We start from the raw sequence: 57671 nt of genomic DNA on the forward strand, positions 1-57671 counted from the left end.
CGCAGAATGACTCGATTGTGCTAAATAAATTCCTGTTAGAATAATCATAAAACCTACTCCCGTAATTGATGTTAAACCCTCTGCAAAAATGACCCAAGCTAATATAGCACTAACAATGGGTTCTAATAACAAGAACATCGCAATAAAACTAGAGGAAAATTTATCTAAGCAATCCGCTAATAATCTTTGTCCTAACCCTTCTGAAATTAAACCTAATCCTATTACAGCTAACCAAGTTTCCCAGGTATTAGGAAATAACTTTTCTTCAGTAAATAGAACAAAAGGAACTAATAAAACACTACCAATTCCACAGCGCCAAAGTAAAATTGTTGTGGCAGAAAAATGATTTCTTAACTGTTCAACGATTAAAAAATAAATACCCAAGAAAACAGCAGATAATAAAGCATAAAAATCGCCTATTAAATGGCTATTCGTCCCCTGCAAATCTTGTAATCCGAGAAAAATTGCTCCTGATAACGCTAAAATCATCCCTAAAATAAATTGACTGTCAAACTGTTTTTTAAATAATAACCAAGCGAGAATACTGGTAAAAATAGGAGTCATATTATTTAACAACATACAGTTAGCAACACTGGTATATTGTAAGGAAATTGCCCACAATCCTAACGAGGTGATGGACATAATACCTACTAATAATAAAAGCAACCAATGTTTAGGAGTTAAAGGTGATTTTATTTCAATATTTTCAGAAAAATAAAATCGTTGTCTAATGGTTTGAGCTAATCCAAAAACAATAAAAAATATAAATAATCGATTAAAGACAGTGCTATTTGCACTTAACTCATTTTCACTAATACGAATAAAAATAGGAGCAAAAGAAATAGAAATCAAAGCAATTACTAGAGTTAAAAACAGAATCACATTAACTCTAGTGTTATCTTGAGACGTTAGTTTAAGCTGAATCATTTTTGTTTAACATTATTAATTATCAATAAATAAGAGGTTAAGAAATAATTTTCCTAACCCCTAAATCTCACCATCTAAACCCCTATAATTTACTAGTTTGTAGGAAACAGACTGGTTGGCTGCTGTTGCGCCAAAAATCGTTGATTAACGACTTCTTGAAAAGCGTTTAAGTCGTTTTGCCAATCATCAATTCCTTGCTTTAACTTAACAACCATTTCCTGAGGATTTTCGGCCGCTAAATTATAATTAAAATTACCCGCAAATAATAAAGCAGGAATGGCAGATTTATCCGGCATTTGGATTTTAGCCTCATTAATACTGAGGCTAAATTGACAGCGATCAAGTTGATACAGTAAATTTAAACCAGCTTGTAAGGGTGCATTGCCATAATTTTGCCACTCACCAGGAGATAAAAGGTTTTGAGTGATGAAGTTTCTAGCACCTTGATCATTGCCTGGAAAGGGAACTAAACTTTTAGGCGTAATGGATAATCCTTGATACTCTGCACTGGAGAGTTTGTCGACATATTGACGAGCAACATTCGGAATCTTGAGTTCATCAGGTTTTTTGCTTCCTAGAGACTCCATAAAGGTAATGGTGCGAGGTTGAGCAACGATACTAACACCATTTTGAAAGGTAACTTGTGAAAGATTTTGCCCTAAAACCGGCTGTTTACCCAGTTCCCACTCATTAGGAACAATTCCTGTCTGCTTGAGAAACTCTTGAGAGAGCATGGTAGGATTAAGATTTTTGGCCGAGATAGCGATCGCTAATTCTTGAATTTCCCGAACTTCTAGGGGTTTTTTTTGCGTTTGATCCGATGGAGTTGCCATAATATTTCCCTTAATGGTTTCTAAATGCGCTACCAAAGTCTGGCTATTCTCAGTTTAGGGGTTAAGCGGCCCCTCCATCGTCATTCATTAACAAATGTTACGTTATATTTCTGCCACTGCTCTTTCTATTAAGCGTCTGGCTAAGGTTTGAATTCCTGTGTGTTCATAATAATTAGTTGTCATGTCTAAAAAGGCTGCAAAATAATCTAATTTGTCTTCTGAATATTCAATAAAGTTGCTCAAGCGATCAAAAAGTCCCTCTCGACTGATATCTTTTTTGGCAACAAAGTCTGCCATCCAACCTTTAACCGAGTCAAAACTTTCCCCGATAAAATCCAGTTGATTACTGGTTTTATTCCCAGGAATTCCTTCTCTTATATCTTTAAAAGTGCCATTATTCTCTAATTCTTTAGGAGAAAGATTATTAAGTGTCGACTCTACTTTCATAATAAAATCAGGACCGAAAGGAATTAAGCCATCTAAACAAACTAAAGCAGCCATTCTCATTAAAGATTCTCCGCTATAATCCCCTAAAGAAGCAACAAAATCCCCTATACTGTCCCCAGGAATGCCATTAATTTGACAAAAGGCCACTAATTCCGTTACTAATTTTAAGGATAAATCGAGAGCTTGAGCTTTATCTGCGTTGGGAGTAATACGGTTTAAAAAGCCGAGAAATGAGACTTTTTCCCCAACTTTATTGGCTAAAGCAGCAGCACCTAAGGCACTGTCACTACTATCAATCGTCTGATATAACCATAGGGCCCGTTGATAGCCTTGGGATTTATCATTAAACAGATAAACCGCGCGATCGCCAATTTGTTGGATCATCTCTTCATCGGTTTCTCCTGTCACCGTACGAATGGTATTCTCAAATCCCACTAAGTTATCCCATTCCCCAGGAACGACATAATCTAGAGTTTTTAAGACTCTGACGGTCATATTATTAGTGGGTAATTCGTCTACAATTTCATAAATAGGTTTACTCATAACCCCTCGTGGCAATAATTTAACGTATGTCATAACTGTATCTTATTCGTCATGGTATTTGAGTAGAACGAAAGAACTGACAGCAGTTTGCAAGTTTGTAAAATACAAAAGTTTATTATTCAGGTAAATAATCCATGTTTAATACTCGTTCAGAAGTAAAAGGACAGTTAATAGGAAAAGTTGTTAAAGGTAACCCTGTTTCAATTGATGCTTGTTTTCTTGCTTTTTGATAACAGGGTTCAAAAACTTCGTCAAAATAGCGTTTTAAACTAGGACTATCAGCAAAATCATCATCTAGTCTATCCCGATGTTCAAAAATAGTAGATCGCCAGCTTCTTGAACGCCTTTCCGGTTGATATTTATATTTTAATAGGTGACACAGAAGAATTTTTAAGTTACTTTTTACTGCTTTTTTTTCGCTTCTTCCCATATCTTCTATTTCTTCAATTAAATTATTAATATCTAATTCTGTTAACCTTCCTTCTCGTAATAGTTGTACAGTTTCTTCTAACCATAAACAATAATCTTTATCATATAAGTTTGTTTTCATTATGACCTCTACTTTTGACGAGTATCATTTTAACTTTCTAAGCTGATTCTAAAATTCTAACATGAAGCACTTAAATAAGTAGGGTGGGCAATGCCCACCTTAGCAAGATAAAATAGAATAAACTATTATGTCTAATTATCGCCGTTTTTATATTCCTGGTGGAACCTATTTTTTTACAATTGTTACTTATCAAAGAAAACCTTATTTTGATAATTCTGATAACATTAATAAACTTCGTATAGCAGTAGCAACTGTCAAAAAAGAGATGCCTTTTAATATTATCGGTGCGGTTATTTTACCTGATCATCTTCATTTTCTTTGGACATTGCCTCCTAACGATCAAAACTATTCTAAACGCATTGGACGCATGAAAATGCTATTTACAAAATCATTTCGGGGTAATAATGCTTTACCTAAAACCGTTTCTACTTCTCGACAAAAACACCGTGAAAGTAATGTTTGGCAGCGTCGTTTTTGGGAACACACTATACAAGATGAATCAGAGTTAGAAACTTATTTGAATTATATTCATTATAATCCAGTTAAACATGGTTTAGTTTCTTGTCCTCATTTATGGTTATATTCAAGTTTTCATACTTGGGTTAAAAAAGAAGGCTATTCGTCTAATTGGGGATGTGTTTGTCAGGGAAATTTAGATAAAATACCTAATTTTGATAACCTTAAAAATTATGTTGGTGAATGATAGATATTATTAGAGATTATTTTAGATTGTTTTTTATCTTAGTTTAGTAGTAAGGTGGGCATTGCCCACCCTACAAACTATTAACTATCTTGAATAAATCCTATTTTTTGTTTTGGTTCTTCAAGTTTTAGCTTAGGTAAAGCAATAAGTAGAAAACTTATTTGAGAAATATGTTGAACCAATTCAACTCGATTACCGTCATCAGTTAGTCCAATGAATAATACTAAACTAGGGTTATAGTAGCCAATATAAGAAACATGAAAGGTAATAGTTTGACCAAATGAAACAAGTTTTACCCCAACTTCATGTTCATTATCTAATTGAGAATCAAATTGATTGATTTTTGATAAAAGTTGTTTAGCATATTCACTAGCTAAGTTAGCACGTTGTGATTCAGCTAGAAAATTAGTTGAATCAATTGCTTGATTTTCACGACGTTTTTGTTCTAAAAGTGCATGATTAATTGCTGACATATCTGGAATTTGTGGTTTGAGATTAGCATTATACTTAATAAGATTAGTATCAATAGGAGGAAAGTTATTCAAATTAGGTTTATTCATATTTTTGCGTCTCTTGAAGTGGAATATTGGACAGAAATGGGTTAAGATTAGCTAGTTAATTAGGTGAACATTTAGCCCACCTTACGCAACATATTAATTAGCACAAGCAGTACAATTATTATCAGACTCCTTAAAATCGTCTTTCTGCACTGTTCTAACGTAATATATCGCCTTACAACCTTCTTTCCACGCTAACAGTAACGTCTCAAAAATATCCTTAGCGGTTAAACAGCGTTCTGGTTCATTAGGAAAGTAAACACCCTGATTCAAATTAAACAATAATTCCATTGATATTCCTGTATCTATCCATTGTTGAATAGTAGAAACTGCTTTAACTACTTTTTGTTGTTCTAAGGTCTTATTTTCGTGATAAAACCAAAACGAATCTTTAATAAATGGCGGTGCAATGGGAACCGTACCCTTAGCCCATTTATCATAGAAGAAACGACTATAAACCGGTAAAATACTAGCAGTACAACCCTGTACTAAAGAGGAAGACGTATTAGGGGCGATCGCAGTAATATGGGAGTTACGAATACCATAGGTTTTAATATCTTCTGATAACTGTATCCAACGCTCTTTTTTATTGGCATTTTCGACAAACCAATTAACAGGTTTAGAACCTATTAATAACCCTTTACTCCAGTCACTTCCTGCAAACGCATCATAAGGACTTCTTTCTTTTGCTAACTCCATAGAAGTCTGAGTACACCAGTAACCCACCTCTTCAAAAATGTTACTAATTTCTGCTATATTTTCGTAGGTTAAACCCTGTTTAGCTAACCAGTCAGCTAACCCCATACAACCCACGCCAATAGTCCGATATCTATCATTATGACTCTTAGCATCGTCAAAAGGAGGGTTAGTAATATCGATGGTATTATCTAGAATACGAACGGCAATTTTACACAAATAATTGAGTTCGTCTTCTTCAATATTAGCTAAATTTAAGCTTACTAAATTGCAACAATGGGCTTCTTTTCCAGGGGTAACATTTGAGAATGATTCCGTGCATAAATTGACCCCAGGAATATAACCAACGTGCTTGTTCGGATTCGCTTTATTAATAGTATCTTTAAACGCTAAATAAGGCATCCCCGTTTCTACCTGCGATCGCATAATAGTTTTAAACAATTCACGGGCATTCACACGCTTATATAAGGTAATTTCTCGATCTATTTCTGCCTCAATTAAACGATAAGCTTCCTCAAACTTCTCCCCCCATAATTCTGCTAATTCAATACCTAACTTTTCTCGAACTTCATAAGGATCAACTAACGTCCATTGTTCTTTATTTTCCACCCGACGCATAAATTCATCGGTCAATATTAACTGAGGAAAGACATCATAAGCTTTCCTTCTTTGGTCGCCATTTTCTGTTTGTATTTCCAAAAATTCGGGAACATCTAAATGCCAAATATCCACTCCAACGGTAACGGCCCCGGCCCGTCGTCCCCCTTGGTTAACGGCGATCGCTGTATCATTTAATAACTTAATCCAAGGAATAATGCCACCAGATGCGTTATTTTTGCCCATCACCCAGCTACCAGTTGCCCGAATACGACTGACGTTAACCCCTACACCACCGCCGTTTTTAGAGATTCTAGCGGTGTTGGTAATTTCTTCAAAAATGCTCTCTAGGTTGTCGTCAATAGACAAAATGAAACAACTGGTCAAAGACCCCCCCGGAACCCGTAAGTTAGCTAAAATGGGGGTGGCTAGAGACACTTTCCGACGGGCGATAGCCTCGTAAAATCGTTTAGCCCAAGGTAATCTATTTTCAGGACTTTCAACAGTGGCTAATAATAAGGCACAACTCAATAAAGCTTCTTGAGGTAGTTCTTCAGGCAACAGGTAACGACTGGTTAATAAGACAGCCCCTGCATAATCATAGTCTGTATCCCAGTCTGGATTGATCCATGACCCTGCTTCTTTTAATTCTGTTTTAGAATAGGTTAAAAGACGATTATCGTACTGACCAGTTTCTACTTTAGTCTTAACGGTAGTTTCATAGTTACCGTATTGATAACCTCGGTTAACTAGAGTATCTTTCCACAGACTCCAGATATGTAGTCTCCCAGCAACATAACGCCAGTCTGGTTCGTTGGGACTACACATTTCCAAGGCGCAGTTAATTAGGTTATCCTGAATCTCTCTGGTGGTAATACCGTCACGGAGACGAGTGGTTAACCCTGCTTCTAAGGCAATACTATTAACATCTTTTTCGGCACAAGCCCAGTTGACAACAGCCCGTATCTTCCCAATATTTAATGCTGTCCATGACCCATCCCGTCGTCTCACTCTAATCTTACTTTCTCCTAGCTGTGAATGGTAACTAGGAGTAATGTGAGTGTCGTTGTGATGGGTTTGCTGAGGGGAAGTTATGACAGTGGGTTGCATCATTTATACTACTAAGTCTAATCAGAAAACTAATAACTTTGTACTTAATTTTCGTCGAAATTTGTGTCAACTGGATTAGGACACTTTTTGGTTATACCACAGATATGGTGTAATGTCTGCCAGAATTTTTCATTGATTACTCTATATATAGCTCATGTGGATTTTTAGGATAACTGCTTTTGGTGAGGATGATTGTTATCTGAACTACAGTTATACGAGATTTGATAATTGATACTTAATAATTAATAATTATTTTTTGTAAATTATTGAGGAATATGATGATAGCATAGTTAATTAGTTAATTTGATAAGATGAGTAAATATCAGTAACATGAGATAGGCAGTAGTTACTAGATAGTAAGAATAAAAAAAGGGAAAAACATGACAGTTTTACACGGAACTTGGATTGACAATACACAAGAAAAATATTTTTTTATTTGGGGAGAAAATTGGCGATCATTATCTGATGATCTTGTCTTACAAGATTCCATTTTACTACATCCTTTTGCTGTGGATAAAGATGAAGTTTTTGCTCAATTAAATACTAATAACATTACATTTCAGTTTAAAAAAGATGTTAAATTTGTATCGGAAATATTTTATTTACCAAGTCAATCTATTGATAAGTCTAAAAAGCGTATTCCTTTATTGTCGACCCAATTAGAAGAAGACTTTTTTGATCAAGAAGGTATAGATTTTGTTTCTTGTAAAATTGAAGGAGTAGGCTTAAAAATTGATGATACATTAGATATTTTGAGACAATTACCTTTAGGATTAACGGATAAAAGCGAAAATCTTTTAGGAGAGGATTTACAATTTTGGACTCATCTTTATCGTTGGAGTCTAGACTTATTAACGAGGGGAAAATATTTACCAGGAATTGAACAAGAAGAAAATGAAGCTTATGGACGATGGTATCCTTTACTAGATAGTTTAATGGATCAGAAAAGATTCTCTAAATTTATGCAAACAATGCCCAATAGTTGTCTTGCTTATTATGAATTAACTGATGATAAAATTTTCTATTCTTTGATTAAACAAACTATTATTCTTGATTTCTTTTCTAATATTATTGATCAACAAGTTCGGCAATTTGTTGATGTTTCCATTGCCTCTCATTCTTTCATTCAAAAGTGGCTACAATCTCTAACACAAAATATTTCTAACTTTGAAGCATCAGAATTTGAAATTAAAGGATTAAAAAATGCTCTAACTAACTGGACATCTTCTTTAGAAGAATATATGATTAGTTCTGATAATCAGCAACTAGGAATTAATCAATTTAGGGTTTGTTTTCAACTAGAAACACCTCCAGATAATAATAAAACATCAGAACAAAGCAACTGGCGTTTAAACTATTATTTACAAGCATTAGATGATCCTAATTTTTTAATTTCTGCTCAAGCTATTTGGGATAACCCTGTAACTCAATTAGTTTGGAATAATAGAACCATCGATTACCCACAAGAAACCTTATTAAAAGGATTAGGTTTAGCGTCACGTTTATATTATCTCATCGAAGATAGCCTACAAGAAACTTATCCTAGTTATTGCGAATTAGATCCCATACAAGTGTATGAGTTTATTCGGGCTACTGCTAATCTTCTTAAGGATAATGGATTAGGAGTTATCTTACCAGCCAGTTTAGAAAAAGGAGTGGAAGAGAAACGCTTAGGAATCAGTTTGACAGCCGAAGTAAAAGCTAAAAAAGGGCAAAGGCTAAGTTTAAATAGTTTATTAAATTATAAATTGAATTTGGCGGTCGGGGATAAAATAATATCTAAGAAAGAATTTGAAAATCTGTTAGCTCAAAAATCCCCTTTAGTCGAAGTAAAAGGAGAATGGATCGCCTTACAACCTTCTGATGTTAAGGCAGCACAGGAAATTTTAAATAAGTCTTATGATCCCCTAGAATTATCTGTCGAAGACGCTTTAAGATTCAGTACAGGAGATAGTTCAACCATTGCTAAACTACCCATTACTAACTTTGAAGCAACAGGCGACTTAGCTAATTTAATTAACGCTATAAATAATAATGAATCTATACCAATGATTGAAAATCCAGCAGGATTTAAAGGTCAATTACGTCCCTATCAGCAGCGAGGAGTGGGTTGGTTAGCTTTCTTAGAAAAGTGGGGATTAGGTGCTTGTTTAGCCGATGATATGGGTCTGGGAAAAACACCGCAATTAATTGGCTTTTTACTCCATTTAAAAAGCGAAGATATGTTACAACAACCGACATTAGTTGTCTGTCCGACATCAGTTTTAAATAATTGGGAAAGAGAGGTAAAGAAATTTGCGCCAAATTTGTCTACTTTGATTCATCATGGAGATAAACGGAGTAAAGGAAAAGCCTTTTTTAAAGCAGTCAATGAAAAAAATGTCATCATTACAAGCTATTCTTTAATCCATCGAGATATCAAAAGCTTTGAACCAGTAGAATGGCAAGGAATTGTCTTAGATGAGGCACAAAATATTAAAAATCCTCAAGCCAAACAATCCCAAGCAGTACGTCAACTTTCGACACAGTTTCGTATTGCTTTAACAGGAACTCCTGTAGAAAATAGATTAAGTGAATTATGGTCAATTCTCGACTTTCTTAACCCAGGATTTTTAGGAACGCCACAATTTTTCCGTCGTCGGTTTGCCACTCCTATCGAAAAATATGGGGATAAACAATCATTACAAATTATGCGTTCTTTAGTACAACCTTTTATCTTAAGACGCTTAAAAACTGATAAAACTATTATTCAAGATTTACCCGAAAAACAAGAAATGACAGTCTTTTGCGGGTTATCTTCAGAACAAGCACAACTTTATCAAGAATTAGTAGATAATTCCCTAACTGAAATTGAAGAAAAAACAGGAATTCAACGAAAAGGCTTAATTTTAAGTTTACTGCTTAAACTCAAACAAATTTGTAACCATCCCGATCACTTTCTTAAGAAAAAATCCCTAAAAAAATCCGAACAATCGGGTAAATTATTAAGACTAGAAGAAATGTTAGAAGAATTAATTCAAGAAGGCGATCACGCTTTAATCTTCACTCAATTTTCTGAATGGGGAAAACTCTTAAAACCTTATTTAGAGAAAAAATTACAGCAAGAAGTTCTCTTTTTGTATGGTGCTACCCGTAGAGTCCAAAGACAAGAAATGATTGATCGCTTTCAACATGATCCCAACGGACCGAGAATTTTTATTCTATCCTTAAAAGCAGGAGGAACTGGATTGAACCTAACCCGTGCTAACCACGTTTTCCATATTGATCGTTGGTGGAATCCAGCCGTAGAAAATCAAGCTACCGATCGCGCTTTTCGTCTCGGACAAAAAAGGAATGTTCAAGTGCATAAATTTGTCTGTATCGGAACCCTAGAAGAAAGAATTAATGAGATGTTAGAAAGTAAACAAAAATTAGCCGAACAAACCGTTGATTCTGGAGAAAAATGGTTAACAGAATTAGATACGGATCAACTAAGAAATCTATTATTATTAAATCGAGAGTCCATTATTGATGAACAATAGCTACATTGAACCGTCTATTATACTGGAATAGTAGATTAGGGAGATAAAGGAAAATTTTTATGTTTAAATCTCTTGTGGTGGGAGGTGCGATCGCTATTGTAGGATTAATCATCCCTACGAGTGCTTATGGTCAATTTAACGGAGGTTCTATATCCCCAACCATAGAAGCAGAAACCGTTGCTAACCCCCAAGTCAGTCCTTTAGAGTTACAACAGTTTGTACAGGTGATTAAGCGGTTTCAACGCATTGAAAGGTATATGCAAATGCAAATGGCCAAAGCTATCAAAAAAGAAGGGTTAACCCCCGAAAAATTTATGGAGATTAACGAAAGTCAGAGACAGTTACGATCAGAGTCAGTTAATTCCTCAGAAGACTTAGAAAAATTTAGAAAGGTGGTGGTACAATTTAGAGAAATCATGGACGATGCCGAAGAAAAGCGACAAAGTACCGTAGAAAACCAAGGATTAGAACTAGATAGATTTCTAGAAATTGAGAAAATTGTCGCCGGAAACAAACAATTACAAAGCAAAGTAGAGCAAATGTTAGGTAATTAACAGAGTCAGGAGTCAGGGAAACCTTGCTAAATCTGCATTCTGACTCCTGTAACAGCAAATATATCAAGTAAAAATTCGTCGTAACCCACGATCTTAAAGGGTTTAATGGGACTAAACCCCTGATTTTAACCGATAAACAGAGTAACATGAAAATAACCAAAATGCAAATATAAGTCAAAATGAGTCAACTCGCGCGTTCCCTTGCGCCGTAAGACGGCGCGGGGTCACTCGTCAAAATCGGACAAAAAAATCAAAATGTTAACTTGTGTAAATTTGAACGTTTATTTTGCAAATTAAATATTTATGCAGTTTTTATATAAAATAATTTTATCAATTAGCCGAAATTCATGTTACTGTTTCTAGGTGCTAAAATTTAGTTACTTTCTTTAGCTTTCATGGCATAATCCCTAAATCGTTCTAAGTCAGCCATAATAGTAGACTCAACAATTCTACCTAAGAATAAGTTATCCATTAACTTACCTAACCATCCAGGAATATCATAAGCAACACTTAAACGGACAATACTACTTCCTTGTCGATCATAAAAGCGAATTGCCCCGCGATTGGGTAAACCATCCACTGATTCCCACTGTATAATTTGATAGGGAATGACCTTTAAAATCTTCGATAACCAGGTAAATTCAAACCCACCACTGGCTAATTTCCAGCGTGATAATTCTGGATCTTCATCTAATACTTTCACCGAGTCAATCCACTTCATCCATTTTGGCATTTGTTCTAAATCTGACCATAAACCCCATACTAATTCTATAGGGGCATCTACTTCAATTTGTACGCTATGTTCTAACCAATGAGACATTTTATATTCACATAATAATTAAAGGTAGGGTGGGCAATGCCCACCGTCTTCGTTATTTTAGCGAATTGTAGAAACTTGGGGAGATTTTTTAAGGGTTTCTGCTTGTTCTAAGATAACTTTTGCTGCTTGTTTCCCTGAAATAGTTGCCCCTTCCATACTATCAATGTAATCTTGTTGGGTGTAACTTCCTGCTAGGAAAAAATTAGGAATAGGCGTAGCTTGGGACGGTCGATAAACATCCATTCCTGGTGCTTCTCTGTATAAAGATTGAGCTAATTTTACCACACTGTACCAAGTCATATTTAACTCCCGTGACGAAGGAAATAACTCATGAACTTGCTTTAAAACATGGTTAGCAATGTCTTCATTTTTCTCTTTAATAAAAGGATCACCAGGGGTTAAAACTAACTGTAATAATGAGCCTTCTCCTGGTTTATAATAGTCTCCAGGACTGCTTAACGCTAAATCAGAAAAGCAAGAAAAATCAGCATCGGCTGTGTAAAGTAAGTTATCAATTCCTGCTGCTTCTTTTAATTGTTTACGCTTGTTTTCATCTTGTAATTCTGTCACCCAACCATCAAACCTTAATTGTACAGTCGCTACAGGAACCGCTTCCAATTGATAGATGTTATCAAACATAGGAAACTTACGCCAATGATCAGGCATTAATCGTTGAATTCCAGGCACGTCACAAGCACAAACATAAGCATCTGCAGTAATCGTTTCTTCTTTTTCTCCGTCAGGAATAATTAAGCCTGTGATTTCAATTTTATCGTCGTTTTCTGTATATAAAATTTCTCTAACTCTACGTCTAGTATGAATTTTTACCCCACGACTTTCGAGATAGTCAGTAATGGGTTTATGGAGATATTCATGAGGGGAACCTTCTAACATTCTCAGGATAGATGCCTCTGTTTTTGTGGCAAAAAAGAGAAAAATGGTTAACATACAACGAGCAGAAATATTCTCCGTATCAATAAACCCTAACGCATAGGCAATAGGGTTCCACATCCGCTTCAAACTGCCATTATTACCCCCATGTTGACGAAACCAGTCAGCAAAACTGATAGAATCAAGGTTACGAATAGTTTTCATTGCTCCTTCAAAATTGAGTAACCCTGGTACTAGGGGACTGGTTCCCAACGCTAAAGAGTTAGCAATTTTATCAATAGCAGAGAGTTGAGAGGTGGTAAAAAAGGCTTTTAACCCGTGCAACGGCGCACCAACAGGAAAACGAAAGTCTAACTCCCCAATTTTACCCCCACGATTAATAAAAGTATGGGTGTGTTCTTTGAGGCGTAAATTATCGATCGCTCCTACTTTTTCCATCAAGGCAAAAAGATTGTAATAGCAACCAAAAAAGACATGAAGCCCCATTTCAATGTGATTTCCGTCCTTATCCACCCAACTGCCCACTTTTCCACCGATAAAAGGACGAGATTCAAAGATTTCAACTTCGCAACCTGCATCCACTAAATCAATGGCCGTGGCCATACCTGCTAAACCTGCACCAACGATCGCAACTCGCATTCTTATAAGTTCCTTGTCTCATTTTCTTTACATATTTTAATAGAAAAAGGGTAAGAGAATATGACCTCGACAAAAATTGATGAGTATTAATTAAACAGTTGTTCAATAACCTATTTTAGGTTATTATGATTGTGAATAAATGCCAACATGATATTAAAATCGAGCCGTGAATTCCTCCTATCTTAATCTACCACTAAATCAAATTTTTCTGGGAGATTGCCTAGCATTATTAAGTCAACTACCTAATGAATGTGTTGATTTAGTTATTTCCTCTCCTCCATATAATTTAGGCAAAGAATATGAAGCAAAAAAAGCTTTAGATAACTATTTAGCAGAGCAAACATTAGTTCTTCAAGAATGTAGTCGTATTCTGAAAAAAACAGGGTCAATTTTTTGGCAAGTTGGGGCTTATTCTAATCAAGGCTCATTAATTCCTTTGGACATTCGCTTTTTTCCTATTTTAGAATCTTGTGGACTCATTCCTCGTAATCGAATTATTTGGGTTAGGCAACATGGACTTCATGCACAAAACAAATTTTCTTGTCGTCACGAAACTATATTATGGTTTACTAAATCCCCAAAATATACTTTTAATTTAGATGCTATACGTATTCCTCAAAAATATCAGAACAAAAAGTATTATAAAGGAAATAAAAAAGGAAAATTATCTTGTAATCCTAAAGGGAAAAATCCTGGTGATATTTGGTTATTTAGAAATGTAAAACATAACCATGAGGAACAAACAATTCATCCTTGTCAATTTCCTGAAGATTTAGTAGCTAGAATAATTCTTGCTACAACTAACAGTAACGATATTATTTTTGATCCTTATTTAGGTTCAGGAACAGTTGCAGTAGTTTCTAAAAATTATAAACGTTACTTTATTGGATCTGAAATAGAAGAAAAGTATTATGATATTGCCTTAAGACGATTAGAGGAAAAACCAGATACAAAAAACTATTTTCCTAACCTAAAGACTCTTAGAAACTATATTGATAAAACTGGAGAAGATATAGAAAAATTTAGATTTGATATGCAGACTGGTAATAAAGCCACTGAAAGAAAAAAAGCGAAAATTTTTCCAGAAGAATATCATAGACAAGAATTAGAAAATAGATTATTGTATGAAGAATCAGCTTTTTCAGCTAATTTAAGAGGCGAAGAAATACCCATTGATAATAACTTAAATGGTTCTCATAGTAAGAAGAAAAAAGTTAATCGCAATCAATCCTCAGATACAAATTTTAAACAGCTTGAAATAGAGTTATAAGCAATGGATAGCATTATAAGATTCTTATGATTGCTCTCCTTGTGGGTTTTATTCCTTGACTAATAATACATTGACCCTGTTTCTGTTCAATAATATTTCTTGATCTTTGTTTTTCATATATCGACCAAACTATATTAATATTTTGCTCAAATTCCTCAAACAGTCCAACTAAACGAATAGGAACATGGAATACTTTATACTTAGTTAATGCTGTAAGTTGACTAACAGCCTGTTCGTAGTATAAGGTACTATTAGAAGCAGGAAACATTTTCCCTTTTGTAATGATTATAACTAAGTTGGTTACTTGTGAATTTAAGTGTATTTTTGATTTAAAGAATAACTCAGAACGTAGTAAATTATTTAATAAAAAAGGATAGTTAGAAAATTGAAATTCAAGAATCACTCCTGACTTACCACAATCTATATCTTTTCCCAAAAATTGATATGCTTTAGGAATAGGAATATGAGAAGACCATCCTTCCCTAACTAAATTATTTTCAATAAATTCATTAGTTCCGATAGGGTCAAAAATAGGATTGCCTTCTATTCCTGATTGTGAGGATGCTTTTAAATGTAATGGCATAGAGGTTAAAGTAGTTTGTATAACATTCCATTCATTATTAAATTGACTATTGATTAAAAAATTTGAATTATTAAAATCTGTGACTTCAATTTGTATTTTAAGCAATATTTATTATAAGTTAATTAATTTTTTAAGTAAAATGACAGGGTCAATATTTAAAGCATTACAAACTTCAAGAAATTCGATAACATCTAGTCGCCTTTCTCCCCGTTCATATTTAGACACATAGGATTGAGGTTTATTCAATCTTTTAGATAACTCAGTTTGAGTTAAATTAGCTGATTGACGGGCATTTATTAATAATGAACGCAATTGCTTCGATTTTTGTAGATAGTTTAACTGTGACAATATTTATCAAAGTTTTAAAAAGTAAAATTAGTTAACTTTGACAGTATAAACCTAAAATAGGATAAATCCAAAAAAACGAATTGTTAAAGTGTGGTACTTCTACGCTTCCTATTGTGATTTTCTATTATTTAATTTAGACTGAGTTTGATATTAAATCTTACCAAGGTACTTTGGCGGTTACTTGCATTAACCAAGGATGACCCCACCACAATAAAGCTACAAACCCCAACACCCCTACATAAGCAGGACGCAAAAACTCCTCCCATTTCAGGGTTTGACGACCATCTAAGACGGCTAAAAAGGGAATAATGGAAGTTCGTTCCTTCACTTTAAGAAAAGCATCCCCATAGCGTTTTTTGAGGCGATGATCCCCATGCCAAACTGCAAACACATGATGAGCAACCAAACCAAAAGAAGTTAATAAAGTAAAGGTTGTCCCCAGCCATAACGTATGGGCAACACACCAGATCACCTGTCCTACCATTTGGGGATGACGACACACCCTTAAAATGCCGGTTTCGTAGAGATGGACTTGCGGTTTAGCGATCGCAGCAATTTCTAACAGATTAAAGGTTGCTGGATACAGAAACAAGAAAGAGATAGCCGATAAAATCCAAACCGTTGCCTTAACCCCCGATACTCCCTGAACGTGCCATAACATTAGGCCATCGTAACGATGATTAAAAAAATAAACAATTAACACCACCGCCAAAGGAATACTTACCAACGCAAACAAAACTCGATAGAGTCTGGCTCCAATTTTTGCCTCTCCCCAAGGCCGTAAAGCAGCTAATCCACTGTGAGCAATAGCAAATCCTAACAATAGTGCTAACATAATCCCATGACTAGGGGTTAACCAGGTGGGTAGTCCCATGTTGTTAATGTTTCCTCTCAATGCTGTAATAAATTGTCCTACTGTTAACTATCGTAAAGTAAATTGATCCCCGTGTTGTGCTACTGTCATCATCAGTAAGAGTTACTTTAAAGCAGTGAACACTGACCAAATAAATTTAACTGGTAACTGATAACTGATCACTGGTAACTGATAAAATCCCTTTATTGATAAATCTATGTCGGATATTCCTTTCACTTTAGATCAATTGCGTATCCTCAAAGCGATCGCTGCTGAGGGGAGTTTTAAACGAGCGGCCGATACCTTGTATGTGTCTCAACCTGCGGTGAGTCTGCAAGTGCAAAATTTGGAAAAACAGTTAAATGTCCCCTTATTTGATCGTGGTGGACGTAAAGCGCAATTAACTGAAGCAGGTCATTTATTATTATCCTACGGGGAAAAAATAATTACTCTATGTCAAGAAACCTGTCGGGCGATCGAAGACTTACAAAATCTTCAGGGTGGAACCTTAATTGTCGGTGCGTCTCAAACCACAGGAACCTATCTCTTACCCCGCATGATTGGCTTATTTCGGCAAAGATATCCTGATGTAGCGGTTCAATTACAGGTTCATTCTACCCGACGAACCTCTTGGGGAGTGGCCAATGGACAGGTTGATCTCGCTATTATCGGCGGTGAAGTTCCTGGGGAATTACAAGATACCTTGAAAATTATTCCCTATGCTGAAGATGAACTAGCCTTAATTTTACCCATTGATCATCCTTTAGCGAAGGTTGAGAAAGTCCAAAAAGAAGATTTATATCGTCTTAATTTTATTAGTTTGGATGCTCAATCAACCATTCGCAAGGTCATTGATAAGGTATTAACTCGCTGTAGTATTGATACCAAACGGCTAACCATTGAAATGGAATTAAATTCCATTGAAGCCATTAAAAATGCAGTACAATCTGGGTTAGGGGCTGCTTTTGTCTCCATTACCGCCATTGAAAAAGAGCTAAAAATGGGGGAAATTTATGTCGCCAGTCTTGAAGAGGTCAAAGTGAGAAGAACGTTATCGGTTATTATTAATCCGAATCGTTATCGTTCTAAAGCAGCAGAAGCGTTTATTCAAGAGGTGTTACCAGAGTTTTCTACTTATCCTGAACAATTAACCCTAGAACATTTTTCACCTTCTCCCAATGTGTTGAAAGAGGTGGTTAATGATGTGGTTGAAGCTTAATAAAATAGCTAGGAAGGTGAGGGAGAGAACGTCGGAACAGGGTAAATACTCATATCTTGCACCTTCGAGCAAATTAGCTGGTTTAGAGAGGGAATAGGCCATGGTATTTTATTTGGACGCTCACTTATTCGTGCATTAATTACCCTTTCATTATTATTAAGTTTATTTGTAATTTGTAAAATGTGCAAAATGTCAGTAATAGGCAACAGGATTTTATTTTAGATTGATGCCAAATAACAACACAAAAATTAGGACAGATTTTCAATAATAGAATTTGTTCCTTTTTCTATCCAAACAATGGTTTTAATACCATTTTCTTGAGCATAGTTTTTAATTTCTTCATTGTTTCTGTCTCCTAAGTCTAGGGTGACTCTTACTGAATTATTATCCCTTAGTTTTTGGGCATACTTGAAGGCTTCTGTTTGAGATTCAGGGGATTTTGCTACTACTAAATAGTCAATTAGAGGGGGCTTTTTAGGTAAAACATCGGTTGATAATAAACAGCGATGTAAAGCCCCTACATTAAGAGAAAACCCAATGCCAGGAGCCGATTTTTTTTGAGGATGATAAACTCCCAATAATTGATCGTAACGTCCTCCCTGTCCTAAATTTTGTAGTTGATTATTGGTCTGTCCAATCGCTTTAAAAATAATACCAGTATAATAATCAAAGGTTTGAATTAAACTTAAATCTAAAGTCAAAGGCAACTTATAAGAAGCACTATGATTAATCAATTCTATTAAAGATTTTAAATTATTCAGACAATGTTTACCCGTTTCATCTAAACTTAATACTCCCACTTTTGATAAAACATCTTCAGGCTTTCCTCGTAAGTTAAAGAGTAAAATGGCTCGATGTTTTAATTCCTCATCAGGGTAAGAAAGACTGTCTAATTCAACAAAGTCTAAAGTCGCTAGACAATGACGGACTTCTTGTCGTAAACCATCCGGAAAGGGGGATAAAAGCGATCGCGTTAACCCTGCATCGCCTAAAATAAGATACCAGTTAGGAATCTGTAATTTTTGTAGACAATTAGCCACTAATAAGAGAATCTCGGCATCAGCTAAAGTTCCCCCTGAGAACAATAATTCTACGCCGGCTTGATAAAATTCTAATTGTCGGCCATGATGACCACTTGGAGGGTTACGAAAGACATTAGCTCGATAACAGAGTCGTTGAGGATAACTGGTATCTGTCATTCTGGTTACTGCAGCGCGAGCCACTGAAGCGGTTAATTCTGGACGCAACCCTAATTGTTCGCTACTGTTATTATAAAGTTGAATTACTGTGTTATCTTCGATGGCACCTCCTGCTTTGAGGGTGTCTAACCTTTCAATAGTTGAAGTAACAATACGCTGATAACCCCATTGTCCAAAGACTTGCTGAAGGGTATCGTTAATCCAAGCTTTTTGAACGACTTCTAAAGGTAGTAAGTCTCTTGCGCCGGCAGGTGGTTGATGAATCATAGAACTACTACTAACTTATCTCTCGTCTATTATCTATAATCTTGTTCACTTTTTTATTTTTTCTTGCCAAATAATCCAAAGAAACCTCCCCCTTGTTGTTTTTCTGAAGCTTTTGACCGATCTGAATCGGGAGTTACTTCGTCTAGAGCTTGTTTAGCTTGAATAACAATAGGATCTTGAGGATTAACTTTTCTTGCTTTATTAATATGAATTTTAGCCATGGTTAATTGATTTTCTTTGAGATAAGCTAATCCTAATAAACCGTGGCAAGTGCTATTATTTGGTTCTTCTTTTAAGGCTTCTCGTAATTCTATAATAGCTTGAGAAAGGTTATTGCGTTCAATATATTCTTGAGCACGTTTTAAAGAAGTCGCGACGGCTGATTTTGGCTCTTCTTGTTTAGATTTTTGTTCAGTGGAAGTCGTTGCTTTTGATGTTTCTTTAGGTTTGGGATTTGATTTAGGTTTCGTCTTTGCTTTTTCTCTAATTTGTTCCCCTTGAGAAAGCATTAAATAAATCAAATTTAATTCACTAATTTGAGCAGTAATATTAAAAATATTATCTAAGCTTTCATATTGTTGATTCACTAACGGCGTTAAGAGACGATGATAAGTTAATTCTCGGTCTTGACTGGTTTGTAGAAGTTTCTGGGCTTCATCAGTAGCAATAGTAATACTATTAAGTTCGTCGGCTAAATTATATCCCATTTGAGACAAAACTAATTTATATTCATTACGCGAACGATCTTTTGATAATGCTTCGTAAGCTGGATTGACTAATTTTGATAAAATTTTAGTGGCTAATTGTTTTTCTTTTTCTATTTTACCGTCAAAAGTATCAGGATGAAGAAGATAAGCTATTTTTAAATATCGTTGGCGAATTTGCCGACTATCAGCGTTAATGGGGACTCCCAAAATAGCGTAGTGATCGGTTATATCATATTTAAAAAGCCCTTGTTCTATGGGAAAAGACATAAAATTAACCGCTTATTTCTAAGATTCAATAACCTATTTTCAGAGAATTTTCCTGAAATATAAGAGTTCAAAGTAACAGTTTTTATTGAAAACATGAGATTACTTTTGTCACAGTTGAAGCAGTATTTCATTACTGAACTTGAGAGGATTATTATTGGTTTATAATCAACATCAAGTATCTTAAGCGTTTGTTACAAAGTTTAACTGCTTAGAAGGTTTATAATTTAATCATACCATTTCCTTTAGGGGTTCGCTAATTTTTAAGATTTGTCTATCAATTTTCTGTTTGGTAAAGGGATAGTTTAACAGAAGTTTGATATTAAGCGTAAAATGCTTTCAACCAGGGTAATGCTTCTGTCAACGCTTGGCTCAAACTATGATGGATCAATCCATTAGTGGCTAATAAACGTCCTGATTCTAGTTTTAGGGGACTTTCGTCATAGGCTGTCACTTTACCGCCGGCTTCTTCTAATATAATAATGCCGGCTGCTATATCCCAAGGACTTAACCCCCGTTCCCAATAACCGTCTAACCGTCCACAGGCCACACTGACTATATCAAGAGAGGCTGAACCCCCTCGACGCACCCCTTGGGTAAGATGGGTTAAATAACAAAATTCTGGATAGTTTGTATCTTTGGTTTCCCTGCGATCATAAGCAAACCCTGTTACTAATAAACTGTTGCTTAATTTATTGGTTTGCGATACTTTTATGGGGCGATAATTAAGGGTAGCACCGAGTCCTTTAGCCCCTCGAAATAACTCTTTACTAAAGGGATTATACACAGCACCTACAACGGGTTTTCCTTGCCATAATAAACCAACAGAGACGGCTGAAGCGGGATAACCATGAGCATAATTAGTGGTTCCATCTAAGGGATCAATTGCCCATAAATAATAACTGTCACTTTTTCCTATCTTACCAGATTCTTCGGCTAAAATTTGATGATTGGGAACTCTATCTTTCAGGATATTTAAGACAGTTATTTCTGCTTTTTTATCTGCTTCTGTCACTAAATCCCCTGGGCGACCTTTTTCTTCAATTTTCTCTAATTTATTCACTAAATCCTCTAAAATAACACCAGCAGTCATCACTGCTTCTGTAGCAATATCTAGGAAGATTTGTAATTCTTTTGTATCAGGAAATTCCATGAATATTTTTAGGATAAGGGAGCTACTTCTATTATTCCTTACAATTGAAAAATTGAAAATAGTACCTATCGATTTCTTGATTTTTCAGGGGCATAATATTATGAAGCCCCTAATATCAATTTTTAACATTTAATCGTCGTCTAAAGGAAATCCTAGTTTAACTTTCCCTTTGCCAAAATACCGCCCAAATTGCAATTCATATACTTCATCTTCATCTTGAGTTTCTACTTCTAAATCTGATTTAGCATAACTAACGCATAACAAAGCATAACCTTTTTCTTTAAGTTCTGGAGATAATCCTACTGCTTCGGGTTGGTCAAGTTCTCCTGATATAATACGCACTGCACAACTTGTACAAGCTCCGTTACGACAGGAAAAAGGAAGTTCATAGCCTTGATCTTCTGCACTGTGGAGAATGTAGTGATCTTCAGGAACTTGTAGGCTATATTCTTGGTTAACTTGGCGATGATGAATGCGAATGGTGTGATAACGACTCATGAGAAAATTTTAGAGTAATCAACTTTTATTATAAACTTTTTCTCAAGGTTTTAACCAAAACTTCTTGAAATAAATATTAATCAATTTATCGAACTTTAAGGACTTAAGGAAAATTTTGAGAGAGGAAAGTTTTATTGACTTTTTCTAAAAAACTCGAAATTGTAGTCAAAGTTAAACAATTTAAAGAACATCATCAGTCATCATTCAGATTAACCAAAACTTAAATTTCTTACTTAAGATCCTAAAGTTCGGTTGTATCCTTTATTTATTTGAGTATAGTTTTGATCAAAGTCTATTTGAAGTGTAAATAAGGAGTGCAAATTCTGTGACCTTCAAGACAACCGAAATAAAAATCAATTATTTAACGTCATTTCAGAGAAAAATTCTGCAAGAAAATCTAAAAAAAGGAGTAGAAGATAAATATCGTCAACGAATTGAGATCATGCTTTTAGCTGATGAAGGAAAAAGTCAAACAGAAATTTGTCAGTTATTAGGCTGTTGTCAAGCTACCGCCCGACATTGGATTATGATGGCAAAAAATGGTCAGGCTCATCGTTGGAATGATAGAAAAATTGGTCGTCCTAAAAGGGTAAACGAGGCTTATTTAGAACGATTAAAAGAATTAGTTAATCATAGTCCTCGTGACTATGGCTATTCCTTTAGACGATGGACAGCGGAATGGTTAAGTCGTCATTTAGCGAAAGAATTTGACATAAAAGTGAGCGATCGCTATATTAATCAGCTTCTCAAACAAATGGGATTATCCACTAAACCCAAAGCCCAGAAATCTGAAAATCATCATTCTGCTTCCTCTAATACTAACAGCTTACTCATTCAAGATTTATCTCTCAAACAACCGATCCAATCAGAACAATTATTGTCTTTTAATCTACCTCAAGCTGAATAAAAAATTATGGTACAAATTCATAATCCTGTTATTTCCCGTAATCAACTCAAAGAAGCATTGGGGTGTACTTTATCTGAGCAGGAATTTTTTCGTTTACGACAACAAATTAAACTGATTGAACCTACAGTGGGATTATTTTGGGAAACCACGAAAGCAGAAGCTGGACTTTATATTGTTGTTGAAGGTAAGTCGAGATTAGTCAATCAAGCTAACGAGAAAATTTTAACTTTAGAAGTAGGAGATACGTTTGGAGAATGCCGATTTTTTCCCGATGAAAATTTTGATTTTTATGGAATTAGATCTGGTTTAAAAACAAAACTTTGTTATCTTTCTCCTGAACTATTATTTCCTTTGATCCGTAAATATCCTCAAATTCAGGAACATTTTTATCAAAAAGCTCAACAGCGCAACTACCAGTTAAATCCCACTACTTCGGTACAAAAAACTATTGATCTTGCTCTTAATTTACCTTCAGAAAAAACAACTACTAAATCAGCAAAAATAGTTAATAAAGCCTATTTTCCTAGTCCCACTCAACGAGTCGGTCATTTGTTACAGAAAGTGTGGCGACGCTATCCTTTTTATGCTCAACAAAGTGCTTCAGATTGTGGGGCAGCTTGTTTAGCCATGATCGCTCGTTATTGGGGTAAAAAACTGAGTATTAATCGTCTCAGAGATATGGCTAATGTAGACAAAAATGGAGCTTCTTTAAGGGGACTTTGTTATACAGCAGAAAGCATCGGCTTTACCACTCGTCCGGTTAAAGCAAGTTTAGATAAATTAGCCCAACAACAACTTCCTGCCATTGCTCATTGGGAAGGTAAACATTACATTGTTGTTTATGAAATTACTAAAAAACAAGTAATAATAGCTGATCCGGGGATTGGGCAAAAAACCATCAGTCACGAAGAATTTAAAAAGAATTGGACAGGTTATACCCTGTTATTAAAACCGACGGTTTCCTTAAAAGATACCAAAGAAAGCACTACTCCATTTTGGCAATTTTTTGAATTGATAAAACCTCATGGGTTAGTCATTTTTGAGATATTTATTGCCTCTTTATTTATCCAAATTTTTGGACTAATTACCCCAATTTTTACCCAACTTATCCTAGATCGAGTGGTGGTACAGCGATCAGGTGTTACCTTATTAGCTATTGGATTAGGATTAATTATTTTTGGCTTATTTAAAGTTGCAATGATGGGGTTACGTCAGTATTTATTAGATCATACAGCTAACAAAATTGACATCACCTTAATAGTAGCTTTTATTAACCACACTTTGCGTCTTCCTCTAGGATTTTTTGAGTCTCGTTATGTAGGTGATATTATCTCTCGTGTCCAAGAAAATCGAAAAATACAACGATTTTTAACAGGGGAAGCTTTATCAATTCTTCTTGATTTAATAACCGTTTTTATTTATGTAGGCTTGATGTGGTGGTATAGCTGGAAAATGGCACTTCTTTCCTTAGCAATTGTCCCTCCGTTTGCCCTACTTGCATTAATAGCAACCCCCTTTTTAAAGCGTATTTCTAGGGAAATATTTGGGGAAATGGCTAAAGAACAAAGCTATCTAATTGAAGCCTTAAGTGGTGTGCGGACGGTTAAATCGAGTGCTGTTGAAAGAAGTGTTCGTTGGCATTGGGAGGAACTATTACATAAAGAAATTACCACACAATTTTCTGGTCAAGTTATTGGCAACCGACTACAAATTTTTAGTAATACAATTGAAACATTAGCGACCACTGGATTACTATGGTATGGAGCTTGGTTAGTGATTCAAAATCAATTAACTATCGGTCAATTAGTGGCTTTTAATATGCTATTTGGTAATGTGATTAGTCCCTTTCAAAGACTTACGGTATTGTGGGAACAATTACAAGAAGTTGTTATTGCTGTAGAAAGACTAAATGATGTACTTGACTACGAACCCGAAGAAGATTTACAAAAGCAATCACGACAAATTTTACCTCGTATTCAAGGCAATATTTGCTTTAATAATGTCACTTTTCGTTATCATACAGAAAGTGATTTAAACGTCTTAGAAAATCTTAGCTTTGAAATAAAACCTGGCCAAACTGTGGCCTTAGTGGGGCGAAGTGGTTCAGGAAAAACGACTATTTCAAAACTGGTTTTAGGTTTATATCCTGCTACTGACGGAAAAGTTTTAATTGATGGTCAAGATATTAATAGTTTATCCCTTAGTTCCTTGAGACAACAAATTGGTGTCGTGGATCAAGATACCTTTTTATTTGGGGGAACAATTCGGGAAAATATTGCTTTAGCTCATCCTGATTCTACCTTAGAAGAAATTATTGAAGCTGCTAAATTAGCAGGGGCCGATGAATTCATAGAAAAATTACCAATGGGTTATGAAACCCAAATTGGAGAAGGGGGAGGAACCCTATCAGGAGGACAACGGCAAAGATTAGCGATCGCTCGAGGTTTATTGGGTAATCCTCGTCTCTTAATTTTAGATGAAGCTACCTCCCATTTAGATGCAGAATCAGAGCGAATTATTCAAACCAATTTAAACTCAATTCTTCGTCATCAAACCACTTTAGTTATTGCTCATCGTCTTTCTACCGTGCGTAAAGCAGACTTAATTTTAGTCTTAGATCGGGGAGTTTTAATTGAAAGTGGAACGCATAATCAATTAATGGCTAAACAAGGTCATTATTATTATCTAAATCAACAGCAATTAGATATTGCCAATTGATTTTTATTTGTATACCTTTTGAATTTTTTTGAATAAAAATTATGACTAACGCAGCTAATAACGGAAATCTTTCTTATCCATCTCATGAACAATTTTTGAGTCAAAATGAATCTATCACTAAAATCGAAGAACCTAAAACAGAAACAGCAACGAATCATTCTGATGATTGGGCGTATTCAACAAAAGAAATTCTTGATACTTTGCCCTGTGTTTGGACGAGAGGACTCCTTTACTTTCTAGTTATTTTTGTTGGTGTTGCTTTACCTTGGGTAATGTTAGCAAAAGTGGATGAAACAGGGACGGCAAAAGGTAAATTAGAACCTCAAGGAAAAACAGTTAAATTAGATGCACCTGTGGAGGGAAAGGTCTCTTTAATTTTAATTAAAGAAGGAGATACAGTGAAAGGTGGAGAAAGATTAATGGAAATTGAATCTGACTTAATTAAAGCAGATTTAAAACAGGAACAAACAAAGCTAGAAGGACAAAAAGAACGGTTAAGTCAATTACAAATCTTAGGACAACAATTACAACTTGTATTTCAGACTCAGGAACAACAAAATCAGGCACAAAAATTAGAAAAAGTAGCACAAATTAATCAAGCTAAAGCCAATCTTGATAGGCTAAAAAATGCCTATCATTTACAAAAACAAGAAAAACAAGCACAAGTAAGTCAGGCAAAACAAGACTTAGACCATAATCAAAGAGCTATCCAATTAGCAAAAATTCAGTTAGAAAATGCTAAAGGTATTAAAGCGCGTTACGATTCTGCTATTGAAGAAGGAATCGTGTCACAAATTCAGGTAGTAGAAAAAGAAGATGCTTTGCAAGAAAGAAGAAAAGCTTATGAACAAACAAAGTCAGATATCGAGCAAGCTAAACATCGTTTAGCAGAGCAACAGAGTAGTTATCAACAGACTCTTGAAAAAGCCAAAGCTGATATTAAAGAAGCTGACTTAAGACTTAAAGAACAGGAAAATAGTTATGATAGTTTAGTAGGTTCAGGAGAACTTTCCCTACTTAAAAACCAAGAACAAATCAAAAACTTGGAAACAGAAATAACTACCCTCAACTCAGATATAGAACAGACAAAAAGTCGAATAGAAAGTTTAAATTATCAGTTAAGTCAACGAGTGATAAAAGCACCAATTGAAGGAACTGTTTTTGATTTGCCCATTGACACTGAAGGGTCAGTTGTCCAGTCAGGAACTCGAATTTTAGAAATTGCACCTCAAGGAACAGCGTTAATTTTACAAGCGGAAATGGCAACAGCAGAAAGTGGTTCAGTTACTAAAGGAATGCCGGTTAAAATGAAGTTTGATGCTTTTCCTTTCCAAGATTATGGGGTAATTGAAGGAAAATTAATCGAGGTTTCTCCTACGACGAAAGAAATAGAAACTTCTGATGGTAAAACTTTAGTTTATGACCTTACAATTGAGCTTGCTCAGACTTGTATGCCGACTCCTGAAGAGTGTATTAATTTACGTCCCGGAGATACAGCAATAGCAGAGGTCGTTGTTCGTCAACGTCGTTTAATTGATTTTATACTTGATCCCTTTAAAAAGTTACAAAATGGAGGCTTTAAACTTTAGAAAGTATCATTAATTAAGTCAGAATTAAGTAGGGGTTGAATCAGCAATTCTCATCTTGGGAAAAAACGTTATTCTACTAAAATAATCATATTTGGTATAATATTGTAGTAAAACTGATTTAAAATCTAAAAAATAGAGCAAAAATTAAACTTTTGCTCTTTCCTGATATAGATATATAAAATTAACAATGAAATGATTACCACTTATTTCAAATGTTCTGAGAAAAATTGTACCGTTTTATCCCAAGCATCCATGGCCGCTACTTGGTTATATCGTTCCCCAGATGGGTTAGCGAAAGCGTGATCAGCATTGGGATAGATATAAACCTCAACCTCTTTATCAAGAGATTTTAAAGTCATTTCAAACTCTTTCACTGTTTCAGGGGACGGTCGATCATCTAACTCTCCAAAAATCCCCAAAATGGGCATTTCTAGGGATTTTAGAACTTCTGCATCGGTTTCTAAGTCTCCTCCATAATAAATAACCGCAGCATCGAGATTTTCAGGGAATAATAAAGCAGTTTTCAACGATAAACTACCCCCAAAACACCAACCGATAGAAGCAATTTTTGGGGCGTTTTCTTCTTCTTCTAAATATTGGTAAGCTAGAGCAAGATTATCCTTGAGGCGATCGCTATTATTTCGAGCGTCAGTCACTAATTTCATGGCTTTTTCAGGGGTTTCGGCGGATTCTCCAGCATACATATCCACGGCTAACGCTGTATAACCTTCTGCTGCAATTTTACGGGTCATCGCTTTAATATTATCATTGAGTCCCCACCATTCATGGATAACAATAATAGCAGGTAAAGGGCGATCGTTATTCATCGGAGACGCAAGATAACCTTTAATTTCTTTTTCTTCTAAAGTCCCATAAGTTACCATCTCTGCGGTAACCGTGTCATCTTCATCCGGTGCTTGCGTTAAAATATCTGTAGGAGTTGGTCGTTCATCATGATGGACTTCCCACATATAGTCTGTATAAGCATCTTGAGGAGGTAACGTTACATTAGTTGCGAAAAGATTAGATTGCCAACCCACTACCACCAAAAAAGTTCCTAAAACCAGTGCAAGAAATAAACGCATAGATAACATTGATATAGAACATTTTTAAGCTATCATAATTCTTACAAAATTGCTTTTCTATGACATTATTCATTATTAATTAACTTTGACTCAACAAGACACCCACATTCAACAAACTCGCGCTAGTTTGCAACAAGCTTTATCCTGGTATACTAGTGTACGCCGTCATTGGAATTATCCTCCAAATTTAGAATTACAAGCAGCCGTAAAACCCGATTTACAAGCCTTAAAAGCTTCTCTAGAAAAGATAGAAAATAATGTTATTAAAATTGCAACCTTTGGGTTAGTAAGTCGCGGAAAATCAGCCGTAATTAATGCTTTAATGGGTCAAAATATTCTAGATAGCGGACCTATTCACGGGGTGACAAAATGGCCGCAATCGGTTCGTTGGACTCCTCCTCTTGGTAACGTGACAATTGAATTTATTGATACCCCTGGATTAGATGAAATAGATGGAAAAGAACGGGAAATTATGTCCCGTAATATTGCTAATGAAGCTGATTTAATTTTATTTATTATTTCTGAAGACATTACTCGAACTGAATACGAAGCTTTGCTACAGTTAAAACAAGCATTTAAACCCATCATTTTAGTCTTTAATAAAATTGATCTTTATCCTGATAAAGATGTTAATACTATTTATGAACAATTACAGAAAATAGGACGAAATTCTAATATTGATGAGAGATTTTTGATAGCTGTTGAAGATATTGTTAGGGTTGCAGCGTCTCCTCAACCGATTCCTATTTTAGTTAAATATGCTGATGGAAAAACAGCAGAAGAATGGGAAACAGCACCACCAAAAGTTGATGAATTAAAAAATAAGATTTTAACTATTTTGAATCAAGAAGGAAAATCTTTATTGTGTTTAAATGCTTTGCAAAAAGCGAAAAAAGCAGAGGAAAATATTGCCAAAAAAACTATTAAAAATAGACAAGAAGAAGCAGAAGCAATTATCTGGAAATATGTTAAATATAAATCCGTAGCAGTTGCCATTAATCCTATTGGTTTCTTAGATATTATTGGAGGAAGTATCACAGATTTAACATTAATTCGTTCCTTAGCTAGATTATACGGACTCCCAATAACTAATCATGAAGCAGGAAAACTATGGCGTAAAATATTTGTTAGTTCTGGGGGTTTATTATTAGGAGAAATTGCTACAGGATTAATATTAGGATTAGGTAAAACAGCTTTAGCGGTGTCAAGTTTTATGGAAAATCCTGCTATTTTAACAACTTATGGAAGTACCGCTATTTTACAAGGTGGACTCGCAGCTTATGGAACTTATATTATTGGCAAAGCAGCACAAGAATACTTAGAAAAAGGATGCAGTTGGGGAGATTTAGGACCGAGTATGGTCATTAAAAATATCATTAATCAAATTGATCCTAATACTATTATTTATCGACTACAAATAGATGAGTGAAATTAATTTATTGTTTTAAATTTGGAATGTATCTTTAATGTACATAGCTAATTTTCTAATACATATAACCCTGAAGATAATATATTATTATGAGCGCTTATTTAATGATTAGTTTAAATACTTAGCTTTTTTGTCTTTACAATTAGAATTGGTGTCAACTTGTAGAACATTTAACAATATAAAATGAGTATTAATTTATATAATTTTTGGAAATAAAAAGAAATTTGCAATTGAATGTCTTATTACGAATGTCAATCATATAGATTCTATTTTTGGAAATATTGCTATTTGTATAGGTGAAGATATATTAGGTCAGTTGCAATTAATAGTTTCATTGAAAATTCCTGTAACCCACTTTCAAGAATCGCTTTGTCAATGCGGAAATAGACAAGAAAAAAAATTTGAAACAATGAATAGTTTGTCGATGAAAGCGATCGCTTTACTATAATAGTTTATTATTGGTAGGAAACAGATAATGAATAAACTTCCGATAGTTGTTCGTTTAAGGGGTAAAGAGATCAATAAAGAAAAGTTTTTATGTTTAGTAGGCTAATTAATATGAAGTATCCTGAGATGCGTCAAGAGTTATTGTTATCTATAAAAATTTTATCTGATCTTGAATATCAAAAACAAAATTGGTTAAACAATACTAGCGGTGAATATGATTGTTTTGATTATGTTATTCATTTCTTGTACGATCAAGCTGGTTTTGATGAAAATGCAGAAGCAACAATTGGCTTGTTTGTGAAAAATGAGGAAGAATTAACAATTATTATGGAAGTGATAGAATCTTTAGAAAAATTGTTTGAAATATTGGGAACAAATGCCTCAGATTTAGATTATATTAACTCGCCACAATGGAAAAATGTTATTATAAATGCTAAGAAAGCTTTGTTAATATTAGAGGAATAGCAATTATTACTTTGTAGGTTGAGTTAAACGAAGTGAAACCCAACAAAACAGTTTGTTCATGAAAGCGATCGCTTTTCTATAATTATTTATTATCAACATAAAACAGAAAATTAAAAAATCTCTGATAGTTGTTTGTCTAACCGATAAAGAAATCAACAAAGAAAAGTTTTCATGTTTAGGAAAACAGCTAGTTAGAATTCTTCAAATTGTAGAAAAAGATTTGAGTGATTGTGTCTGGTTTGCAGCAGATGTTTCAGCTAACAACAATCTTCCTTTAGCTTTAATTGGTGAAAATCAACCTTTTTATGTCGGAACAACACAACAACTTATACAAGCTTGTTTAAAAGTTGATCAATTTCTTTCGGGAATCTTTTTAGTAGTTCCAAAGACAACTAAAATTTTAAAGGTATCTCGATCATGGATGACTGAAGATGAACCTCCTAATGATCTTGGCAATGCTATTATAGAAATTCACGCCTTTGATACGACCTTCTTTGAAATATACGCTACAAATGTCCAAAAACTTAATTGTCTTTGTAGTGAATTTAAAGTGAATTTAGAATGATGAGTATTAATTTAACTGAAAAAGAAGCCTATACTGCAATGTATGCTTATCTAGTCAAAATATATGAAATGACACAATCTGATGATATAGGGAGTTTACTTGGCAGTATGAGTACACTATCCGATGGCGAAATTGTCGATCCTGCTATTTGGGATGATTGGTTGCAGTGTATAGATGATGTTAAACAAAATCAAGTTGATATAGAACTTCGACTAAAATAATAGTACAGTTTATTTGTAAGGATTCAGGTGGCAAATATTGACAAACAGGCTGACTGCGCTAAAGTAACGGTATGAGTCAAACTGAACCAGGAGTACAGTTAAATCCAGACGAATTAAACCAACTGTCAAAATCTGGGTTGGTACAAATTATCTTGGCTCAACAGAAACTTATCGAGCAGCTACAAAAAGAAATAGAAAAATTAAAGCTCAGTCGTAATTTAGATAGCCAAACCTCATCAAAACCCCCATCAACAGACTTATTGAAAAAGTCTGAGAAGGCTAAAACAACTGAAGACGATAAGGATAAGAAAAGAAAACCAGGGGGACAACCTGGACATAAGGGAAAAACAAGGAAAGGCTTTGGGAGAATTGACAGAATTCAAATCTTGCAACCATCAATATGTAGTCACTGTGGTCAAACAGAATTATTAATAGAACCAGTGAAAGTTGATTCTCAGCAGGTAGCACAACTGGTAGATAAACCCATTGAGGTAGTAGAATATCATCGTCATCATTGTCGCTGTGGGCATTGTGGTGAAGTGACCAAAGCGAATTGGTCGCCCAAGACCGTCCCAGGACAAGATTTAGGAGTGAAGTTACAAGCTTTTCTGGGATGGTTAGGGAATTATGGACATCTACCTTATGAAAAGCAACAAGAGATGTTGTGGGAGTTAGGGCAAATTGAGATAGGTATGGGGACCATCGTAGCCACCAATCAACGAGTAGAAACAGCCATTAATCCGTCGGTTGAACAATTATCCAAGTGGGTCAAAGTAGAACAACCCCCAATTCATGTTGATGAAACACCCTGGCCAGTGAAGGGAGTCAAAGAATGGTTGTGGGTATTTACCAATCAACTTTTCTGCCTGTTTCGGGCTGCTGATACTAGGGGGCGTAAGGAATTAGAAGATCAGTTAGGCCATGAATATGGTGGTGTTTTAAGTAGTGATGATTTGGGAGTTTACAATGGTTATACTGTTGTTGCTCAACAGAAATGTTTGGCACATTTACGCCGTCACTTTCAGCGATTAATAAAAACTCCAGGTCAATATAACAAAACCATCGGTCAAACTTTTCTCAAATTAATTGATGAAGCTTTCCGTCATTATCGTATTTGGCAAAACGATAAGAATAGGCATGGTTATCAAGTTTGGGCAAGACAATTCAAAGATAAGATAAAGATAGCCACAGAAGAATGGAAGCCTAAAGCCGGTTATGAAGCCGGAAAACTTTTGCGAAACCTTCGGCAAAAGGCAGAGCAATGGTGGTATTTTCTGGAGCATCCAGAGATCCCCCCTGATAATAATCTTGCTGAAAGATCCTTAAGATTAGCCATCACGAAACGGAAAGTTAGTGGGGGTTCAAGAAGCATGGAACGATTTAAACAAACAGCTAACTTATTGACGGTTATTCAAACTTGTCGTCGTCAAGAACGTTCGGTGATTGATTTTTTCGAGAAGTCATTAATAGCCAAAGTCGGTCATCCGAATTGTTTGTTTCCTTCCCTAATTCCTAACTTCTAGACCTGAATCCTTACGTTTATTTAGCAAAGTTTGATAAATGTTAGGATAATGAGAATAAAATATTATGCAAAACTATAACACTCCTAAGCAATTAAATCAGATTAAATCCGAAATTATTGAGACAGCAAAAAAGATGATTGAAAATAAGATTGATTTAATCGAAGGATGTCGCAGGATAGATGATCTTAAGTATGAATTGGATTTTCGTGATCAGTCTTTGGATACTGACGATGATTTTGATGATGCTTTCCTAACCTTCAAAGGAGTTACTTCTGAGACTGATGATATTCCAATTGGTGAAGCAATGCGCAATACATGGCATCCTGACTCTCTTGCACGATTAGATGTTAAAAAAGAGGAGTATCTTGCTAAAGTAAAAAACCGTATTTTGGATGATTGTAGGCAGATAATAGATATTTTGTTATGAGGTCATCATATCAACTCATCCTATTGCAAAATATAAGGAAAACATAAATTTCAGGCTTAAGGACGGTTTAAAATTTATCGTTACCCTAGAATTGAAGAAATTAGATTAATAGGATCAGCAAAAAAGACTGATCGCCGATGATAGTAAAATATGATACAACTCTCTTCAAAACCAGAATCAAAAACCCCTCAACCCTCACGAGAAACCGTTACCCTAGATGTACAAGGGATGAAATGTGCAGGTTGTGTGAGTGCAGTAGAAAGACAACTCACGCAACAGTCTGGGGTTGTCTCAGCTTGTGTCAATTTAATCACAGAAGTAGCGGTCATTGATTACGAACCACAAACCGTTAAACCCGACATTTTAGCAGAAAAATTAACTAAAATAGGCTTTCCTTCAGACATTCGTAGCTCACAAACCTTAACCCCTCAACAAGTTCATCTCAATCAAAGTCAACGACGAGAAGAAGAAGCAAAACAACAAAAAATTAATCTTATTACCGCAGCAATTTTATTAATTTTTTCAACCTTAGGCCATTTAGAACATTTTGGCGGACCAACGATTCCCATTATTAGTAATTTATGGTTTCATTGGGGACTAGCGACTTTAGCTTTATTAATTCCTGGCCGAGAAATTATTATAGATGGTTGGCGCGGACTTTCTCACGGTATGGCTAACATGAATACGTTAGTCGGTTTGGGAACTCTCAGTGCTTATCTTACTAGCTGTGTGGCTTTTATTTTTCCTAGTTTGGGTTGGGAATGCTTTTTTGATGAACCGGTGATGTTGTTAGGGTTTATTCTCTTAGGCCGAACTCTCGAAAAACAAGCTAGGAACCGCGCTTCTTCAGCCTTAGAAGCTTTAATGGCCTTACAACCAACTTTAGCTAGGTTAGTAGGTGATCCTTTTTCTGAAGATAGTTCTAGCATAGAGATTCCTGTAGAACAAGTTAGGGTAGGGGAATATGTCAAAGTTTTGCCAGGGGAAAAAATACCGGTTGATGGGGAGATTGTTAAAGGAAAAACAACCATTGATGAATCTTTAGTCACAGGAGAATCCGTTCCCGTGGCCAAAGAACCTGGAGAAAAGGCGATCGCAGGAACCCTTAACCAGTCTGGGGTGATTACTCTCAAAACAACTGAAGTCGGGGAAAATACCACGTTAGCCCAAATTATCGCTTCAGTAGAAACGGCACAAACTAGAAAGGCCCCTATTCAACAATTAGCAGATACTGTTGCAGGGTATTTCGCCTACGGAGTGATGGGTTTAGCTTCGTTAACTTTCCTCTTTTGGTTCATCGTTGGGACTAATTTATATCCTCAAGTGTTAAACCCGAATCATACAGACATGGCTATGGGATCAACCTCTCCGTTATTATTGAGTTTGAAATTAGCGATCGCTGTGTTGGTGGTTGCTTGTCCTTGTGCGTTGGGTTTGGCCACTCCAACAGCTATTTTAGTGGGAACCAGTATCGGTTCGGAACGGGGACTATTAATTAAAGGGGGAGATGTCCTCGAAAAAGTTCATCAAGTCGAAGGGGTTATTTTTGATAAAACTGGAACCCTTACCGTTGGCCATCCTAGCGTCACTGATTATTTTACGTTTGATGGGATGAGTCCTCAATCTTTGTTACAGTTAGCAGCAACCGTAGAAAGTGGCACTAACCATCCTCTAGGGTTAGCTATTATTGAAAAAGCTGAACAAGAAGAATTATCTTTACTTCAGGCCGAAGATTTCCAGACAGAAGCCGGATCAGGGGTACAAGCGATCGTAGATGGTCAAACCGTTTGGTTAGGCAATGAGGCATGGTTAAAAGAGAAGGGTTTAATTGTGGAGAAAGACCAAAAGAATAGGATCAACGAATTAACCCAAGCAGGAAAGACGGTGGCTTATTTAGGGATAGAAGGCTCGATAAAAGGGGTTTTAGCTCTTAAAGATAATCTTCGCCCTGATGCTAAGAAAACCGTCTCAGAATTGCAAAAACGGGGGTTAGAAGTGATCTTATTGACGGGGGATCATCCTCAAGTTGCTCAAACTATTGCGACTCAATTAGGTATTAATCAAGTATTTGCCGAAATTCCTCCGAGTGGAAAAGCAGCAATGGTCGAAGAGTTACAGAAACGTAAAACTGTGGCTATGGTAGGGGATGGCATTAATGACGCACCGGCCTTAGCCCAAGCGAATTTAGGAATATCCTTACAAGGATCGACCCAAGTGGCTATGGAAACCGCCGATATTGTGCTGATGAGCGATCGCCTTGCCGATGTTATCACAGCAATGGATCTTAGTTTAGGAACATTTAGAAAAATTCGTCAAAATCTGATGTGGGCTTTAGGCTATAATACACTTGCCATTCCTATTGCTGCAGGAATTTTATTACCTAGTTTCGGGGTGATACTTAGTCCTGCACTAGCTGCTGGTTTAATGGCGTTTAGTTCGGTTACCGTAGTGACAAACTCTTTGCTCCTTCGTTATCAATTCCGCCAGTAAAAACAAGAAAAAATAGTCAAGGTATTTTGAATTAGGTTTATAACCCTAGCAAAACAAATCAACAACCATGATAGAAATATAAAAGGTTAACATCTTGTGAGTTAGTTTCCTTTCCTGACACAATTGTAAGCACTTTAAATTTAAACTTGGTTTAGCGATGGCTGAAAAATCTGTACTCCCTCAACGAGAACATTTCTTGATTATCGAGGATGATAAAGGCAGACAAGAAATACTTTTGCAAGAACCTACCTATAGTTTAGGTCGTTCCCACGATTGCGATATTCGTCTTCGTTCTCAGTTCATCTCTCGCCATCATGCTACCCTGTATCGACGCATTCGAGAAGATGGATCAAGTTACTACAGTATTGTTGATGGGGATCGAGAGGGAAAACGGAGTGTTAATGGCTTGTTAATTAATCAGACTAAGATTAAACAAGCATCTCATGATCTCCAAGATGGAGATGAAATTGTGTTTGGACCTCAGGTGTTTGCTATTTATCAGTATCGTCAACGAGATAAATTCCCCACCTTACCCAGTAATGATCCCTTTGACATTACCCTTATCGATCCTGCGATGATGGATTATGATGACGATACTAAAGAATATGATTAACTAGGGACGGCAGTAATAGCACGCCATTGTTGACTTTCTTTTAATGCGGTTTGTAGTTCTTGAAATCGTTGTTGACAATGGTTATTAGGGTTTAAGGGGAGTTCATCATTTTTCACCACAAAGGTCACAGGAACCTCATTTTTTTTGGCAACGGTACTCTCAATTAAAATTTCGATACTGACTATTTTAGAAAAGGGTACTTTTCCAGGGGTTTCTTTAGCCATCAAATAATCAGTTGCTTGGTATACAATGCCAAAATCACAGGCTTCTAATACTTCGGTTAATAGGGTAGGAACCTGTTCTACCGTAGCATTAGCAACGAAAGAAGATGTATAGCGAGCCATAAATGTTATTCCTAGAGATAGATTATTAACTAGACTGCGGCCATCTTATAAAAATGAATCATTTTCGACAACTGATAGGACAACCGTCTGGGGTTGCTTTATTACAACAGGCGATCGCTAAAAACCGTATTGCTCCCGCCTATCTTTTTGCTGGCCCTAATGGGATTGGACGGGCTTTAGGGGCTAAATGTTTCACTCAATTATTATTATCTTTAAATTTACCAGAGGAACAACAAGCTAGGGACAAAAAACGGGTACTTGATAGGAATCATCCCGACTTTTATTGGGTGGAACCCACTTATCAACATCAGGGACAATTATTAACCCTCAAAGAAGCACAAGAAAGCGGTTTAAAACGTAAAGCACCTCCTCAAGTTCGCATTGAACAAATTCGTGATATTACTCAATTTCTAAGTCGTCCTCCGTTAGAAGCGTCTCGCTGTGTGGTGGTAATAGAAGCAGCAGAAACCATGACTGAAGCTGCTGCTAATGGCTTATTAAAAACCTTAGAAGAACCAGGAAAAGCCACATTAATTTTAATTGCACCGAGTGCTGATTCTTTATTACCCACTTTAGTATCCCGTTGTCAAAAAATTCCTTTTTATCGTCTTTCTGATGCTCATTTAAAAACGGTTTTAGGTCGATTGGGTTACGAAGAAATTATTAATCATCCTGATATTATTGGTTTAAGTCAAGGGAGTCCTGGAGAAGCGATCGCAGCTTGGGAACAGTTACAAAATATCCCTTTTGAACTCAGACAAAAGTTGAAAAAGTTACCTCAAACCCCTTTAGATGCTTTACAGTTAGCTAAAGAGGTTACGACAGAATTAGACAATGACGCACAGTTATGGTTAATCAATTATCTTCAATATTCTTACTGGCAAAAATCACAAGATAAGCTTTTTTTGGAAAAACTAGAAGCAGCTAAAAAGCAACTTTTAAGTTATGTTCAACCTCGTTTAGTTTGGGATTGTTTGTTGATTCAGTGAACAGTTATCAGTTTAAACAACAGGGGGTGTTTTTCTATTAAATTTAGGTTGATAAAAAGAAACTGTCATATTTTCAACTCTATTTAATAACCATTCTGGAACTTCAACCCAGTCAATCAAGGTATTATCACCACACTCCCTTATAATTTTTGGTAGTATATGATGACCATTATTCCAGCGACGATAAATATTTTTTGATTGTCCCACATAGATGATAGTTCCTTGTCCATCAATAACTTTATAAACTCCACTAACTTTGGGTAATAAATAAATATTTTTTACACTAATCATGATTATAATTCTTCGATATGGATATCTGAAAACTGTGCTTCTAATTGAATTCTTTGCCATTCTATTTCTATTTTTTCATCATCCATACCTGATAATTGACAAACTTTAACTAATGATTCTTTTAGCATCTTTTCTGATGCGTTTAAGTCATCTAAAGAAAAGTCAAAGTTTTCTAATCTTAGTTTTTTTACTTGTTCTAAAATTGTTTGCCAATGTTGTTTATATCGTAAATCTTTTCCTTTAATAAGATCAGGTCTTTGTTTTTTTAGTTGTTGTGTATTTTTTGTACAAGTCAGAAAATAAACTTGTTTCTTAATTGTGTTTAGTTTCATGATTATTCTTCTAATTTAAGTTTACTATATCTAACAGCAGATTTAATTAATTTGATGGTTTGTGATGCTTCCCAATTAAATAATTGACATCCCATTTCTACCGCTTTATTGACGGAACGAGTTCCATAAATTTTATCAACTTCTATAATAACGTCTTCAGAAACATTTTTTTGTTTCAATAATTCTTTAACTAATTCTTTTTGAACTCGATAGGTATCATTCCAGGTTTGTAAACTACGTTGACTATTTTCTAAATGGCTAATTTGTTTTATGTTTTCTGATAATTCATCTAATTTTTGCGTTAAAGCTGATGCAGTTGCTACTCCAAACTTTTGAAATAACTGTTTGATAAAATTTCCTTTTATTTGAGCATCTTTAACAACTTTTATATGTTCATTTCGTTGAAGTTCTAAAACTTTTTCTGCTGCACCTATTGCTGCTTGTTTTTCTTGTCTTCCTGATACATATCCTTGTTGCTTACGTACATCATCGAGTATTTTATCGTAGTTGGTCATATTATGACGATAATGGTTAAATAGTTGTCTACCATTTGCTTCTTCAATGTCAACAATATTACCCTGACTATCTTTAATTTGATACATTTGCTCAGGGTTGGTTAATTCAATATCATTCCGTATTTCTTTATGGTTTTTATTGTTCATTGTTAACAAAGTTTCTGATGACTCATGACTCTTTTGTTATCTATTATCTACGAGATAATGTTAAACTGATGTAAGACAAATCACGAATCAATTGTGAGCCAAATTACTGTAATTATTAATAATTATGCTGTCGTTAAATATAAGCTAGTTTTATAAATAAAACTTATGTATTAAACATACAAGCTTTTGAATTATTTATTTTTGCTCGATTTCCTAATTTATCCTCTTTTGTTAAGAATTCATGACAAAATAAGCAACGAGTTTGCGCTGTTTGAGGAGGTATGATATATTAAAAATGCAGAATGGGCGGAATAGCGTATCCAAAAACAGTATTTGTAGTAATTTAGTTCTAAAAAAAGAGTAAGTAGTCAAGATAAAGTGCACTCTTTCCTGACTACATGATTTATTTTTACATTCCAGGAAGGTTTAAACCACTGGTAAGAGTTTCCATTTTTTCTCTCATGGTTTCAGTGGATTTTGCGTAAGCATCCTTCATAGCTGCTGTAACTAAGTCGGATAAAGCCTCTGGACTATTGCCCATAGCATCTGGAGAGATTGTCACCTGACGAGGTTCTTGGTTACCACTCATGATTACAGTAACCGCTTTCGCCTCATCGCTATAACCTTCAATATTCATCTCCTCTAACTCTTGTTGGAGTTGTTGCGCTCCTGCTTGAACTTGTTGAGCTTTTTGGAACGCCTCTTGAAGTTCTTTGATTTTACCTAATCCGAAGCCAAATCCTTTTCCTTTGTCTTGTGTCATATTCGTTAAAAATATTGTATGTTGCTAATTAAGTTATTTTCAGCCTTAGAAAAGACCTTTAGAGTTGATGATTATTGAGATAATAAGGTCAAAAACCTGACTTTTAAAAGTGAGAAATTTTTGAAATAGGGAATAAACCCTTGTTTCAAAGACACTTCTAACTTCTGACTTCTGACTTCGTTAATCATCCCTTTGTAACCCTATCATTTTTTGGCTAATGTTGGCTCAATTTCTAGGGCCAATAAAAAAATTGACCCTGTATAATTATCGCTGAATTTCGGCGAATATTGCTGCTAATATTTCTGTTGCCCCTGCATCACGCAAACGCATTGCTAATTCTTGCCCTAACTTCTCTGCTTGGTCTTGTTCTCCTTCAATCGTATCTTTAATTAAAGTTTTTCCGTCCAGACTGGCTACCATACCAGTTAAAGTTAAGAAATTGTTTTCTATCTTCGTATTAACTCCAATAGGAACTTGACACCCCCCTTCTAATTCCCGTAAGAACGCCCGTTCTGCATAACAACGATCACGAGTTTCGGGATGTTCTAAAGCTTTGAGAAGGTCTAAAATTTCGGGATCACCAGTACGACATTCAATGCCTAATGCTCCTTGTCCGACAGCATGGAGAGAAATATCATCGGGAATGACTTGATGAATGCGATCGCTCATATCTAACCGTTGCAACCCTGCTACAGCGAGGATAATGGCATCATATTCTCCTGCATCTAGTTTAGATAAACGGGTGTTAACGTTACCACGAACATCTTTAAAGGTTAAATGAGGATAATGATGACGCAGTTGGGCTAAGCGACGTAAAGAAGACGTTCCAATAACTGAACCTTCAGGTAAGGTATCGAGTTGTTTATCTTTATGTTTTTCGTTAACCACCAGTGCATCAGCCGGGTTTACTCTTTCGGTGACGCAACCTAACATCAAACCATCGGGTAAGTTGGTCGGTAAATCTTTAAGAGAGTGTACTGCAAAATCTACTTGATTTTGCAACATGGCCGTTTCTAACTCTTTGGTAAATAAACCCTTATCCCCAATTTTAGCCAAGGCAACATCTAAAATCTTGTCCCCTTGGGTACTCATGGTTTCTACGTCAAATTGACGGTCTGGGTAATGTTTTTGTAGTTGTTCTTGTATCCAGTAAGTTTGCACTAGGGCTAACTGACTTTTTCGAGAACCGATACGAATAGCACGACTAGAAACAACCATAGAAGGTAAACTAAATAATTAATGTAACGATGAGGAGACTCATTCTAGCGTATCGTAGTGTTTGACCCTCGTTAAGTGATTCGCAGCCTTAGCCAAGAAATAGTTACATCTCTTTACAAATTGGGAAACAGTTATGCAGTTACCAGTTATCAGTGACCAGTGGTAAATGAACTAATAATTGAACCCCTAACTCCTAACTTACGTTATTATTAATATTGAATCAATTAAATTCACTGTATCCAAATCTATGATTGTTTGGCAAGCAGATTTCTATAAACATTTATCACAAGAAAATAAACAGAATACTACCTGGAATCTGATAATTTGTAATGAACAAAAAGGTGAAATTGTTTATCAGTCAAGTTGTCAACAGTCAGAAGCTAATTCTAGCTGGTTAATTGGGCAATTAGAACCTTTTATTAAGGAATATTCCCCTGATATTATTAAAGTGTTTCGTCCTCAGTGTCTTAGTTTATTTCAACTTGTGGAGGAAAAGTTAGGAGTGAAAATTGAAGGGACAAGAAGAACCCCTCAACTCAAACAAATTTTAAAAGAAAAGTATCCTAATTCTATCAAATTAGAACAAGCACCTCCTCAACCTATCCCCGAAAGTTTATGGGGTGACAAGTGGCGTTTTGCTGCATTTAAAGCAGGAGATTTTTTTGATTATTTTAGCGATCGCCCCATTCCCATTAAAGATTTATCAGAAGAATTAAACCCCATTAATTTAGGAATTGCTTCGGATATCAATATTCCTGGTGTGGTTATTTATGGCGGTCGACAATCGATGTATTTAGCCCGTTGGTTTGCTGAAAATCAACCCGTTTCTTTGAATTATATTCCAACAGATATTAACCAGTCTGGGGGATTAATTTTAGAATCAGGGTTAGTTGATCGTTGGATTTTATTGACATTTGAAGATTCAGAAATGGCTGAATCTGCTCAACAATATGAACAGCAAAAAGAAGAAAGTCAAGGGCTTCATTTTTTACTCATACAACCCGATGATTCTGGAATGACTCAAACAGGTATCTGGTTATTAAAACAAGAAGAAATTTAAGGTATTAAATATGAAAAAAGAAGCAAATATTCTCTTAACACCTAATACATTATGGGAAAAAGTAAAACAGCAAACAGAATACGCTCAAAATTGTGGTGCTTTAAAATCTATACCAACAGAGTATGAATTGATAACTGAACAAGACATTGATTTTTTAGTTAGAATTGTAAACAATATAGAACGTAAAGATAATGCGAAAAAAGAACAGAAGAAACTAGATAAAGATTTTAATCCTTTTTTACCCTATGAGAAAGATTTATTTGTGACTGATATTTCAGAGACTCATATTTGTTTATTGAATAAATTTAATGTAGTAGATTATCACTTATTAATTGTTACTCGTGAGTTTGAACAACAACAAACATTATTAACCTTAAATGATTTTACTGCACTGTGTGCCTGTTTATTAGAAATTGATGGTTTAGGGTTTTATAATAATGGTAAGATAGCTGGGGCAAGTCAACGGCATAAACATCTGCAATTAGTGCCTTTTCCTTTCATTCCAGAACTTCCAAAAACTCCTATTGATAAAGTAATAGAAACAGCAAACTATCAAGATAATATCGGTCAAGTTTCTTGTTTTAATTTTGAGCATGGTATTGTTAGAATGCCATTTGAAGATAATAATAATAGTTTAGACTTAGCACAAAAAATCTTAGAAAACTATCATCATTTATTAGAACATCTCAATATTAGTATTAATCCAGAGGGAAAACCGAAACCTTATAATCTTTTAGTGACCAGAGAATGGCTGATGATCATTCCGCGATCGCAATCTAAATATGAATCAATTTCTATTAACTCATTGGGGTTTGCTGGTGCATTATTAGTAAAAAATGAAGAACAAATAAAGATATTAAAAGCAGTAAAACCCTTAACAATTTTAGAAAAAGTTGCTAAATATAGTTAAGTTAGGGTTGAAAATTAAATAATTTATAAAAAAAGTAGTACCTAAGAAGAAATATTTTGACATAGACATCCTTTTGATTTAATATATTTGATATCAATTTTAGAATAAAAAGACAATTCTTCAGCCCAAATTATATAAATATTCCAATTATAGTGATGATTCATTTCTTAGATAATCTTGACTTCTAATAGCAGTATGCTAAAAAAAAACTCAAAAAGTAACATTTCTAATCTAGCCAATTTTCTTTGGCTTTTTTAAAAATATCATCAAATGATAATATTTGTGATAAAACTCAGGACACTAACTGATAAATGGCTGGTCTATATTTAGGTTCTGGAATGGGTTTCGCTTCAGCTTTGGCCGCTTCTAACCACGCAGTTTTTGCTTTTAATACTTCCCTGAGTGCTTCTTCTTCAGTGGAACCAAAAGCTGAACAATATTTTAAATCAGGAATATCAGCAATATAGCCGTCATCTTCTTCACTATAAAAGATATTGATATGATAGTCTTTCATGGTTAATCCTCCAAGGTTAGTGCATATTTTTCAACTAAAGTCAAAAATTGATTAATTTGATAAGGGATAGCTTTACCTTTTCTATTCTGAAGATTGACAATTTCTGGAATTTCTGGATGGGTAAAAATATGATGACTACCATTAACTCGTGATAGATCAAATCCAAAAGCTTGCACCAAAGAAACTAATTCATCAAATGTAATATTCTTTGAACCAGCAAGAATCTTTGCTAAGAGTTTACGCTTTTTAGACATCTTATAATATAAGTTCAATAGAGGGATCTCGAAGAGATCCGCTTTGCGGTGCGCCTTGATTATTTTCTCTCCTTAAAAGATTACAAGCGCACACTTTTTTTAAGGTGTAGGCAATATCATATCAAGTTAATAACAAGCAATTATTCTTACCATTAATTGGCTGAAAAATTGTTACCTTATAATCGTCATAATTATAAGGTGGGCATTGCCCACCCTATAAAGCTTAGCGTTTGGCTAATTTTTTCGTTTTCATCTTCCGCAGACGAATAGATTCTGGTGTAACTTCCACTAACTCATCAGAACCAATATATTCTAAAGCCCTTTCTAGACTCATTTCTTCGGGGGCTTGAAGTTGAACTAATTCATCTCCACCGGCCGCGCGATGGTTGGTTAACTGTTTCGTCTTACACACATTTAATTCTAAGTCTTGAGCGCGGTTATGTTCACCAATAATCATCCCTTTATACACTTTCGTTCCAGGGGTAATAAAGAAAACACCGCGATCTTCTGCGTTTTTCATCGCATAGAAAGTAGACGTTCCTTCCTCAAACGCAATAATCACCCCATTGAAACGGGTTTCTAACTCCCCAGACATAGGACGATATTCTAAGAAACTATGGTTCATGATACCTTCACCCCGTGTAATACGGATAAAGTCACCACGGAACCCTAATAAACCCCTGGCCGGGACAACAAACTCTAACTGAGTCCGTCCATTAACGCCGGTTTGCATATCCCGCATTTCCCCTTTACGCTGGCCTAAGCGTTCAATACAAGATCCGACTGCTTCTTCGGGAACGTCTAATACTAAGTATTCAAAGGGTTCGTAAGGTTGACCATTGACTTCACGATAAATAACCTGTGGTTGGGCTACTTGAAACTCGTACCCTTCGCGGCGCATGGTTTCGATTAAAATACCTAAATGGAGTTCGCCACGACCAGAAACTAAAAATTGATCTGGAGACTCTCCTGACTCAACTCGTAAAGCTACATTCGTTTCTAACTCACGGTCCAGGCGATCGCGTAATTGCCGAGAGGTGACAAACTTCCCTTCTTGTCCAGCAAAGGGAGAGTCATTAACAGAGAAAGTCATCTGTAATGTGGGTTCATCGACCTTAATTAAGGGTAACGCTTGGGGTTCATCGGGACAAGTTAAGGTTTCCCCGATATTCGCATCAGCAAACCCGGCCACAGCGACGATATAACCGGCAGTTGCTTCTTCTAATTCTACCCGTTGTAGTCCTTCAAACCCTAACAATTTACTGATTTTTCCTCGGACAATGTTACCATCTTCTTTCATTAAAGCTGCTTGTTGACCGGCTTTGATGACTCCGTTGTGAATACGACCAATAATAATACGACCCAAATAGTCAGAATAGTCCAGGGTTGTAACTTGTAGTTGTAGGGGTTTAGTTACGTCGCCGGCTGGTGGGGGAACATGGTGTAAAATTGCTTCAAATAGAGGTTTCATGTCTTCTGACTCATCCTCTAGGTTTTCTTTTGCAAACCCCGATAACCCAGACGCATACAAGGTGGTAAAATCACATTGATCATCGTCAGCCCCTAATTCTACGAAGAGGTCAAAGACTTTATCCACTGCTTTATCCGGTTCAGCTTGAGGGCGATCGATTTTATTAACGACAACGATGGGACGTAATCCTTTTTCTAAGGCTTTTTTAAGCACGAAACGGGTTTGAGGCATGGGGCCTTCATTAGCATCTACAATCAAGATACAACCATCAACCATCCCTAATACTCGTTCAACTTCTCCCCCAAAGTCCGCGTGTCCGGGGGTGTCAACGATATTGATCAGGATGTCATTGTAGCGAACGGCTGTATTTTTAGAAAGAATAGTAATACCCCGTTCCCGTTCGAGGGTATTGGAGTCCATCACGCAGTCGGGAATCTCTTCCCCTTCACGAAAGACACCAGACTGTTTGAGAAGGGCATCAACCAGGGTGGTTTTACCGTGATCGACGTGGGCAATAATAGCGACGTTACGAATGGGAAGAGACATAGGATACGGTAGTGAGAAGAGTATAGTTACATTACTACAGATTTCTTCACAATTCTAGCTTAGTTTTGCCAAGCTTTACTAAAAACTTTATAAAAAACATTTTAGAAAATGTATAAAATTGATTCAATTCAAGAAAATGATAATAATCACTTCAATATATGTGTAAGGTACATTTAGATTGTAGGGTGGGCAAATTAGATTATGATTTAAACTTATTCTAGTAGCTTTAAGGTTAGGAAAATTTTTTAATACGGGTGCTAATTTTTGGATGAATTTACAATAATCTTATGATTGAGAAATAGCTACACTTCAGTTAGGTAATAAATTAGATAGGATTGTTCCTTATAAAAATATCAAATAAACTGAAATTATGGCAACTAGAGTTAAAGAAATTATCATAACATTAAGTAATTTTTTCTTGTTTATTTTTGGATAATTGTGGGTTATTTGCTATCGCTTTGAGCCTCATTTTTTTAATCTTGATGATGGACCTTATTATTCACAAGAGTATAAGGAAAATATTGAGTCATTATCTTTAGAATCTCAAGTTAAATTATCTCGTTTGGGAATTCCTACTTATATTCTAGAATCATACTTATTAACGCCATATGAAAGTGTTTTAGTCCTAAAAAATACTAAAGATGAAATTATCTGGCAAAAAATTCCGATTAAGTTTGATTTTAGTGAAAAAAGAACTTTGGGAACAGTAGAATTAAAACAAAGATTTACTCATTTAAGATTAGATGGAGGTTGGGAAGTTAGTATTCAACCCAGTCATCAAGAAGCTGGTAAACTATATATTAGTCCTTGGGGAAAGTTTCGTTTTTTTTATCATAGTTGGTAGTTTATTTTAGTATTGAGTTTATATAATGATTTTTAAAGGTAAACTTGTCTTATGAAATTACTTAAAGTCTCGGTTCCTAATTTTCGTAATCTTAAAAATGTAGAGTTAACCTTTGAACCCAGTTTAAAACCTGCTGTTTTTCCCATTGGCAGCGAAAATGGTGGAGGAAAAAGTACCTTATTACAATTAATTTTTGTTTTGTTGACTTGTTCATTGGATGATGACAAAACTGAATTTTTAGAGAATTTTTTGAGTTCGGTAAAAGATGATTCTCTCATTGCTAAAATTGAATTAATTTATCAAGAACAAATAATTGATCTTACATTTGAGTGTATTACTAATAGTAATAATGAATATAAAGAATTAACTGACTTATTAAAAACTCAGGATAAATATATTGAAAATTTTGAGAATATTAAAGATAAAAGAATTCTTATACCTAGAGATACTAGAGAAATAAAAGAATGGAAAACAAGAATAAAACAAATAGAATCTAGAATTTTAGATTTTCAGAACAATAGAAAAATTTTGTTAGTTAATCCTTTAATTGATTACAAAAAATATCTTATTATCAAGACAAATAGTGATGATCATCAAATATCTTATCGAATGCTAAAATATGCAGCTAAACATACTTATTTAGTTACACCACCCACACAGATTTTTTTGTTTTTAGATAAAGAAGTAAAAAAATCAATGGATAGTAATTTTGCTGAATACTATAATAAAGTCAATGATATAAGAGAAAAAATATCTAACATTTACATTTACAATCAATTATCAATAATAGCAATAACACACGCATTTAAACAAGCAAAAGAACAAGATTTTAAAACTGCTCTTGATAATGATAATTTAGAATATGGTACAGCTTTAAAAGAATTAGCAGAAGACTTTCATGACTTTTTAGGAAATGATAAAGATATAAAACCCTCATCAGATATGACTTCTATTATTGTTAAACGAAAAATATCAGAAAATGAAGTTATTGAACTCGAACCCGAAGAATTAAGTCATGGGGAATTAAAAAGATTAGGTTTATATGCTTGGATTAAATATAATAATATCAATGATTCTATTATTCTTATTGATGAAATTGAAAACGGTTTGCATCCTGACTGGCAATATAATATAGTCAATGAGTTAGCATCCTGGGGAGATAATCAATATTTATTAGCAACCCATTCCTTCTATTTATGTGAAGCATTAACCCCTGGTCATGTTAAGATCATCAAACCTAAATTATCAGATCCTATGTCTAAAAAATAGATAGTATTATGAGTGAAGTTGAACAAGCTGATCAAGAATTTTGTAGTAAAATATTGAAGTATACAAGAATTATAGATAACCTTGTTATTCTTTGTGAGGGACTAAGAGGGTACTTAAATATTCATTCTCCTGAACAAATTGGTGAATTAGAATATTTACCTGATGCTAACTTTTGGAAACAAACAATTCCTTATAGTTCTTGGAGGAATAAAAAACCTATTTTTATCCCTTGTGGTTCTCGTTCGGATGTTATTAGAATTTATCCTAAATTAATTGAATTACATAATGATGATCCTGATAATTCTTATTTATCTCCAGAGAAACTATTTATTCTCATTGACTTAGATATTCAGTGTCAGGATATAAGTAATATTTGTCCTCATTATCAAACTACCGAAGAACTTTATCATGCTATTTATGAAAATAATCCTATTAATACTAATGTAATTGATAAATCGAAAATTATTATTACGGGATGGATACATAAAGAAGCCTATTTTTTAGAACCCGACTTACAAGACTATTTACAACAAGAATTACCTTTAACTAAAATCACTTATAAAAATAATCCTTTATCCTTAGAAGAAATTTATAAAGATATGATTGAAGATATAAATAGCGATGCAGATATTGATCAAAATTTAGATAATGTTCTTAAACGAATAGAAAAGTTTTTATCTATACCTATTCCTGATAAAAATAGTTTGATCAATGAATGTACAAAGTTAAAACATAATTCAACAATAACCCCCGAAGAAAAAAGAAAACTGATAGAAGTTATTCTAAAAACTGTCAAAGCTAAACCTTACTGGGAAGAACAAATTATTATTGAAGATGACTATTTGTCTAAAGATAAAGCTGAAGATAACGTTCTTTTAGCAATATCTAGATTTTATGCTAATTCTTGTAACTTATCGAATCAATCTAATTCAACGCTGTATCATATCCCTCAATGGGTTAACTTTCTTTATGCAAAAAATGAAGAATTAAATAGATAATTTTGATGTTGAAATCTTGATCATTGTATAGAGATATTATCTAGGTATATAGATTTACCCATAAGCAGTTAATAAAGAAAAAGGAAGAGAACCCGAAAAGCTTTAAACAAACCTTTAATATAGATCGAGTTGTGATCTCCACAGACAAAACAGCGATCGCACAGTAACAGTAAGCAATAAATCTCACCAGAGGACTTTGATGAACTATGGAAAACTACAGTAAAATTACAGGAGGAATAACCGCCCCTAAAGGGTTTAAAGCCTCAGGAATAGCCGCCGGGTTAAAACCGTCAGGAAAACCCGATTTAGCCCTAATTATCTCCGATGTAGAAGCGATCGCAGCAGGGGTGTTTACTACGTCTCAGGTAAGGGCTGCTTGTGTCGATTATTGTCGCCAAAAACTGCAACAAAAAGCCAGTGCAAAAGCAATTTTGTGTAATGCAGGCCAAGCGAATGCAGGAACCGGCAAACAAGGGTGGCAAGATGCTATAGAATCGGCGGATTTGGTAGCCCAAGCCTTAAATATCGCTCCAGAGGCGGTTCTTTTGGCTTCTACAGGGGTGATTGGACAACGGATAAAGATGGAAGCGTTGCGATCCGGTATTCCTCAATTAGTAGAAAATTTATCCGAAGAGGGCAACGAAGCAGCAGCCAAAGCTATTATTACCACCGATTTAGTCACGAAAGAAATTGCTTTAGAAACCATGATAGATAATCGTCCCGTGAGGGTTGGGGGTATCGCTAAGGGGTCTGGGATGATTCACCCGAATATGGCCACGATGCTATCCTTTGTTACCTGTGATGCTGCGGTTTCAACAGGGTTATGGCAAAAAATGTTGAGCCAAGCAGCCAATGAAAGCTTTAATCAGATTACTGTAGATGGGGATACTAGCACCAATGATAGTTTAATTGCCTTGGCCAATGGTCAATCTCGGACTCCGGCTATTACGGATATGAATAGTAAAAATGCTCAAACCTTGCAGATAATGTTAACCAAGGTGTGTCAACATTTGGCAAAAGCGATCGCCAGAGACGGAGAAGGGGCAACTTGTTTAGTCGAAGTGCAAGTATCCGGTGCGCCAGATGACGAAGCGGCCAGACGCATTGCGAAAACCATTGCAGGATCATCTTTAGTCAAGTCTGCCATTTTTGGTCGTGATCCCAACTGGGGCCGTATTGCCGGGGCGGCAGGCCGCGCTGGTGTTATGTTTCATCAAGAAGACTTACGCATTATATTAGGTGAGTATGTCATGATGGAAAATGGACAACCTTTGCAATATGATCGCGCTGCAGCTAGTAACTATATGAAACAAGCTGCACAAGGAGCTTATTTACAAGACGATACGGTTTTAATCTCCGTTTGCGTTGGCAATGGTTCAGGAAAAGGTATCGCTTGGGGTTGCGATTTAAGTTACGATTATGTCAAGATCAACGCTGAATATACGACTTAGATTCTGAAGCGATCGTTTGATTATCTACTAAACTTTGATTAGGATTATTAAAGACTTCTAGGCTTCCTGCTAGGAGTCTGATCCAGACTAAAACAGTAGCAGTAATAATCATCATTTTTAACGGTTTATATAGCATAGTAACACTCCTCAAATTTATCTAAATTTAATATACTTCTATCTAAACAATTTCGTTTCTTATGTCACATCCCCATAACAGATGATTTTTTTTCATGCTTTTGGGGGATGTTAATTAATTCATTTTGGATAAAATCTAATTATATTTAGAAGGTAAAATAAAGTCGTTGCACACAAACCAATACTTTTTTGCTTCATTGGTCACTAATTCTCTGAAATTGTATTGTTAGTTTACTCTATGGTTCCAGCAAAATTATTTCAGTCATTCTTATTTAGATTTTTTAGTCTGATATTGTAAATTAGTAGACAATAATAGTAACTGTATGCCCTAAGTAAAAATGTTGACGATTGGAACACAAAAAAGCGATCGCATTACCACAATCACTAATACAACTTGGTCTGAATATATTAGTTTAGATTTGCCGAGTAAACGAGTCTCATTTCGCAACGGAGTCATTACTATCGTGTCGCCAGGACGTAACCATGAATTGATTGGTGATTATATTAGAGCGATTATTTGGACTTACTGTCGTAAAAACAACCTTGCACTGTTTCCTTACAATCAAACTACTCTTAAAGAAGAAGGGAAAGAAGGGAAAGAACCTGATGTAGCTTACTGTTTTGAGATAGACAAAGACAAGCCAGATTTGGCAGTAGAAATAAATTTAACTTCAGGAAGTATCGACGATTTAACCAAATATCAATACTTAAAAATTCCTGAAGTTTGGCTGTGGGAAAACAAGAAGATTAGATTCTTTATTTATCGCGATTCAGGATATTTAGAATTAACGACAAGCAAATCTCTACCTAACTTAAACAGCGATCTCGTTACAACCATTGTGAATAGTTGTTTTGGTAAAAGTGTTTTAGAAGTAGAAACATATTTCTCTTAAAACTGAAGTTCCCTCCTGACAACGCAACAACCTATCATAATATAGTCAGGTAAATAAAGAAAACTACTGTTACGATCGCCCGCAGTCCATAATTCCGATCCTAATCCTGCCAGCAATTAGTAATTGTTAAACTAAGTTTTTGCTAAATCTGTAGGAAAAGTGATCACTCAAGAAAGATCCGATCACCAAAAAACACGCCGATTCCTTTTAGATCATTGAATAATAATAGCAGCACAAAAAATCAGTCTATTTTAAATATCAGAATAACAATGTTATTATACTTAACAAATCTTAAAAAATCCAATCAGTGGGTATGTCTAATAAAAGAATTTTAATTTGGTATCGCAATGATTTACGAATTCATGACCATGAACCATTATATCAAGGGATTAAAGAGGGGGATTTAGTTATTCCTTTTTATTGTTTTGATATTCGACAATTTCAAACCACTTCTTATGCTTTTCCAAAAACAGGTAATTTTAGAGGTCAATTTTTGTTAGAGAGTGTTGCTAACTTACGCCAATCTTTACAAGACTTAGGCAGTGATTTAATTGTTAGAAAAGGATATCCTGAAAAAATAATCCCTGAATTAATCAAAGAGTTAGAAATAGATGCAGTTTATTTTCATGAAGAAGTTACTTCAGAAGAAACCAAAGTAGAAAAGAAAGTTAAACAAGCTTTAAAACCTCTGAAAGTTAAAGTCCCAGGATTTTGGGGAGCAACATTATATCATTGGAATGATTTACCCTTTGAAGTGAATCAATTACCAGAAGTTTTTACCAGTTTTCGTAAAAAAGTTGAGAAAAATTCCACTGTCAACCCCACATTAATTACTCCCCGAAAATTACTCTCTCTTCCTGATGTTGAAATAGGTAATATTCCCAGTTTAGAAGAGTTAGGATTAAAAAAATCTGATTCTGATTCAAGAGGAGTCTTAAACTTTAAAGGAGGAGAAACAGCAGGAATCAAACGCTTACAAGACTATTTTTGGGAAAGAAACTGTCTTAAAGAATATAAAGAAACCAGAAATGGAATGTTAGGGGCAGATTATTCTTCTAAATTTTCTCCTTGGTTAGCGCATGGTTGTTTATCACCCCGTTATATTTATGAAGAAGTACAGAAATATGAAGAAGAAAGAGTTAAAAATAATTCAACTTACTGGCTGATTTTTGAATTATTATGGCGTGATTATTTTCGTTTTATTTGTGCCAAACATGGTAATAAAATATTTTATAAATCGGGTTTACAAGGGTTAGATATTCCTTGGAAAGAAGACCAAGATCGATTTATTCTTTGGCAAGAAGGTAAGACAGGTTATCCTTTAGTGGATGCCAATATGAGAGAAATTGCAGCAACAGGTTTTATGTCTAATAGAGGTCGGCAAAATGTTGCTAGTTTTTTGACTAAAAATTTAGGAATTAACTGGATAATGGGGGCCGAATGGTTTGAATCCTTGTTAATTGATTATGATGTTTGTAGTAACTACGGAAACTGGAATTACACCGCAGGAGTGGGTAATGATGCCAGAGGATTTCGCTATTTTAATATTCCTAAACAATCAAAAGATTATGATTCTAAAGGAGACTATTTAAGACATTGGTTACCCGAATTAAAAATGATTCCAGGGGATAAAATTCATGAACCTTGGAAACTTTCTCAAGACGAACAAAAACGATATAATGTCAGGATTGGCGTTGACTATCCTAAGCCCGTTGTAGACTTTTTTAAATCAGTAAAAGCCAACGAAAAAGTCTATAATTCTGCTACAACATAGCAACTGATAACTCCGAACTCAGCTTAAGGGGTTTTCCAAATACGCTGATGATAGTCTTCGACCTTGGCATAAGGATCGATCGCACTATGATGATGATGTGAATGATTGTGAGAATAATGATTATGGTGATGACCATGATTATTCGTCGCAACAAGAAGAAACTTGCTCACGTTGTTAAGGATACAGGTTGTTCAACGGGTTCTTGTTGGGGAGAAGGTTCACGATCATGCCATAGGATAATTCCAACAACAACTAAAGCGATCGCAGCGATGAAACCCCCAAGCCAAATAGCGTTTCGATTCTGCTTAGAAGTCTTTGTTTCGGTTTGAGGTACAGAATGATGATGAAAAATCTCATCGGTTAACCAATTGGTAGTTGCTTTAAAATTATGAACAGGTGTGGGCAATAGTTCTAAATAAGTACCATTTCGGATGAGATCCCCTGCTTTTCCTGTGACCTGAATTTTCTCGAATAAATCAGCTACCCCGTTATTAATGCCTAATTTCATCAAGGTTCCACGCATACTCGGATCGGCAGGTTGCAGTTTTTTCCCTTGACTTAAAGCCATTAAATTATCCGCAATATCGGCCCCTTGTTGATACGCAATTTGAGCAACAGGCGGAAACGGATGTTCTTCGACAACGGCACAATCACCGGCTGCAAAGACTTCAGGAAACTCAGACAGTTGCAATGTGGAGGTTACGAAGGGTAAACCATGTTTATTTTTATGATCACCGAGGGAGTCCCCTAAAGATTCAATTAACGGGTTAGTAGCTGTTCCTGCTGTCCAAATAGTGGTTTGAGTAGATAATTGTTCAATGTCTTGGTGATCTTTTTGTTGATAGTTAAGGTTGTTGGCATCCACTGCTATTACTTTCACCCCTAAACGTAACGCTACAGGAACGCTACGACTGTTTAAGGCTTCTAGGGCAGTTTCTCTGAGGTGGGCATTCACATCGCCCGATAAAATTTCGGTTCCATGATTAATTAAAACAATTTTGATCTTTTGAATATTACCCCCTAGTTTGCCATACCAACTGGGTAATAAATCAGCCAATGTGGCCGCCATTTCTACCCCAGAAGGCCCGGCACCCACCACCGCTATCGTCAGTAAGCGATCGCGTTCTTGGGCATTTTCGGTTTGACAAGCTTTTTGTAAACAGTCCCTGAGATGACGTTCTAAGTTAATGGCATCTTCTTGAGTACGAAAGGGAAACGCATTTTCTTTAGCCCCTTCGGTTCCGAAATAGCCTTGAATATTACCTACTCCTAACACTAAATGGCGGTAATGGTAATTTAATCCCGAAGCTAAGGTGATTTGCTGTTGTTGTAATTCTATGGTCGTTACTGTGTCTTGTACAAAGGTGACATTACTTCCTTCTAAAAGTTCTTTATAGGATGGAAAAACCTGTTCGTCTTGCATCTCCCCTGTGAGATATTCGTATAACAACGGTTTAAAGACAAAACGTTCTTGAGGATCAATCAGTATGATTGGATGAGGATAATGACGATGACTTAAATGTAAAGCCGTAAATAGTCCGACAAAGCCTCCGCCGACAATAATAGTGGGAGTTGTAGAATTATTCATTTTTTCGATCCTCTTAACAAATCTATGGTTTCTTTGATGAAAAGATTATTAATTTTTTAAGAAAGCTTCTATCTTGATGTTTGCAATGTAAACCATACTTATGTCAAGTTTATGACAAATTTTTGTCAATGGGATGAAAGTTAATCCAATTGCTACAATGAAACTTGTTAGTTGACCCTATAAGCAATGTTGCTTTTGTTATTGAATAGTCGTAATTTACCCTATCCTGATCCCCTTCATCCGATCATTGTTCACTTTGTCATTGCGATGGTTTTTTTCTCTGTTTTTTGTGATGTTGTCGGTCATATTACGGGAAATTTTAAACTATTTGAGGTGAGTTTTTGGAATTTATTGGTTGCTTCAGTTTCTAGTTTTTTGGCAATTATTTTTGGTCAATTTGAGGCAGGATTAGCTCAACCTTATGAAGTGGTAAAACCTGTTTTAAATTTACATACTATCATTGGTTGGTCATTGGCTGGCTTAATTGTGATGATCACAGCATTGCGGTATGTGATTCGCATTCGTAATTTAAAAAAAATTTCAACGGCTTATTTAGGAATTGCCACAATATTAATTATTTTAGTAACTTTTCAAGTCTATCTTGGGACTCGTTTGGTGTGGGTTTATGGGCTACACATTGAACCGGTGGTACAAGCAGCCAAAGAGGGAATTTTGCAGTGAATGAAGGCTTAATTAAACAACTAGGCTTAAATTTAGGGGCTAATGGTTTACCCTATGAGTTTCCTTGGCATCCGATCTTAGTTCACTTTACGTTAGGGTTATTTATTATTGCTATTCTGTTTGATTGGGCAGGAACGTTGTTTTATTTGACTAAACCTATCCTCAAATTTCTGGGGTTGCGAGCAAGACGGGCAAATTTTTATGATTTAGGTTGGTATAACTTAGTCGCAGCCACTTTTATCACCTTTTTCACTGTAACGGCAGGTTTTTTTGAAATAATGTTAGCTCAACCTTCCCTAACTCAAAAAAGTAGCTGGGGTTTAGGAGCAGGTTCAACCATGATTTTACATGGAGTCGGTGGGATTTTATTGTTAAGCGCGATCGCAATTTTAACAGTATGGCGGGGTTATCAACGGTATTGTTGGCGTAAAACGCAAATTCGACAGGTGCAATGGAGTTATCTGGGCATCGGTTTTTTAATGTTAATTATTTTATTTATACACGGAACATTAGGGGCGCAAATGGGAGACGAGTTTGCCATTCATAACACAGCAGCCAGTTTATTACAAAAAGGACAAAATCCTAATCAGGTTCTCCGAGGACTATAACAAATGACTCAACTGTTAGAAAAAATTGCCTTATTCATCTGTGTTGCAGTCGCTATTATTATTAGTTATTGGTTAGGACAACAAGCTTATCATTGGATGCCAATTGCAGCAACAGCAGAAGCAAAACACGTTGATAACTTATTTAGCTTTTTAGTGTCTTTAGGAACCTTCGTTTTTTTAGGCGTAGTTGGAATGATTCTTTTTTCTATTATTACTTGTCGGGCTGCAGAAAATGACTACACCGAAGGACATCCCTCTAGAGGTAATGCTAGACTGGAATTTTTCTGGACGGCTATCCCAACCTTTTTAGTCTTATGGATTGGTTGGCAAAGCCTGACAATTTATCAAGAGTTGGATCTTGAGGGGTTAAATAAAATCATTGATTTGAAGGCTTCAAATCGTTCAGAAACCCCTGCAACGTTAGTCGCCCAAACTAATCCTAATTTCATCGAAGAAATTGAAGTCATTGCCAAACAATGGGAGTGGACATTTCACTATTCTCAAGCTAATATTACTACCTCTGAACTTCACCTACCTCAAAATCAACCTGTGCGACTCATTTTAGAAGCAGAAGATGTGATTCATGGTTTCTATGTTCCAGAATTTCGCTTTAAACAAGATATCATTCCTAATCATCCCCTAGATTTTACCTTTACACCACAAAAACAAGGTAAATACAAGCTTCATGATTCTCAATTTAGTGGGACTTATTTTGCTTTAATGGAAGCGGATGTCTATATAGATTCCCCTGAAGGGTATCGTCAGTGGTTAAACTCAACTGAGAATAAAGAGATAAAAGCGAATTTAGCAGCAACGGAATACACCCATCCCTCTCAACAACTCATTCAAAGTCATTGGCCAACCGTGAAACCTGTTATTCCAGAAATCAAAAGCGCAAAAGCACATTTCTAAGGATACACAGCGGATAATTTTTTGTGTCCCAAATCTTATTAAATATAATGACTCATTCAAGCATTACAAACGTTGATGAATCTCAAGTCAAAGAACAGGTCTGGAAACGCTATTTCACTTTTAATACCGATCATAAAGTGATTGGTATTCAATATTTAGTCACAACCTTTATTTTTTTCCTCATTGCTGGCATCATGTCCATGATCATGCGTGGTGAATTAATTACCCCTGCCTCTGATTTAGTAGATCGTTCTCTTTATAATGGCTTATTTACGCTTCATGGGACAGTGATGATCTTTTTATGGATCATTCCCTCGTTAGTGGGGTTAGCTAATTATCTGATTCCTCTGATGATCGGGGCGAAAGATATGGCCTTTCCTAAACTGAATGCGATCGCTTTTTGGATGATTCCAGTTGGAGGGATTCTCTTATTATCTAGCTTTTTATTACCCAGTGGCACAGCCCAAGCCGGTTGGTGGTCTTATCCTCCTGTTAGTATCCAAAATCCGACGGGTTATCCCATTAATGGGGAAAGTATTTGGTTATTAAGCATTATTTTCTTGGGTGTCTCCTCTATTCTTGGTGGGGTTAATTTTTTGACCACAATCTTACGAATGCGTGCGCCAGGAATGCACTTTTTTCGGATGCCAATTTTTGTCTGGACTGTACTCAGCGCACAGTTATTACAGTTGTTTTGCCTACCAGTTTTGACGAGTGCAGCAATTATGCTCTTTTTTGATCTTTCCTTTGGAACAACTTTTTTTAAGCCAGCATCAGGGGGTGATCCGGTTCTTTATCAACATTTATTTTGGTTTTACTCTCATCCTGCCGTTTACGTGATGGTATTACCTGCTTTTGGCATTTTTTCGGAGGTGATACCAGCTTTTACTCGTAATCCTTTATTTGGCTATAAATCAGTTGCTATTGCTTCTTTTG

The 57671-nt window shown here is 35.4% G+C and carries 56 protein-coding genes and 1 pseudogene (1 of these 57 running past the window's edge); 29 read left to right on the forward strand and 28 right to left on the reverse strand.

The features are described 5' to 3' along the window. From CY0110_RS15300 to CY0110_RS15315, 4 genes are all read right to left on the reverse strand, one after another. The coding region (locus CY0110_RS15300) for a DMT family transporter (protein ID WP_008276379.1) at positions 1–927 on the reverse strand (927 nt) is incomplete at its 3' end. Positions 928–1019: 92 nt separating this feature from the next. Then, positions 1020–1760, reverse strand: coding sequence for a hypothetical protein (locus tag CY0110_RS15305; RefSeq protein ID WP_008276380.1), 741 nt, complete (start codon positions 1758–1760; stop codon positions 1020–1022). A gap of 102 nt (positions 1761–1862) precedes the next feature. Further along, complete coding sequence (locus tag CY0110_RS15310; protein ID WP_008276381.1) at positions 1863–2750, reverse strand: hypothetical protein; 888 nt, start codon at positions 2748–2750, stop codon at positions 1863–1865. Positions 2751–2865: 115 nt separating this feature from the next. After that, positions 2866–3300, reverse strand: coding sequence for a DUF29 domain-containing protein (locus CY0110_RS15315; RefSeq protein ID WP_008276382.1), 435 nt, complete (start codon positions 3298–3300; stop codon positions 2866–2868). Positions 3301–3427: 127 nt separating this feature from the next. Between CY0110_RS15315 and CY0110_RS15320 the strand changes: the two genes are divergently transcribed. Next, positions 3428–4003, forward strand: a complete 576-nt coding sequence (locus CY0110_RS15320) for an REP-associated tyrosine transposase (protein WP_008276383.1) — start codon at positions 3428–3430, stop codon at positions 4001–4003. A gap of 80 nt (positions 4004–4083) precedes the next feature. Here the strand turns inward: CY0110_RS15320 and CY0110_RS15325 are convergent, their stop codons facing one another. Both CY0110_RS15325 and CY0110_RS15330 read right to left on the reverse strand, forming a co-directional pair. After that, positions 4084–4563: a DUF6173 family protein gene (locus tag CY0110_RS15325; protein WP_008276384.1), complete on the reverse strand. Its 480-nt coding sequence runs from the start codon at positions 4561–4563 to the stop codon at positions 4084–4086. 93 nt (positions 4564–4656) lie between these two features. Continuing rightward, entirely contained in the window at positions 4657–6963 is a 2307-nt protein-coding gene (locus CY0110_RS15330; protein WP_008276385.1) for a ribonucleoside-diphosphate reductase subunit alpha, read from the reverse strand. 380 nt (positions 6964–7343) lie between these two features. Here CY0110_RS15330 and CY0110_RS15335 point away from each other — a divergent pair, with 380 nt between their 5' ends. Then, on the forward strand, positions 7344–10484 hold the full coding sequence (locus CY0110_RS15335; protein WP_008276386.1) for a DEAD/DEAH box helicase: 3141 nt from the start codon (positions 7344–7346) through the stop codon (positions 10482–10484). A 59-nt stretch (positions 10485–10543) separates the two neighbouring features. After that, entirely contained in the window at positions 10544–11038 is a 495-nt protein-coding gene (locus CY0110_RS15340; RefSeq protein WP_008276387.1) for a DUF4168 domain-containing protein, read from the forward strand. Between the two features lie 373 nt (positions 11039–11411). Here CY0110_RS15340 and CY0110_RS15345 read toward each other — a convergent pair whose 3' ends face one another. Further along, complete coding sequence (locus tag CY0110_RS15345; protein WP_008276388.1) at positions 11412–11858, reverse strand: SRPBCC family protein; 447 nt, start codon at positions 11856–11858, stop codon at positions 11412–11414. A gap of 57 nt (positions 11859–11915) precedes the next feature. Continuing rightward, complete coding sequence (gene zds / locus CY0110_RS15350) at positions 11916–13388, reverse strand: 9,9'-di-cis-zeta-carotene desaturase (protein WP_008276389.1); 1473 nt, start codon at positions 13386–13388, stop codon at positions 11916–11918. A 166-nt stretch (positions 13389–13554) separates the two neighbouring features. Here zds and CY0110_RS15355 point away from each other — a divergent pair, with 166 nt between their 5' ends. Beyond that, a complete protein-coding gene (locus CY0110_RS15355; RefSeq protein WP_008276390.1) occupies positions 13555–14658 on the forward strand; it encodes a DNA-methyltransferase in 1104 nt (367 codons plus the stop codon). Positions 14659–14671: 13 nt separating this feature from the next. On the opposite strand, the gene CY0110_RS15360 is transcribed toward CY0110_RS15355, so the two are convergent. The 3 genes from CY0110_RS15360 to CY0110_RS15370 all read right to left on the reverse strand — a co-directional run bounded on the left by CY0110_RS15360 (position 14672) and on the right by CY0110_RS15370 (position 16463). After that, positions 14672–15241: a PDDEXK family nuclease gene (locus tag CY0110_RS15360; RefSeq protein ID WP_232285738.1), complete on the reverse strand. Its 570-nt coding sequence runs from the start codon at positions 15239–15241 to the stop codon at positions 14672–14674. 111 nt (positions 15242–15352) lie between these two features. Continuing rightward, a complete protein-coding gene (locus CY0110_RS15365) occupies positions 15353–15589 on the reverse strand; it encodes a helix-turn-helix domain-containing protein (protein WP_035799584.1) in 237 nt (78 codons plus the stop codon). Positions 15590–15746: 157 nt separating this feature from the next. Further along, positions 15747–16463, reverse strand: a complete 717-nt coding sequence (locus tag CY0110_RS15370; protein ID WP_008276393.1) for an NnrU family protein — start codon at positions 16461–16463, stop codon at positions 15747–15749. A 196-nt stretch (positions 16464–16659) separates the two neighbouring features. On the opposite strand from CY0110_RS15370, the gene CY0110_RS15375 reads away from it, so the two are divergent. Then, on the forward strand, positions 16660–17661 hold the full coding sequence (locus CY0110_RS15375) for a LysR family transcriptional regulator (RefSeq protein WP_008276394.1): 1002 nt from the start codon (positions 16660–16662) through the stop codon (positions 17659–17661). A 248-nt stretch (positions 17662–17909) separates the two neighbouring features. Here the strand turns inward: CY0110_RS15375 and CY0110_RS15380 are convergent, their stop codons facing one another. The 4 genes from CY0110_RS15380 to CY0110_RS15395 form a co-directional block, all read right to left on the reverse strand. After that, on the reverse strand, positions 17910–19127 hold the full coding sequence (locus CY0110_RS15380) for an ATP phosphoribosyltransferase regulatory subunit (RefSeq protein ID WP_008276395.1): 1218 nt from the start codon (positions 19125–19127) through the stop codon (positions 17910–17912). A 53-nt stretch (positions 19128–19180) separates the two neighbouring features. Then, the gene (locus CY0110_RS15385; protein ID WP_008276396.1) at positions 19181–20101 is read right to left on the reverse strand and encodes a J domain-containing protein; all 921 of its coding nucleotides are present in this window, start codon (positions 20099–20101) and stop codon (positions 19181–19183) included. A 319-nt stretch (positions 20102–20420) separates the two neighbouring features. Beyond that, positions 20421–21251 (reverse strand): inositol monophosphatase family protein, encoded by an 831-nt coding sequence (locus CY0110_RS15390; protein WP_008276397.1) that lies wholly within the window; start codon positions 21249–21251, stop codon positions 20421–20423. Positions 21252–21380: 129 nt separating this feature from the next. Beyond that, positions 21381–21749 carry a 2Fe-2S iron-sulfur cluster-binding protein gene (locus tag CY0110_RS15395; RefSeq protein ID WP_008276399.1) on the reverse strand — a complete coding sequence of 123 codons (369 nt, stop codon included), beginning with the start codon at positions 21747–21749 and terminating at the stop codon, positions 21381–21383. Between the two features lie 325 nt (positions 21750–22074). Between CY0110_RS15395 and CY0110_RS15400 the strand changes: the two genes are divergently transcribed. Genes CY0110_RS15400 through CY0110_RS15410 form a run of 3 tightly spaced genes read left to right on the forward strand, consistent with a single transcriptional unit; the run spans position 22075 to position 26963 of the window. Beyond that, positions 22075–22656 (forward strand): helix-turn-helix domain-containing protein, encoded by a 582-nt coding sequence (locus CY0110_RS15400; RefSeq protein WP_008276400.1) that lies wholly within the window; start codon positions 22075–22077, stop codon positions 22654–22656. Positions 22657–22662: 6 nt separating this feature from the next. Then, positions 22663–25374 carry a peptidase domain-containing ABC transporter gene (locus CY0110_RS15405; protein ID WP_008276401.1) on the forward strand — a complete coding sequence of 904 codons (2712 nt, stop codon included), beginning with the start codon at positions 22663–22665 and terminating at the stop codon, positions 25372–25374. A 41-nt stretch (positions 25375–25415) separates the two neighbouring features. Beyond that, the gene (locus tag CY0110_RS15410) at positions 25416–26963 is read left to right on the forward strand and encodes an HlyD family efflux transporter periplasmic adaptor subunit (RefSeq protein ID WP_008276402.1); all 1548 of its coding nucleotides are present in this window, start codon (positions 25416–25418) and stop codon (positions 26961–26963) included. A gap of 203 nt (positions 26964–27166) precedes the next feature. Here CY0110_RS15410 and CY0110_RS15415 read toward each other — a convergent pair whose 3' ends face one another. Next, complete coding sequence (locus CY0110_RS15415; protein WP_035799601.1) at positions 27167–28048, reverse strand: dienelactone hydrolase family protein; 882 nt, start codon at positions 28046–28048, stop codon at positions 27167–27169. Positions 28049–28133: 85 nt separating this feature from the next. On the opposite strand from CY0110_RS15415, the gene CY0110_RS15420 reads away from it, so the two are divergent. From CY0110_RS15420 to CY0110_RS15455, 8 genes are all read left to right on the forward strand, one after another. Further along, positions 28134–29477, forward strand: coding sequence for a GTP-binding protein (locus CY0110_RS15420; protein ID WP_008276404.1), 1344 nt, complete (start codon positions 28134–28136; stop codon positions 29475–29477). A 558-nt stretch (positions 29478–30035) separates the two neighbouring features. Beyond that, positions 30036–30389 (forward strand): SCO4402 family protein, encoded by a 354-nt coding sequence (locus CY0110_RS15425; protein WP_008276405.1) that lies wholly within the window; start codon positions 30036–30038, stop codon positions 30387–30389. 220 nt (positions 30390–30609) lie between these two features. Beyond that, entirely contained in the window at positions 30610–30954 is a 345-nt protein-coding gene (locus tag CY0110_RS15430) for a hypothetical protein (protein ID WP_008276406.1), read from the forward strand. Continuing rightward, the gene (locus CY0110_RS15435) at positions 30951–31175 is read left to right on the forward strand and encodes a hypothetical protein (protein WP_008276407.1); all 225 of its coding nucleotides are present in this window, start codon (positions 30951–30953) and stop codon (positions 31173–31175) included. Before CY0110_RS15430 ends, CY0110_RS15435 begins: the two co-directional genes overlap by 4 nt. Before the next feature lie 71 nt (positions 31176–31246). After that, positions 31247–32698, forward strand: a complete 1452-nt coding sequence (locus tag CY0110_RS15440; protein WP_008272619.1) for an IS66-like element ISCysp3 family transposase — start codon at positions 31247–31249, stop codon at positions 32696–32698. Between the two features lie 64 nt (positions 32699–32762). Next, positions 32763–33125, forward strand: coding sequence for a DUF2489 domain-containing protein (locus CY0110_RS15445; RefSeq protein ID WP_008276408.1), 363 nt, complete (start codon positions 32763–32765; stop codon positions 33123–33125). Between the two features lie 150 nt (positions 33126–33275). Continuing rightward, positions 33276–35615 carry a heavy metal translocating P-type ATPase gene (locus CY0110_RS15450; RefSeq protein WP_008276409.1) on the forward strand — a complete coding sequence of 780 codons (2340 nt, stop codon included), beginning with the start codon at positions 33276–33278 and terminating at the stop codon, positions 35613–35615. 157 nt (positions 35616–35772) lie between these two features. Further along, entirely contained in the window at positions 35773–36228 is a 456-nt protein-coding gene (locus CY0110_RS15455; protein ID WP_008276410.1) for an FHA domain-containing protein, read from the forward strand. Here the strand turns inward: CY0110_RS15455 and CY0110_RS15460 are convergent. Then, the gene (locus tag CY0110_RS15460; RefSeq protein WP_008276411.1) at positions 36225–36572 is read right to left on the reverse strand and encodes a hypothetical protein; all 348 of its coding nucleotides are present in this window, start codon (positions 36570–36572) and stop codon (positions 36225–36227) included. The genes CY0110_RS15455 and CY0110_RS15460 overlap by 4 nt on opposite strands. A gap of 53 nt (positions 36573–36625) precedes the next feature. On the opposite strand from CY0110_RS15460, the gene CY0110_RS15465 reads away from it, so the two are divergent. After that, positions 36626–37561 (forward strand): DNA polymerase III subunit delta', encoded by a 936-nt coding sequence (locus CY0110_RS15465; RefSeq protein ID WP_008276412.1) that lies wholly within the window; start codon positions 36626–36628, stop codon positions 37559–37561. A 12-nt stretch (positions 37562–37573) separates the two neighbouring features. Here the strand turns inward: CY0110_RS15465 and CY0110_RS15470 are convergent, their stop codons facing one another. From CY0110_RS15470 to hemC, 5 genes are all read right to left on the reverse strand, one after another. Continuing rightward, positions 37574–37852 carry a GIY-YIG nuclease family protein gene (locus CY0110_RS15470; RefSeq protein WP_008276413.1) on the reverse strand — a complete coding sequence of 93 codons (279 nt, stop codon included), beginning with the start codon at positions 37850–37852 and terminating at the stop codon, positions 37574–37576. Between the two features lie 2 nt (positions 37853–37854). Beyond that, positions 37855–38184 carry a hypothetical protein gene (locus CY0110_RS15475; RefSeq protein ID WP_008276414.1) on the reverse strand — a complete coding sequence of 110 codons (330 nt, stop codon included), beginning with the start codon at positions 38182–38184 and terminating at the stop codon, positions 37855–37857. A gap of 2 nt (positions 38185–38186) precedes the next feature. Continuing rightward, complete coding sequence (locus CY0110_RS15480) at positions 38187–38846, reverse strand: hypothetical protein (RefSeq protein WP_008276415.1); 660 nt, start codon at positions 38844–38846, stop codon at positions 38187–38189. 409 nt (positions 38847–39255) lie between these two features. Beyond that, a complete protein-coding gene (locus CY0110_RS15485; protein WP_008276416.1) occupies positions 39256–39609 on the reverse strand; it encodes a YbaB/EbfC family nucleoid-associated protein in 354 nt (117 codons plus the stop codon). Between the two features lie 264 nt (positions 39610–39873). Beyond that, positions 39874–40827 carry a hydroxymethylbilane synthase gene (gene hemC / locus CY0110_RS15490; protein WP_008276417.1) on the reverse strand — a complete coding sequence of 318 codons (954 nt, stop codon included), beginning with the start codon at positions 40825–40827 and terminating at the stop codon, positions 39874–39876. Positions 40828–41074: 247 nt separating this feature from the next. Between hemC and CY0110_RS15495 the strand changes: the two genes are divergently transcribed. Together CY0110_RS15495 and CY0110_RS15500 are read left to right on the forward strand one after the other, a co-directional pair. Beyond that, a complete protein-coding gene (locus CY0110_RS15495; RefSeq protein WP_008276418.1) occupies positions 41075–41887 on the forward strand; it encodes a Tab2/Atab2 family RNA-binding protein in 813 nt (270 codons plus the stop codon). A 10-nt stretch (positions 41888–41897) separates the two neighbouring features. Beyond that, complete coding sequence (locus tag CY0110_RS15500; protein ID WP_008276419.1) at positions 41898–42797, forward strand: ATP adenylyltransferase family protein; 900 nt, start codon at positions 41898–41900, stop codon at positions 42795–42797. 292 nt (positions 42798–43089) lie between these two features. On the opposite strand, the gene CY0110_RS15505 is transcribed toward CY0110_RS15500, so the two are convergent. The 3 genes from CY0110_RS15505 to typA all read right to left on the reverse strand — a co-directional run bounded on the left by CY0110_RS15505 (position 43090) and on the right by typA (position 45582). Continuing rightward, entirely contained in the window at positions 43090–43311 is a 222-nt protein-coding gene (locus CY0110_RS15505) for a type II toxin-antitoxin system HicB family antitoxin (RefSeq protein ID WP_008276420.1), read from the reverse strand. Positions 43312–43313: 2 nt separating this feature from the next. After that, positions 43314–43565: a type II toxin-antitoxin system HicA family toxin gene (locus tag CY0110_RS15510; protein ID WP_008276421.1), complete on the reverse strand. Its 252-nt coding sequence runs from the start codon at positions 43563–43565 to the stop codon at positions 43314–43316. 223 nt (positions 43566–43788) lie between these two features. After that, the gene (typA, locus tag CY0110_RS15515) at positions 43789–45582 is read right to left on the reverse strand and encodes a translational GTPase TypA (RefSeq protein WP_008276422.1); all 1794 of its coding nucleotides are present in this window, start codon (positions 45580–45582) and stop codon (positions 43789–43791) included. A gap of 436 nt (positions 45583–46018) precedes the next feature. Here typA and CY0110_RS15520 point away from each other — a divergent pair, with 436 nt between their 5' ends. The 4 genes from CY0110_RS15520 to argJ all read left to right on the forward strand — a co-directional run bounded on the left by CY0110_RS15520 (position 46019) and on the right by argJ (position 50144). Next, a complete protein-coding gene (locus tag CY0110_RS15520) occupies positions 46019–46426 on the forward strand; it encodes a hypothetical protein (protein ID WP_008276423.1) in 408 nt (135 codons plus the stop codon). Between the two features lie 51 nt (positions 46427–46477). Continuing rightward, positions 46478–47695, forward strand: a complete 1218-nt coding sequence (locus CY0110_RS15525) for an ATP-binding protein (RefSeq protein ID WP_008276424.1) — start codon at positions 46478–46480, stop codon at positions 47693–47695. An 8-nt stretch (positions 47696–47703) separates the two neighbouring features. Next, complete coding sequence (locus tag CY0110_RS15530; RefSeq protein ID WP_008276425.1) at positions 47704–48693, forward strand: hypothetical protein; 990 nt, start codon at positions 47704–47706, stop codon at positions 48691–48693. A gap of 206 nt (positions 48694–48899) precedes the next feature. Then, positions 48900–50144: a bifunctional ornithine acetyltransferase/N-acetylglutamate synthase gene (argJ, locus tag CY0110_RS15535; RefSeq protein ID WP_008276426.1), complete on the forward strand. Its 1245-nt coding sequence runs from the start codon at positions 48900–48902 to the stop codon at positions 50142–50144. On the opposite strand, the gene CY0110_RS30425 is transcribed toward argJ, so the two are convergent. Further along, positions 50122–50280, reverse strand: a complete 159-nt coding sequence (locus CY0110_RS30425) for a hypothetical protein (protein WP_008276427.1) — start codon at positions 50278–50280, stop codon at positions 50122–50124. The two genes, argJ and CY0110_RS30425, sit on opposite strands and share 23 nt — an antisense overlap. Positions 50281–50617: 337 nt before the next feature. Here CY0110_RS30425 and CY0110_RS15540 point away from each other — a divergent pair, with 337 nt between their 5' ends. Continuing rightward, entirely contained in the window at positions 50618–51172 is a 555-nt protein-coding gene (locus CY0110_RS15540) for a Uma2 family endonuclease (protein WP_008276428.1), read from the forward strand. Positions 51173–51485: 313 nt separating this feature from the next. Then, positions 51486–52946, forward strand: coding sequence for a DASH family cryptochrome (locus CY0110_RS15545; protein WP_008276429.1), 1461 nt, complete (start codon positions 51486–51488; stop codon positions 52944–52946). 23 nt (positions 52947–52969) lie between these two features. Here CY0110_RS15545 and CY0110_RS29980 read toward each other — a convergent pair. Continuing rightward, a pseudogene (locus CY0110_RS29980) lies at positions 52970–53110 on the reverse strand (sirohydrochlorin chelatase); the annotation flags it as partial. Between the two features lie 2 nt (positions 53111–53112). Further along, complete coding sequence (locus CY0110_RS15550; protein ID WP_008276431.1) at positions 53113–54534, reverse strand: NAD(P)/FAD-dependent oxidoreductase; 1422 nt, start codon at positions 54532–54534, stop codon at positions 53113–53115. A gap of 186 nt (positions 54535–54720) precedes the next feature. Between CY0110_RS15550 and CY0110_RS15555 the strand changes: the two genes are divergently transcribed. The 4 genes in view from CY0110_RS15555 to ctaD are tightly spaced (at most 47 nt apart) and all read left to right on the forward strand, a layout consistent with a single transcriptional unit that may run on beyond the window. Then, positions 54721–55215: a DUF2231 domain-containing protein gene (locus CY0110_RS15555; protein ID WP_008276432.1), complete on the forward strand. Its 495-nt coding sequence runs from the start codon at positions 54721–54723 to the stop codon at positions 55213–55215. Further along, a complete protein-coding gene (locus CY0110_RS15560; RefSeq protein ID WP_008276433.1) occupies positions 55212–55823 on the forward strand; it encodes a DUF2231 domain-containing protein in 612 nt (203 codons plus the stop codon). The genes CY0110_RS15555 and CY0110_RS15560 overlap by 4 nt, the downstream gene beginning before the upstream one ends. A gap of 3 nt (positions 55824–55826) precedes the next feature. Continuing rightward, positions 55827–56735, forward strand: a complete 909-nt coding sequence (locus CY0110_RS15565) for a cytochrome c oxidase subunit II (RefSeq protein WP_008276435.1) — start codon at positions 55827–55829, stop codon at positions 56733–56735. A gap of 47 nt (positions 56736–56782) precedes the next feature. Beyond that, positions 56783–57671, forward strand: the 5' portion of a protein-coding gene (gene ctaD, locus CY0110_RS15570; protein ID WP_008276436.1) for a cytochrome c oxidase subunit I. 785 nt of this gene lie beyond the right edge of the window; 889 of the gene's 1674 nt are visible here — the first part of the coding sequence; the start codon lies at positions 56783–56785; its stop codon lies beyond the right edge, outside the window.

Origin of the sequence: Crocosphaera chwakensis CCY0110, assembly GCF_000169335.1 — a bacterium.
Lineage (GTDB): Bacteria > Cyanobacteriota > Cyanobacteriia > Cyanobacteriales > Microcystaceae > Crocosphaera > Crocosphaera chwakensis.

What these genes read in the sequence shown, in the direction of transcription:
- CY0110_RS15305 (WP_008276380.1), bottom strand. Translation starts at nt 1,760, where the DNA reads ATGGCAACTCCATCGGATCAAACGCAAAAAAAACCCCTAGAAGTTCGG.
- CY0110_RS15310 (WP_008276381.1), bottom strand. Translation starts at nt 2,750, where the DNA reads ATGAGTAAACCTATTTATGAAATTGTAGACGAATTACCCACTAATAAT.
- CY0110_RS15315 (WP_008276382.1), bottom strand. Translation starts at nt 3,300, where the DNA reads ATGAAAACAAACTTATATGATAAAGATTATTGTTTATGGTTAGAAGAA.
- CY0110_RS15320 (WP_008276383.1), top strand. Translation starts at nt 3,428, where the DNA reads ATGTCTAATTATCGCCGTTTTTATATTCCTGGTGGAACCTATTTTTTT.
- CY0110_RS15325 (WP_008276384.1), bottom strand. Translation starts at nt 4,563, where the DNA reads ATGAATAAACCTAATTTGAATAACTTTCCTCCTATTGATACTAATCTT.
- CY0110_RS15330 (WP_008276385.1), bottom strand. Translation starts at nt 6,963, where the DNA reads ATGCAACCCACTGTCATAACTTCCCCTCAGCAAACCCATCACAACGAC.
- CY0110_RS15335 (WP_008276386.1), top strand. Translation starts at nt 7,344, where the DNA reads ATGACAGTTTTACACGGAACTTGGATTGACAATACACAAGAAAAATAT.
- CY0110_RS15340 (WP_008276387.1), top strand. Translation starts at nt 10,544, where the DNA reads ATGTTTAAATCTCTTGTGGTGGGAGGTGCGATCGCTATTGTAGGATTA.
- CY0110_RS15345 (WP_008276388.1), bottom strand. Translation starts at nt 11,858, where the DNA reads ATGTCTCATTGGTTAGAACATAGCGTACAAATTGAAGTAGATGCCCCT.
- zds (WP_008276389.1), bottom strand. Translation starts at nt 13,388, where the DNA reads ATGCGAGTTGCGATCGTTGGTGCAGGTTTAGCAGGTATGGCCACGGCC.
- CY0110_RS15360 (WP_232285738.1), bottom strand. Translation starts at nt 15,241, where the DNA reads ATGCCATTACATTTAAAAGCATCCTCACAATCAGGAATAGAAGGCAAT.
- CY0110_RS15370 (WP_008276393.1), bottom strand. Translation starts at nt 16,463, where the DNA reads ATGGGACTACCCACCTGGTTAACCCCTAGTCATGGGATTATGTTAGCA.
- CY0110_RS15375 (WP_008276394.1), top strand. Translation starts at nt 16,660, where the DNA reads ATGTCGGATATTCCTTTCACTTTAGATCAATTGCGTATCCTCAAAGCG.
- CY0110_RS15380 (WP_008276395.1), bottom strand. Translation starts at nt 19,127, where the DNA reads ATGATTCATCAACCACCTGCCGGCGCAAGAGACTTACTACCTTTAGAA.
- CY0110_RS15385 (WP_008276396.1), bottom strand. Translation starts at nt 20,101, where the DNA reads ATGTCTTTTCCCATAGAACAAGGGCTTTTTAAATATGATATAACCGAT.
- CY0110_RS15390 (WP_008276397.1), bottom strand. Translation starts at nt 21,251, where the DNA reads ATGGAATTTCCTGATACAAAAGAATTACAAATCTTCCTAGATATTGCT.
- CY0110_RS15395 (WP_008276399.1), bottom strand. Translation starts at nt 21,749, where the DNA reads ATGAGTCGTTATCACACCATTCGCATTCATCATCGCCAAGTTAACCAA.
- CY0110_RS15405 (WP_008276401.1), top strand. Translation starts at nt 22,663, where the DNA reads ATGGTACAAATTCATAATCCTGTTATTTCCCGTAATCAACTCAAAGAA.
- CY0110_RS15410 (WP_008276402.1), top strand. Translation starts at nt 25,416, where the DNA reads ATGACTAACGCAGCTAATAACGGAAATCTTTCTTATCCATCTCATGAA.
- CY0110_RS15415 (WP_035799601.1), bottom strand. Translation starts at nt 28,048, where the DNA reads ATGCGTTTATTTCTTGCACTGGTTTTAGGAACTTTTTTGGTGGTAGTG.
- CY0110_RS15425 (WP_008276405.1), top strand. Translation starts at nt 30,036, where the DNA reads ATGAAGTATCCTGAGATGCGTCAAGAGTTATTGTTATCTATAAAAATT.
- CY0110_RS15435 (WP_008276407.1), top strand. Translation starts at nt 30,951, where the DNA reads ATGATGAGTATTAATTTAACTGAAAAAGAAGCCTATACTGCAATGTAT.
- CY0110_RS15440 (WP_008272619.1), top strand. Translation starts at nt 31,247, where the DNA reads ATGAGTCAAACTGAACCAGGAGTACAGTTAAATCCAGACGAATTAAAC.
- CY0110_RS15445 (WP_008276408.1), top strand. Translation starts at nt 32,763, where the DNA reads ATGCAAAACTATAACACTCCTAAGCAATTAAATCAGATTAAATCCGAA.
- CY0110_RS15450 (WP_008276409.1), top strand. Translation starts at nt 33,276, where the DNA reads ATGATACAACTCTCTTCAAAACCAGAATCAAAAACCCCTCAACCCTCA.
- CY0110_RS15455 (WP_008276410.1), top strand. Translation starts at nt 35,773, where the DNA reads ATGGCTGAAAAATCTGTACTCCCTCAACGAGAACATTTCTTGATTATC.
- CY0110_RS15460 (WP_008276411.1), bottom strand. Translation starts at nt 36,572, where the DNA reads ATGGCTCGCTATACATCTTCTTTCGTTGCTAATGCTACGGTAGAACAG.
- CY0110_RS15465 (WP_008276412.1), top strand. Translation starts at nt 36,626, where the DNA reads ATGAATCATTTTCGACAACTGATAGGACAACCGTCTGGGGTTGCTTTA.
- CY0110_RS15470 (WP_008276413.1), bottom strand. Translation starts at nt 37,852, where the DNA reads ATGATTAGTGTAAAAAATATTTATTTATTACCCAAAGTTAGTGGAGTT.
- CY0110_RS15475 (WP_008276414.1), bottom strand. Translation starts at nt 38,184, where the DNA reads ATGAAACTAAACACAATTAAGAAACAAGTTTATTTTCTGACTTGTACA.
- CY0110_RS15480 (WP_008276415.1), bottom strand. Translation starts at nt 38,846, where the DNA reads ATGAACAATAAAAACCATAAAGAAATACGGAATGATATTGAATTAACC.
- CY0110_RS15485 (WP_008276416.1), bottom strand. Translation starts at nt 39,609, where the DNA reads ATGACACAAGACAAAGGAAAAGGATTTGGCTTCGGATTAGGTAAAATC.
- hemC (WP_008276417.1), bottom strand. Translation starts at nt 40,827, where the DNA reads ATGGTTGTTTCTAGTCGTGCTATTCGTATCGGTTCTCGAAAAAGTCAG.
- CY0110_RS15495 (WP_008276418.1), top strand. Translation starts at nt 41,075, where the DNA reads ATGATTGTTTGGCAAGCAGATTTCTATAAACATTTATCACAAGAAAAT.
- CY0110_RS15500 (WP_008276419.1), top strand. Translation starts at nt 41,898, where the DNA reads ATGAAAAAAGAAGCAAATATTCTCTTAACACCTAATACATTATGGGAA.
- CY0110_RS15505 (WP_008276420.1), bottom strand. Translation starts at nt 43,311, where the DNA reads ATGAAAGACTATCATATCAATATCTTTTATAGTGAAGAAGATGACGGC.
- CY0110_RS15510 (WP_008276421.1), bottom strand. Translation starts at nt 43,565, where the DNA reads ATGTCTAAAAAGCGTAAACTCTTAGCAAAGATTCTTGCTGGTTCAAAG.
- typA (WP_008276422.1), bottom strand. Translation starts at nt 45,582, where the DNA reads ATGTCTCTTCCCATTCGTAACGTCGCTATTATTGCCCACGTCGATCAC.
- CY0110_RS15525 (WP_008276424.1), top strand. Translation starts at nt 46,478, where the DNA reads ATGAAATTACTTAAAGTCTCGGTTCCTAATTTTCGTAATCTTAAAAAT.
- CY0110_RS15530 (WP_008276425.1), top strand. Translation starts at nt 47,704, where the DNA reads ATGAGTGAAGTTGAACAAGCTGATCAAGAATTTTGTAGTAAAATATTG.
- argJ (WP_008276426.1), top strand. Translation starts at nt 48,900, where the DNA reads ATGGAAAACTACAGTAAAATTACAGGAGGAATAACCGCCCCTAAAGGG.
- CY0110_RS30425 (WP_008276427.1), bottom strand. Translation starts at nt 50,280, where the DNA reads ATGCTATATAAACCGTTAAAAATGATGATTATTACTGCTACTGTTTTA.
- CY0110_RS15540 (WP_008276428.1), top strand. Translation starts at nt 50,618, where the DNA reads ATGTTGACGATTGGAACACAAAAAAGCGATCGCATTACCACAATCACT.
- CY0110_RS15545 (WP_008276429.1), top strand. Translation starts at nt 51,486, where the DNA reads ATGTCTAATAAAAGAATTTTAATTTGGTATCGCAATGATTTACGAATT.
- CY0110_RS15550 (WP_008276431.1), bottom strand. Translation starts at nt 54,534, where the DNA reads ATGAATAATTCTACAACTCCCACTATTATTGTCGGCGGAGGCTTTGTC.
- CY0110_RS15555 (WP_008276432.1), top strand. Translation starts at nt 54,721, where the DNA reads ATGTTGCTTTTGTTATTGAATAGTCGTAATTTACCCTATCCTGATCCC.
- CY0110_RS15565 (WP_008276435.1), top strand. Translation starts at nt 55,827, where the DNA reads ATGACTCAACTGTTAGAAAAAATTGCCTTATTCATCTGTGTTGCAGTC.